The 53,485-nt window shown below is 59.4% G+C and carries 51 protein-coding genes and 1 tRNA gene; 20 read left to right on the plus strand and 32 right to left on the minus strand.

Translation table 11 applies throughout. The annotated features are described in order from the left end of the window. The first annotated feature begins 128 nt into the window (after nt 1-128). Nucleotides 129-479, plus strand: a complete 351-nt coding sequence (locus tag OKC28_RS16930; protein ID WP_270690529.1) for a hypothetical protein — start codon at nt 129-131, stop codon at nt 477-479. Between the two features lie 181 nt (nt 480-660). Beyond that, a complete protein-coding gene (locus tag OKC28_RS16935; RefSeq protein ID WP_270690479.1) occupies nt 661-1,164 on the plus strand; it encodes a hypothetical protein in 504 nt (167 codons plus the stop codon). A 175-nt stretch (nt 1,165-1,339) separates the two neighbouring features. Here the strand turns inward: OKC28_RS16935 and OKC28_RS16940 are convergent, their stop codons facing one another. Next, the gene (locus OKC28_RS16940; RefSeq protein WP_270690481.1) at nt 1,340-1,846 is read right to left on the minus strand and encodes an AAA family ATPase; all 507 of its coding nucleotides are present in this window, start codon (nt 1,844-1,846) and stop codon (nt 1,340-1,342) included. A gap of 342 nt (nt 1,847-2,188) precedes the next feature. On the opposite strand from OKC28_RS16940, the gene OKC28_RS16945 reads away from it, so the two are divergent. The 3 genes from OKC28_RS16945 (at nt 2,189) to OKC28_RS16955 (ending at nt 4,530) form a co-directional block, all read left to right on the plus strand. Continuing rightward, nucleotides 2,189-2,986 carry a hypothetical protein gene (locus OKC28_RS16945; RefSeq protein ID WP_113721456.1) on the plus strand — a complete coding sequence of 266 codons (798 nt, stop codon included), beginning with the start codon at nt 2,189-2,191 and terminating at the stop codon, nt 2,984-2,986. A 137-nt stretch (nt 2,987-3,123) separates the two neighbouring features. Continuing rightward, nucleotides 3,124-3,891, plus strand: coding sequence for an EAL domain-containing protein (locus tag OKC28_RS16950; protein ID WP_219593156.1), 768 nt, complete (start codon nt 3,124-3,126; stop codon nt 3,889-3,891). 159 nt (nt 3,892-4,050) lie between these two features. Continuing rightward, nucleotides 4,051-4,530: a DM13 domain-containing protein gene (locus tag OKC28_RS16955; RefSeq protein WP_270690531.1), complete on the plus strand. Its 480-nt coding sequence runs from the start codon at nt 4,051-4,053 to the stop codon at nt 4,528-4,530. 86 nt (nt 4,531-4,616) lie between these two features. Here the strand turns inward: OKC28_RS16955 and OKC28_RS16960 are convergent, their stop codons facing one another. The 8 genes from OKC28_RS16960 to norV form a co-directional block, all read right to left on the minus strand. Continuing rightward, a complete protein-coding gene (locus OKC28_RS16960; RefSeq protein WP_219593157.1) occupies nt 4,617-4,916 on the minus strand; it encodes a hypothetical protein in 300 nt (99 codons plus the stop codon). A 63-nt stretch (nt 4,917-4,979) separates the two neighbouring features. Beyond that, a complete protein-coding gene (locus tag OKC28_RS16965; RefSeq protein ID WP_219593158.1) occupies nt 4,980-5,657 on the minus strand; it encodes an ArsR/SmtB family transcription factor in 678 nt (225 codons plus the stop codon). A 24-nt stretch (nt 5,658-5,681) separates the two neighbouring features. Then, complete coding sequence (locus tag OKC28_RS16970; protein WP_125601104.1) at nt 5,682-6,062, minus strand: amino acid-binding protein; 381 nt, start codon at nt 6,060-6,062, stop codon at nt 5,682-5,684. Between the two features lie 203 nt (nt 6,063-6,265). Continuing rightward, nucleotides 6,266-7,492, minus strand: coding sequence for an aromatic amino acid transporter (locus OKC28_RS16975; RefSeq protein WP_059113627.1), 1,227 nt, complete (start codon nt 7,490-7,492; stop codon nt 6,266-6,268). A gap of 289 nt (nt 7,493-7,781) precedes the next feature. Further along, nucleotides 7,782-8,999, minus strand: coding sequence for a 4Fe-4S binding protein (locus OKC28_RS16980; protein WP_256686303.1), 1,218 nt, complete (start codon nt 8,997-8,999; stop codon nt 7,782-7,784). Between the two features lie 115 nt (nt 9,000-9,114). Beyond that, the gene (locus tag OKC28_RS16985) at nt 9,115-9,456 is read right to left on the minus strand and encodes a DUF1971 domain-containing protein (RefSeq protein WP_256686305.1); all 342 of its coding nucleotides are present in this window, start codon (nt 9,454-9,456) and stop codon (nt 9,115-9,117) included. Nucleotides 9,457-9,507: 51 nt separating this feature from the next. Next, nucleotides 9,508-10,674: an NADH:flavorubredoxin reductase NorW gene (gene norW / locus OKC28_RS16990; protein WP_256686307.1), complete on the minus strand. Its 1,167-nt coding sequence runs from the start codon at nt 10,672-10,674 to the stop codon at nt 9,508-9,510. Next, nucleotides 10,671-12,203, minus strand: a complete 1,533-nt coding sequence (gene norV, locus OKC28_RS16995; protein WP_256686308.1) for an anaerobic nitric oxide reductase flavorubredoxin — start codon at nt 12,201-12,203, stop codon at nt 10,671-10,673. Before norV ends, norW begins: the two co-directional genes overlap by 4 nt. Nucleotides 12,204-12,374: 171 nt before the next feature. On the opposite strand from norV, the gene norR reads away from it, so the two are divergent. Next, nucleotides 12,375-13,904 (plus strand): nitric oxide reductase transcriptional regulator NorR, encoded by a 1,530-nt coding sequence (norR, locus tag OKC28_RS17000; protein ID WP_256686310.1) that lies wholly within the window; start codon nt 12,375-12,377, stop codon nt 13,902-13,904. A gap of 107 nt (nt 13,905-14,011) precedes the next feature. Here the strand turns inward: norR and OKC28_RS17005 are convergent, their stop codons facing one another. Continuing rightward, nucleotides 14,012-14,719, minus strand: coding sequence for a GntR family transcriptional regulator (locus OKC28_RS17005; RefSeq protein WP_125609271.1), 708 nt, complete (start codon nt 14,717-14,719; stop codon nt 14,012-14,014). A gap of 284 nt (nt 14,720-15,003) precedes the next feature. Between OKC28_RS17005 and OKC28_RS17010 the strand changes: the two genes are divergently transcribed. Both OKC28_RS17010 and OKC28_RS17015 read left to right on the plus strand, forming a co-directional pair. Further along, on the plus strand, nt 15,004-16,593 hold the full coding sequence (locus OKC28_RS17010; RefSeq protein WP_270690493.1) for an alpha-glucoside-specific PTS transporter subunit IIBC: 1,590 nt from the start codon (nt 15,004-15,006) through the stop codon (nt 16,591-16,593). Beyond that, nucleotides 16,590-17,915, plus strand: a complete 1,326-nt coding sequence (locus tag OKC28_RS17015; RefSeq protein ID WP_265467633.1) for a 6-phospho-alpha-glucosidase — start codon at nt 16,590-16,592, stop codon at nt 17,913-17,915. Before OKC28_RS17010 ends, OKC28_RS17015 begins: the two co-directional genes overlap by 4 nt. Before the next feature lie 80 nt (nt 17,916-17,995). Here the strand turns inward: OKC28_RS17015 and OKC28_RS17020 are convergent, their stop codons facing one another. Then, a complete protein-coding gene (locus OKC28_RS17020) occupies nt 17,996-19,000 on the minus strand; it encodes a substrate-binding domain-containing protein (protein WP_005320642.1) in 1,005 nt (334 codons plus the stop codon). Between the two features lie 435 nt (nt 19,001-19,435). Here OKC28_RS17020 and OKC28_RS17025 point away from each other — a divergent pair, with 435 nt between their 5' ends. The 6 genes from OKC28_RS17025 (at nt 19,436) to OKC28_RS17050 (ending at nt 25,155) form a co-directional block, all read left to right on the plus strand. Further along, on the plus strand, nt 19,436-20,557 hold the full coding sequence (locus OKC28_RS17025; protein WP_270690497.1) for a branched-chain amino acid ABC transporter substrate-binding protein: 1,122 nt from the start codon (nt 19,436-19,438) through the stop codon (nt 20,555-20,557). Between the two features lie 63 nt (nt 20,558-20,620). Next, nucleotides 20,621-21,547, plus strand: a complete 927-nt coding sequence (gene livH, locus OKC28_RS17030) for a high-affinity branched-chain amino acid ABC transporter permease LivH (RefSeq protein ID WP_005320646.1) — start codon at nt 20,621-20,623, stop codon at nt 21,545-21,547. After that, nucleotides 21,544-22,812: a high-affinity branched-chain amino acid ABC transporter permease LivM gene (locus OKC28_RS17035; RefSeq protein WP_059113636.1), complete on the plus strand. Its 1,269-nt coding sequence runs from the start codon at nt 21,544-21,546 to the stop codon at nt 22,810-22,812. Before livH ends, OKC28_RS17035 begins: the two co-directional genes overlap by 4 nt. Continuing rightward, nucleotides 22,809-23,585, plus strand: a complete 777-nt coding sequence (gene livG / locus OKC28_RS17040) for a high-affinity branched-chain amino acid ABC transporter ATP-binding protein LivG (RefSeq protein WP_059113637.1) — start codon at nt 22,809-22,811, stop codon at nt 23,583-23,585. The genes OKC28_RS17035 and livG overlap by 4 nt, the downstream gene beginning before the upstream one ends. A 16-nt stretch (nt 23,586-23,601) precedes the next feature. Further along, entirely contained in the window at nt 23,602-24,303 is a 702-nt protein-coding gene (locus OKC28_RS17045) for an ABC transporter ATP-binding protein (protein ID WP_005320651.1), read from the plus strand. Between the two features lie 3 nt (nt 24,304-24,306). After that, entirely contained in the window at nt 24,307-25,155 is an 849-nt protein-coding gene (locus tag OKC28_RS17050) for an AraC family transcriptional regulator (protein WP_270690504.1), read from the plus strand. Here OKC28_RS17050 and OKC28_RS17055 read toward each other — a convergent pair. Then, a complete protein-coding gene (locus tag OKC28_RS17055; protein ID WP_256686322.1) occupies nt 25,134-25,727 on the minus strand; it encodes a LysE family translocator in 594 nt (197 codons plus the stop codon). The two genes, OKC28_RS17050 and OKC28_RS17055, sit on opposite strands and share 22 nt — an antisense overlap. Before the next feature lie 169 nt (nt 25,728-25,896). Here OKC28_RS17055 and glpE point away from each other — a divergent pair, with 169 nt between their 5' ends. Together glpE and glpG are read left to right on the plus strand one after the other, a co-directional pair. Further along, nucleotides 25,897-26,220 carry a thiosulfate sulfurtransferase GlpE gene (glpE, locus tag OKC28_RS17060; RefSeq protein ID WP_021139521.1) on the plus strand — a complete coding sequence of 108 codons (324 nt, stop codon included), beginning with the start codon at nt 25,897-25,899 and terminating at the stop codon, nt 26,218-26,220. Next, on the plus strand, nt 26,217-27,050 hold the full coding sequence (gene glpG, locus OKC28_RS17065) for a rhomboid family intramembrane serine protease GlpG (RefSeq protein ID WP_111589773.1): 834 nt from the start codon (nt 26,217-26,219) through the stop codon (nt 27,048-27,050). The genes glpE and glpG overlap by 4 nt, the downstream gene beginning before the upstream one ends. 68 nt (nt 27,051-27,118) lie before the next feature. Here the strand turns inward: glpG and OKC28_RS17070 are convergent, their stop codons facing one another. Next, entirely contained in the window at nt 27,119-29,533 is a 2,415-nt protein-coding gene (locus OKC28_RS17070) for a VolA/Pla-1 family phospholipase (RefSeq protein ID WP_256686326.1), read from the minus strand. A gap of 300 nt (nt 29,534-29,833) precedes the next feature. Here OKC28_RS17070 and ubiK point away from each other — a divergent pair, with 300 nt between their 5' ends. After that, nucleotides 29,834-30,091, plus strand: a complete 258-nt coding sequence (gene ubiK / locus OKC28_RS17075; RefSeq protein WP_005320662.1) for a ubiquinone biosynthesis accessory factor UbiK — start codon at nt 29,834-29,836, stop codon at nt 30,089-30,091. A gap of 169 nt (nt 30,092-30,260) precedes the next feature. On the opposite strand, the gene fre is transcribed toward ubiK, so the two are convergent. The 5 genes from fre to trxA form a co-directional block, all read right to left on the minus strand. Then, the gene (gene fre, locus OKC28_RS17080) at nt 30,261-30,959 is read right to left on the minus strand and encodes an NAD(P)H-flavin reductase (RefSeq protein WP_256686328.1); all 699 of its coding nucleotides are present in this window, start codon (nt 30,957-30,959) and stop codon (nt 30,261-30,263) included. A gap of 143 nt (nt 30,960-31,102) precedes the next feature. Further along, nucleotides 31,103-32,572 carry a 4-hydroxy-3-polyprenylbenzoate decarboxylase gene (gene ubiD / locus OKC28_RS17085; RefSeq protein ID WP_256686330.1) on the minus strand — a complete coding sequence of 490 codons (1,470 nt, stop codon included), beginning with the start codon at nt 32,570-32,572 and terminating at the stop codon, nt 31,103-31,105. 33 nt (nt 32,573-32,605) lie between these two features. Beyond that, the gene (locus tag OKC28_RS17090) at nt 32,606-33,613 is read right to left on the minus strand and encodes a hypothetical protein (RefSeq protein WP_270690509.1); all 1,008 of its coding nucleotides are present in this window, start codon (nt 33,611-33,613) and stop codon (nt 32,606-32,608) included. A 106-nt stretch (nt 33,614-33,719) separates the two neighbouring features. Beyond that, entirely contained in the window at nt 33,720-34,985 is a 1,266-nt protein-coding gene (gene rho, locus OKC28_RS17095; protein WP_005320670.1) for a transcription termination factor Rho, read from the minus strand. 206 nt (nt 34,986-35,191) lie between these two features. Continuing rightward, nucleotides 35,192-35,518, minus strand: a complete 327-nt coding sequence (gene trxA / locus OKC28_RS17100; protein WP_005320671.1) for a thioredoxin TrxA — start codon at nt 35,516-35,518, stop codon at nt 35,192-35,194. 113 nt (nt 35,519-35,631) lie between these two features. Between trxA and rhlB the strand changes: the two genes are divergently transcribed. Genes rhlB through OKC28_RS17115 form a run of 3 tightly spaced genes read left to right on the plus strand, consistent with a single transcriptional unit; the run spans nt 35,632 to nt 38,710 of the window. Next, a complete protein-coding gene (gene rhlB / locus OKC28_RS17105) occupies nt 35,632-36,921 on the plus strand; it encodes an ATP-dependent RNA helicase RhlB (RefSeq protein WP_011899248.1) in 1,290 nt (429 codons plus the stop codon). Between the two features lie 13 nt (nt 36,922-36,934). After that, complete coding sequence (gene gppA, locus OKC28_RS17110; protein ID WP_058406732.1) at nt 36,935-38,425, plus strand: guanosine-5'-triphosphate,3'-diphosphate diphosphatase; 1,491 nt, start codon at nt 36,935-36,937, stop codon at nt 38,423-38,425. A 30-nt stretch (nt 38,426-38,455) separates the two neighbouring features. Continuing rightward, the gene (locus tag OKC28_RS17115; RefSeq protein WP_219593168.1) at nt 38,456-38,710 is read left to right on the plus strand and encodes a Rho-binding antiterminator; all 255 of its coding nucleotides are present in this window, start codon (nt 38,456-38,458) and stop codon (nt 38,708-38,710) included. 70 nt (nt 38,711-38,780) lie between these two features. Here OKC28_RS17115 and OKC28_RS17120 read toward each other — a convergent pair whose 3' ends face one another. From OKC28_RS17120 to OKC28_RS17185, 14 genes are all read right to left on the minus strand, one after another. Next, the gene (locus OKC28_RS17120; RefSeq protein ID WP_021139514.1) at nt 38,781-39,530 is read right to left on the minus strand and encodes a class I SAM-dependent methyltransferase; all 750 of its coding nucleotides are present in this window, start codon (nt 39,528-39,530) and stop codon (nt 38,781-38,783) included. Nucleotides 39,531-39,669: 139 nt separating this feature from the next. Beyond that, complete coding sequence (locus OKC28_RS17125; protein WP_087756844.1) at nt 39,670-42,216, minus strand: sensor domain-containing phosphodiesterase; 2,547 nt, start codon at nt 42,214-42,216, stop codon at nt 39,670-39,672. 205 nt (nt 42,217-42,421) lie between these two features. After that, the gene (prlC, locus tag OKC28_RS17130) at nt 42,422-44,464 is read right to left on the minus strand and encodes an oligopeptidase A (RefSeq protein WP_270690518.1); all 2,043 of its coding nucleotides are present in this window, start codon (nt 44,462-44,464) and stop codon (nt 42,422-42,424) included. Between the two features lie 223 nt (nt 44,465-44,687). Continuing rightward, complete coding sequence (hemB, locus tag OKC28_RS17135) at nt 44,688-45,707, minus strand: porphobilinogen synthase (RefSeq protein ID WP_256686341.1); 1,020 nt, start codon at nt 45,705-45,707, stop codon at nt 44,688-44,690. 3 nt (nt 45,708-45,710) lie between these two features. Then, nucleotides 45,711-46,496, minus strand: a complete 786-nt coding sequence (locus OKC28_RS17140) for a TatD family hydrolase (protein WP_256686343.1) — start codon at nt 46,494-46,496, stop codon at nt 45,711-45,713. 111 nt (nt 46,497-46,607) lie between these two features. Further along, complete coding sequence (gene tatC / locus OKC28_RS17145) at nt 46,608-47,363, minus strand: twin-arginine translocase subunit TatC (RefSeq protein WP_270690521.1); 756 nt, start codon at nt 47,361-47,363, stop codon at nt 46,608-46,610. After that, on the minus strand, nt 47,360-47,806 hold the full coding sequence (gene tatB / locus OKC28_RS17150; RefSeq protein ID WP_256686345.1) for a Sec-independent protein translocase protein TatB: 447 nt from the start codon (nt 47,804-47,806) through the stop codon (nt 47,360-47,362). The genes tatC and tatB overlap by 4 nt, the downstream gene beginning before the upstream one ends. A gap of 3 nt (nt 47,807-47,809) precedes the next feature. Further along, entirely contained in the window at nt 47,810-48,055 is a 246-nt protein-coding gene (gene tatA, locus OKC28_RS17155; protein WP_256686346.1) for a Sec-independent protein translocase subunit TatA, read from the minus strand. 113 nt (nt 48,056-48,168) lie between these two features. Beyond that, nucleotides 48,169-49,809 (minus strand): ubiquinone biosynthesis regulatory protein kinase UbiB, encoded by a 1,641-nt coding sequence (gene ubiB / locus OKC28_RS17160; RefSeq protein WP_270690524.1) that lies wholly within the window; start codon nt 49,807-49,809, stop codon nt 48,169-48,171. Continuing rightward, on the minus strand, nt 49,809-50,417 hold the full coding sequence (locus OKC28_RS17165) for a ubiquinone biosynthesis accessory factor UbiJ (protein ID WP_234578923.1): 609 nt from the start codon (nt 50,415-50,417) through the stop codon (nt 49,809-49,811). The genes ubiB and OKC28_RS17165 overlap by 1 nt, the downstream gene beginning before the upstream one ends. 8 nt (nt 50,418-50,425) lie before the next feature. Beyond that, nucleotides 50,426-51,178: a bifunctional demethylmenaquinone methyltransferase/2-methoxy-6-polyprenyl-1,4-benzoquinol methylase UbiE gene (gene ubiE, locus OKC28_RS17170; RefSeq protein ID WP_005320731.1), complete on the minus strand. Its 753-nt coding sequence runs from the start codon at nt 51,176-51,178 to the stop codon at nt 50,426-50,428. Between the two features lie 65 nt (nt 51,179-51,243). Beyond that, a complete protein-coding gene (crcB, locus tag OKC28_RS17175) occupies nt 51,244-51,621 on the minus strand; it encodes a fluoride efflux transporter CrcB (protein ID WP_005320732.1) in 378 nt (125 codons plus the stop codon). Nucleotides 51,622-51,710: 89 nt separating this feature from the next. Continuing rightward, nucleotides 51,711-52,976, minus strand: coding sequence for a cytosine deaminase (locus tag OKC28_RS17180; RefSeq protein ID WP_256686348.1), 1,266 nt, complete (start codon nt 52,974-52,976; stop codon nt 51,711-51,713). Nucleotides 52,977-53,226: 250 nt separating this feature from the next. Further along, nucleotides 53,227-53,302, minus strand: a tRNA-Thr gene (locus OKC28_RS17185). Nucleotides 53,303-53,485: the final 183 nt, after the last annotated feature.

The following is a 53,485-nucleotide window of genomic DNA, read 5'->3' on the forward strand; positions in this document are numbered from 1 at the left end:
TCATGATGAACCCTGTTCCATGGCTCCAGATGACAAACATGATCTCATATCAGGGACTTGTTCGCACCTTCCCTAGCCCTATAACATTCTCAATTAATGCTCCTTGGGGAACAGGAAAAACGACCTTCATCAACATGCTAAAAGCTGACTTAGAATTAGCTCAATGCAGCACAGTATTATTCAGTGCCTGGCACACTGATTTTGCAGGTGATCCATTATTAGCATTTTTGGGTGAAATTGATAGTCAGCTACACAAAGGCTCAGTTGAGCATAATCCCGCATGGAGCCTCACCAAAAGCGCTGGTGAAATATTAATAAAAAAAGGCATCCCTGCTGCGTTAAAAATTATGACAATGGGAGTTCTAGGGAGGGTGCGAATAAGCACCCTCCACAACGAAACTGAAAAAATTAGTTTGTTAAATTCAAATACTTACAAAGGCGCATTTTTATGTTTGGTGACTTATTCGCACCTTCCTTAAATCTATTTATGGAGAGGGTTTTGAGTCAATCGGTTACCTTAAGAGATTTATTGACATTGAGTATCAACTTCCGAAACCTAATCTAAATAAATTCATTAATGGTTTATATCATAATCTAGAGCTGGAAGAGTACTTTCAGGCGAGAGGGAAACACTCTGGGGAAAGAACAGACTGGGTTAACTTGTCGGATACGATTTCTTTCCTATCAGAGATAAAAAAACTATCATTAAGAGACATTGAGCAGTTATTTACAAAAATTACTCTAGTATTAAACTTAACCCCACCTAACTATCACCTTTACCCCGCATTAACCGCTTTTCTAGTCGTAGCTCATGAGTATCACCATCGTGAATATAAAAACGCTTTAGAAAGCAAAAAATATCCAAATGGTATGATAGATATCCTCTATGAGATTGTCCCAAAAGATGAAAGGCTCGAAAAATACAAGGGCGAATGTGCATTCATTGAAGCAAATCTAATGAATTCATACTTCAATATGGAGTCTCTTTCTAGTGAGAACTCAAATGAAATTGAGATCCGCCACGCCAGCAATATTAGCAGTGGAAATGCCCAAGAAAAATACTATTCAAATCGTGTAATGCAAATAAGTAATCGTTTCCATGACACAATAGATGTCAGTTACATTACAAAAAAAATTGAATTATTGAGCAGGTTTACTTTCTAAAAAATATGATCTCGTAGGTTCGATTAGCCGATAGGCGTAATCGGACGTTCGCGTAAATGGATTCTCTCGTTATCACGGCCAGCCGAATTTCCCCCTCCGGCTGGCTGCCGCTGGCCCACCGCAACAACCGGGGCAACGGCCTCTCGATCGTCCGATTACGCTGCGCTAATCGAACCTACGATTCCTTTGCCAACGCGGCAATGATCTGCTCCACGCTCTGGTCTACTGACAGGGTGGCGCTATCCAGTATCAGGCGCTCCCTGTCCCAGGGTTCGTAGTCGCGGTCGAGCACCGCCTGCCAATCCGGCAATGCCAGCCCCTCGATATCCACCGTCCGGTTCTCGACCCGTTCGCGGTGCACACTCGGATTGGAGCAGACAACCTCTATATCGAGACAGGGAGCCCCGACCGAGAGGGCGATGTCGTGGTAAGCATCCCGGGTGAGCTGTATGGGGTTAACGGAATCCGTGATGACGATTGACCCAATTTTCAGGTTCTCTCTGGCCAGCTCATAGGCGACGAAATACCCGGCGGGTCCCATCTCTTCACCCGTCCGTTCAGCATCACGAATGGCCTGCTCTATGGTATCAATGCGCAGATAGACGGCGCCCAACTGTTGGGCCAAGGCACGCGCAATGGTGCTCTTTCCGCTGCCCGGCAAACCACTGAAGATAATCAGCATCGTGTTCCCTTGTGATGAAAAGGCTTGCCGGCATTTTCCCCGCGATGGAGGCCCTGAGTCCAGCGCCGGAGTGCCGGTACGCTCGCCCGATCACCACGACATAAAGCTGACCAACACTGGGACACCCACCTAGTTCCAGCCTTTGACAACTCACTCCCCCTCCCTGTCCTGCCAGCCTGATCGCGCCAGTCGCGCCGAGCCGTGACCGGGCGTAACATAGCTGGCCCACTCATCGCTTTTTCAGGCACGGTTCACCCCCGAAAAATCTGAATCGGCGACGGCCGTGGGCTAGGATGATGAAAGCAACCTCCTGTTAATAGCCGCTGACCATCAGGGAAATTCATGCTGCAGAGACCCAGCTTCTGCCTCTTCTTTTCTGCCATGCTGCTCCTGCTGCACGCTTCATTGGTAATGGGCGCACCGACCAAAGGCACCATCACCCTGGTGAGCTCGCTGGATACCAAGGAGTCCATGTACGGCCGCTGGCTGAAGCTGATTTATCAGGATGCCTTTGCGCGCCTTGGCTACGACTTCATCTATGCCGGTTACCCGGGCGGGCGAGCCCCCCATATGGCCGAAAGTGGCGAGGTCGATGGCGAGATACATCGTGCCACCGAATATCAACTGCAAACCCGCCACCTGCTGAAAGTCCCCGAATCCCACTTCACCCTCTCCTATGAGGCGTATGCCGCCATTCCGGGTATTCAGCTCAAGGGGTGGAGCAGCCTGCTCGGCACCTCTTATCGGGTGGAGTACCGCCGCGGGGCCAAGTTGCCAGAGTTGGCACTGTCCAGGGTGGTGGCGCCCGCCCAGCTGTTTGATATCAGCACTGTGGATCAGGGAATGGGCAAACTGCTCAAGGGGCGCAGCGATCTCTATATTGAGCAAACCATGGTAGCCAGACAGGCCATAGCCGCGCTGATCACCAGGTCTGAAGCCGGCACCAGGATCTACTCCGCAGGCATCATGGATACCCTTGACTCATATGTTTATCTGCACGAGAAACATAAAACCCTGGTGGCCCAGCTGGCGCTTGTTATCCGCCAGATGAAACAGGAAGGCGCCATAGCCCGTTATCAACAACAAGCACTGCAAGAGAGCACACCCTGGCAACCGGCCTGGCCTCTTTCCGGCAGATAGCGTTTAGTGTTCAATGGCAGCAAATTCACCTGTTGGCAGACCGTTTTCAGGGCGCCATCCAGGCTTGTTATCATTTGAAGCTGGATATAGGCTTGATATCGCGCTCCTGCTCACCAGTCCCCCTGTATGAGGAAAGCATGGACATACCTTCTGCTCCCCCCCAGCTATCGTGCCAGCAGTGCCAGGAAAGCGGGGATCTCGGCTTCGATTTCACCATGGCCTTTCAACCCATAATCCGCTGTCGCACCCGCACCATATTTGGCTATGAAGCGCTGGTCAGGGGGATCAATAACGAACCCGCCCACTCAGTGATTTCACGGGTCAACGATGACAATCGCTACCGCTTTGATCAGCTTTGCCGGATCAAAGCCATTGCACTGGCGGCCAAACTCAAGATGCAGGGAATGCTGAGTATCAATTTCCTGCCCAATGCGGTTTATCGTCCGGAGCGCTGCATCCGCACCACCTTGCAAGCCGCGCGGGAGCACCAGTTTCCCATCGAGCAGATCATGTTCGAGTTCACCGAAGTGGAGCGCGTGGCGGATAACCAGCATATTCGCCACATAGTGGATCACTACCAGGCACTCGGTTTCAAGACGGCGATGGATGACTTTGGCGCCGGGTATTCCAGTCTCAATCTGCTGGCAGATTTTCTGCCAGACATCATCAAACTGGATATGCATCTGTTGAGGGGGATCGATAAAGACAAGGTCCGCCAGGCCATTGTGCGCCACTGTCTCGCCCTCTTTGAGGAGTTGAACATCACCCCCCTGGCGGAAGGGATCGAAACCCGGGATGAAATGGCATGTCTGCAGGAGATGGGGATAGACCTGATGCAGGGTTATCTGTTTGCCAAACCCGGTTTCGAAATACTGCCCCCCGTGGACTTTGATGCCCTTCTGTAAAGCGGGAGAGGTGAGCCAGGCAAGCGGCCCCGTCATCGATCATCATAATCCCCCCCATCACTCACCTTACCGGGGAGCATGATGGCGAGCAGCGTGACCCGTCTGTGGGGATGCCGCTGCTAGCGGCATTGTCATCCATTTATCAAGGAGAGAGACATGATGCAACGCAAGACCCTGGCCCTGCTGCTGGCGACTCATCTGCTGATAGGGGGATTGGGGTTTGCCGCCGGCATCTATACCCTGCCCATACTGATCGCCCCACCCGCACCGAGCAGTGACGCGGTAGCGGCCAGCCAGCAGCAGGCCAGTTTCAGCGGCACCTTTCGTCGGGATCTCAAAGACAGCGACCGGCTGCACTGGGGGGAAGGCAAGGTGAGCATTGGGCCCGACGCCGTCAGCCTGATGGGGCAACTGGCACCTGGGCCCGATTACCAGCTCTATCTATCACCGGAGTTTGTCGAAACCGAGGCGGATTTTTCCCGCCTGAAAGCGCAGATGGTGCACGTTGGGCCGGTCAAAACCTTCGACAACTTTATCGTGCCACTGCCCGCCAGCATCGATCCAGCCCGCTACAGCAGCGTGATCGTCTGGTGTGAAACCTTCGGCCAATTCATCACCGCAGCCCGCTATCGGCACTAGCCCTGCCGGTCGCCGTAGGGCCAGAGACGGCGCAGCATCATAAAAAACGGCGCCCCAAGGCGCCGTTTTGCTGTCTGTCCGATCACTCAACTCGGGGGAAAGTGGCCGCCAATGCTGATCACCTTGACCTGCTGCAGGGTGCCATTGATGGTAAAGGCGACCCTGTGCTCCTGACTGAGCCGGATCGTGTAGACCCCCTTGTTGTTGCCGCTAAGCTGCTCATAGTGCATATCGCCAACCTTGCCGGCGGCATTCTTGGGATCCGAGCCGCGCTCGATCTCCCGCCGCCATTCGTGATACTTGCTCATGGCCGACGGGGTCACAGCAACATGCTTGTCCTTGTTGTAGAGGATCCGGGGTTGAGAATCATCGATAGTCCATGCCATAGCCATCTCCTAGTCAGGCTCCAAAGAGAACCAAACTATAGTCCAAACCAGCTGAATGGCAGACTACGGTGGCACGACCCCGAACTGCTGTTGCAGCAACCGCTGGCCCCGGGCGGTCAGGATCAGCTCACGACTGCCCAGTCCTCGCACCAGCCACCCCTTGTCCAAAAGATGGGCAAGCAGCCGGGTTCCCAGCTCGCCTCCCAGATGCATGCGCCTCTCGCTCCAGTCGAGACAGTGACAAGCAAAGTGGCGCTTGCCACTCGGCTGGCAATCGACCCCAAGCTGCGCGAAATGGTGCTCCCCCTCAGGAGTCAGGGCATAACTGCTGGCGTCCAGCCAACCTCGGGCAATCAGGCTGTCATGGAGTCGCACTCCCAGCTCGCCCGCCAGATGGTCAAAACAGGTGCGGGCAAAGCGCAGGCGCGCCGGGGTCTTGCTACGAAGTGAACCTTGCTCTACCAGCCCCATCAACTGCTCCACCACCCTCGCCACCTCATGATTCGCGATGCGGTAGTAGCGATACTTGCCCTGCCGGACACAGGCCGTCAGCCCCTGCTGCTGGAGCATGGCAAGATGACTGCTGGCAGTGGATGCCGACACCTCGGCCACAGTGCTCAGCTCGGTGGCCGTCCAGGCACGGCCATCCATCAGGGCGCACAGCATGCGGGCGCGACTACTGTCGGCAATGGCGGCCGCCACCTGTGCCAAACCTTGTTCAAGGGTGTCCTGTTCGCTCATATCGCTACGCTCTGCTCGTCGTTGCTATTGCCACTCGGCCGTGACAGTGCGGGCCTTGTCGATATCATCCGTCACCAGTATCAGCTGGTTGGCATGGTCACTGTACAGGATGATGATGTTGACCGATGCATCCCCCAAGGCGCTGCAAATGGCGCCAAGCTGACCCGGCACTTCCTGTTTCAGACGGCGCACCAGCACTTCACGTACGGCGACCACCTCCAGACCTGCCTGCTCTGCGGCTCGGGCCGCCCTGGCACCATTCTCAACCAGAAAATGGGCATGACCTGCGCCACCCGCAGTAAACATGCCCCCGCCTTCCAGGCTGACGCCTGCACGTCCCATCAAGAGACCAAACTGCCCCAGCGAGCCCGGGTTATCGGGCAACATCACGTGAATATCGTACATCCTTGCCTCTCCTTTGCGATAAGAATCAGCAGATTAAGGGGGATGCAGCGGCAACGCTTCGATGGCGAGCGAAGTGTGCCCTTGTTTGGCGCATGGGCAGGATGCAGGGAAAGACTGGGGCACGGGCCTTATACCAAAACGGCGCCCGAAGGCGCCGCTTTGTTGATCCCCCCACAAGTAAAAGCGGGGCTGGCCAGGCTTGATCAGCCGGTATAGACAGGCAGCAGACCCGCCATATTGAGCAGATGGAAGAGGGCGGTCAGCACACCGAACAGCAAGACCCCCACTATCATCGGCAGGCCGCCCGGCGCGCGGAAGCCATCGCCTTTGCCGCCTTGCTCGCTCTTGCCGGCGCGCACCTTCCAGGCCAGCAGGGCCGGTATGATGCAGGTCCAGAGGGTCGCCACTGCGCCTGCATAGCCGATGGCCATCAGGAAGCCGAACGGGAACAGCAGGGAGAGCAGCAGCGGTGGCAGGAAAGTCACGCCCCATGACTTGGCGCGGCCCTTGGGACTGTTGTCGAACTTGAACAGATCCGCCAGATAGTCGAACACACCCAAACCCACACCAATAAAGGAGGAGAGGATGGCGGCCATGGAGAAGAGGTTGAGGGCGTTGGAGACGGCCTCCGACTCGATCACCGAAGCCAAGGCCTTGAGCAGCACGTCGACGTTGCCGCCCTGCGCCACCACGGGCCCGAACTCGCTGCGCGGCAGGTTGCCGAACACGCTCACCAGCCAGATCAGGTAGAACAGCAGCGCTATGGCGGTACCACCGAGAATGGCGTAACGGGCGCGGCGCTCCTCACCGTAATAGGCGCGCATGGAGGAGACAGAGTGGTGATAACCGAACGAGGTCAGTGCCACTGGCAGCATGGCAAGCGCATAGGGTGCATAGCTGGCGTGCTCGCTCAGGGTATCGAACAACAGGGTCGGCTTGATGTTGAGGGAAAGACCCGAGATGCCGAACACGAAGCTCAGCCCCATGGCGATGACCAGCACGACCGAGATGCGATCCACAGCCCGGGTCGAGTGCCACACCAGGCCGGAGAAGCCCAGGGTGAACAGAACTGAGGCCCAGTGGCTGCCGATCCCCGTCATCCCATCTATGATGAGACCGGCCGAGGTGATGTAGGCATAAAGCAGTATGCCACCGACGAAATAGACGGTGATGTTGTTGAGGGCGTTGACCTTCTCTCCCAGCAACTCCCGGGTCACGGTATCGAACGACACGCGCAGCGGATAGCCTTGATAGGATTCCAGCAGCATCCAGCCGGAGACCGTCATCACTACCATGGTCAGGGTAATGGCCAGGATGGACCAGATGGTCCAGGCGCCCGCCCCGGCACTCGGCAAGCCCAGCATGCCAGCCCCCACACAGACGCCGGCAATGATGCATGCCCCGCCCACCAAAGATGGTTTCTGTCCCATTTACTTCTCCAAAGACGATTGTGGATCTGATCGCGACCGCGGACCGTTGCATTTGCTACGCCGGTTGTCATGGTAGATCGCGCTCATCTTGCTGCCGGCGCCCGGTGCTTGCTGCTTCGAAAGCGGAGCAAGGTGCGACCAGGGCTAGCTGCCGGCACGACATGGCAGCAGGGCCATCATGTCGGGGAAGGGACTTTACCCTGCTACCCCTCAGGTATCAAATGCGGATGCATCCTCAGACAGCCCGGCAACCCCCTCAGAGGAGCACCTGCCACTGACTCATCTGTGCTCAATGAGCCAGTTGGGGCAACAGCTGCAGCAGCTGAGCCCGCACCGCCAGCGGTGTCTGGCTGACCCAGATATCCAGCAGGCCGTAGGATAGCAGCGGCAGTATCAACAACAGCAGGCAGAGCATACCCAGCAGCCAGCGAGGAGTGAGCCTGCTCGTTTTGCTGCCAAGGTGCAACGCATCGGCCCGTTTGGGGCAGGCGGCGACACAGCTCAGGCAGCTGCTGCACTCCAGACTGCGCACCGCGATCAGCTGATGTACCTGAATGCGGGACGGGCAGGCCCGGCTGCACTTGTCGCAGTCATGGCCAGCGCTGCGCAGGCAGCGGGCCGGGTCGCGGCGAATGCGCAGCGGGGTCAACAAGCCCAGCAGGGCGAGCCAGGCGCCGTAGGGGCAGAGATAGCGGCAGAAGCCCTGCCGAAAGAGGGTTGTGAGCAGCAGTACCCAGCCCAGACAGAGGCCGGAGATGAGGTTCAAATTGAAGAAAAAGGCGCCCATCTTCATGTCCGCCGCCTGATGATAGGGACTGGCGAGATAGCCGGGCAGGGCGGCAGCGGGCACCGCCAGCAGTATGATGAAGAGCAAAAAGCCGAGCACCAGGAATTTCTGGGAACGCAGCACGGCATCGAGCCAGCGCGGCGGCGTCCACTCCCCCGCCATCAATCGGCTGCGCAGGCGATGCAGCCACTCACCCACCAGCCCGATCGGGCAGAACCAGGCACAGAACGCCCGCCCCAGCAGCAGGGCCGACAGGCAGAGCACCAGCACAGTGACGGTCGCCGCCGGATGATGGGGATCCACTATGCCCTGACTGAGCCAGGCCCGCAGCCCGAGCCCACCGGCGATGGGAAGGAAGCTGTCGACCACGTCCGGACGCACCAGCCAGGGGCTCATCCCCTGCCCCAGCTGCCAGATATGCAGGCCATACTGCACAGTCACCAACCCCCAGCAGAGCAGCAGCAGATGGCGGATCCACTCCCGCAGCGGCTGGCTGTTGATCTTGCTTGGCATCGGTAGCGGCTTGTAGCGATGAAACAGGCTGAGGGTACCAACCACCAGCCCCAGTGCGAGCCAGAGGGTGAAATCCGCCGCCACCAGCCAGCCAACGAGCAGCAAGCCGATGGAGAGGCGCCATGACCAGCCGGGCCCGGCCTGCCATTGCAACAGGACCAGATAGACCAGGCCACAGGCCAGGGTCACGGCTTCAATCACACTCATTCTTCCCCCACAGCACTCATTCGACTCAGGGGCACAGAGTAACCAACATCTGAATTGATTATTTTGATCTGCATGGGCAGAGGGGCCATTCACCCGGATTGGCCCCCACCCGATCTCACCCTTTTCGGCTGTTGAACAGGGGCTGATCGGATTCTGCCTGCTCGGCCCAGAAGTGGATGTTGAAGCGGGCATCTTCCGACAGCTCGACCCTGTGCCAGTACTGGGGCGGGCTGGTGGCAAACTCCCCGGCCCGGATCACCAGGCTTATCTCAGGCTCCTCGGCCTGCTCGTCGGCAAAACCGTGGTAGGTGACTGTGCCCGCCATCACGCAGAGCTGGCCGAACACCCCGGCCGCCGTATTGTGGTGGCTGAGCAGGGCCTGGGGCACATTCTCGCGGGTAAAGAAGGGAGTGGAACGACGCACCACCCAGTGAGACGGAATAAGTTGCATGGACATAGCAATTCTCCTCAAGTGGCCGGGTCAACCCGGCCTGGTGTTATCAATGAATCAACGGGGCAACTGGCGCAGCAGCGGGAAGGCGGCGCTCATCTGATCGCCCCCCACCACGAAGCCGCACAGCTCGCCATCCTCGCCGTGTGCCTCGGCCACCAGGCCATGGCTGTTCCAGCGGCACTGCCAGGCGAGATCCTCGCCCTTGGTGCGGCCCGCCAGCTGCAAGGGGTAACGCGGGGTCTTCACCTTCACCAGCATGGGCGGCAGGGTCAGTGGGGTCGGCGTGCCAAGCAGGGTGCGCGCCAGCGCATTGGCCCCCAGCACTATGGGTTGCAGGAAGGGGAGCAGCTGTCCCCGCCACTGGGCGCAATCACCCAGTGCGAAGATATGGGGAGCGCTGGTTTGCAAGCTGTCGTCGACCAGGATGCCGCGCTCGACCGCGATCCCGGCGGCTTGTGCCAGTACCAGATTCGGCCGCAGGCCGATGGCGGCGATCACCAGATCCTGCTCGCTGGTGCAGCCATCGGTCAGGGTCACCCGCCAGCCGTCGCCGGGCTGGGCATCTATCCTGGCGATGCCCAGCCCGAACTGCAGGCTGACCCCCTGACTGCGCAGTGCCTGCTGCAGTGGCTGACTCAGCACTGCCGGCAACAGGGCGCTGAGCGGGCTGTCGGCCAGATCCACCAGAGTGACCTCGCGACCATCGCTCGCCATGTCCATCGCCAGCTCGCAACCAATCAGTCCCGCCCCCAGCACCATGATGCGGCGGGCCTGCTGGATTAGCCCCTCGGCGGCGGCGTACTCCTGCAGGCTGTTGAGGGTCACCAGCTGCTCACCGCCCGGTATGGCCGGGCGGGCCGCGCTGGCGCCAGTGGCCAGCACCAGCTGACCATAGGCAAACTCCCCCTGCCCGGTCATCACAATACGACGAGCGGGATCGATGCCAAGCACGGGGCAATAGGGCACCAACGCGATGCGCTGCTGCTCGGCAAAGTCGCTGCCGCTCAGCCGGGTCATGGCCGCTGCGGCGCAGCCCCGGCTCACCACGTGGCTGAGATCCGGCTTGTTGTACTCGTCGCCGCTGTCGGCCGTGATGAGGCGGATGGGTTGCTCGGCATCCAGCTTGCGCAGGCTCTTGACGAGTTGCTGGGCAGCGAAGCCACTGCCTATCACCAATATCTCCCGGCTGACACCGGCCTCACTCAGAGTCGCAGCCTTCATACACAGGCCTCCACCGCGCAGGGCTCGAATACCTCCTTGCCGATGCCGCAGCCGGGGCAGAGGAAGCTGTCTGGGACCCGGGCCCAGGGGGTACCCGGCGCCACCAGCTGATCCGGCTCACCGAGGGCCGGGTCATAGATCCACTGGCAGACGGTGCAGAGCATGGGCTGGTCATCGTCCTGCTCGCAGGTGGTCTGGGCGGCACCGCGAGATGCCGGGATCTCCATCGCGCCAGAAAAAGCGGGGACACTCATCTCAACCACAACTCCTGCCTCAACTACCGGAGCCGCTGCGGCGCTAGTTGTGGTGATCGGACGGGGCGCCTCGAGCGGGTGCAATGCCCACTGGCGGGCGAGCTGGCGACCGTGCTCGCGGCACAGGGCCAGCGCCGATCCGTCGGGGCGCCACTTGGCCTTGAGGGAGATGCTGATATCGAAACCCGCGTCCATCAACCGGGTCTGGATCCGGTCAACGGCACCGCCGGTCCAGCCGTAGCTGCCGAAGGCCGAAGCCCGCTTGTTTCTAAAGCGCAGGCCGGTGATCTCCTCCAGCATGCCCGCCACCTTGGGCATCATGACGTTGTTCATGGTGGAGGAGCCCACCAGCACCCCCTTGGAGCGGAACACCTGGGTCAGGATCTCGTTCTTGTCGTGGCGCGCCACGTTGTAGATTTTCACCGCCACCCCAGGGTCCACCTCGTGGATGCCCTGGGCAATGGCATCGGCCATCATGCGGGTGTTGTTGGACATGGAGTCGTAGAAGAGGGTGATGCGATCCTCCTGGTAGTGGTCGGCCCACTCCAGGTATTTCAGGATGATCTGGGTGGGATCGTCACGCCAGACGATGCCGTGGGAGGTAGCCACCATGCTCACCGGCAGGTTGAAGCCCAGCACCTCCTTGATCTTGGCTGTCACCAGCGGGCTGAAGGGGGTCAGTATGTTGGCGTAGTAGCGCTGGCACTGCTCCATCAGCTCAACCTGATCCACCTCATCGTTGAACAGGTGCTCGTCGCAGTAGTGCTGACCGAAGGCGTCATTGGAGAAGAGCACCGCATCCTCCGTCATGTAGGTCATCATGCTGTCGGGCCAGTGCAGCATGGGGGTCTCGATAAACACCAGCTGCTTGCCGTTGCCGATATCCAGGCTGTCGCCGGTTTTCACCGGGTGGAAATTCCACTCTGGATGATGATGGTGACCCGTGATGGAGTCGATGGCGTTGTGGGTGCAGTAGATGGGGGTGCCCGGGATGCGGGCCATCAGCTCGGTCAGAGCACCGGCATGATCCTCCTCGGCGTGGTTGATCACGATAACGTCGATGGAGGCGAGATCGATCTCCGCCGCCAGATTCTGCACGAACTCGCGGCTGAACTTGTGATCGACAGTATCGATCAGCACATTCTTGCCTTCGCGGATGAGATAGCTGTTGTAGCTGGTGCCCTTGTGGGTCTTGTACTCGGTGCCGTGAAAGTCGCGCACCTCCCAGTCCCGTTGGCCGACCCAGTGAATGTTGTTTTTGACGTGAATGGTCATCAAGTTGTTCCTCAGAATGCAATAGCGAATGTGCAACTGAACGGACCATTGCAGTTGACGTGCCAACTCATAACTCATTGTTTTTATAGAAAACGTATTTCAGTCATTGTCATTTAGACAACTACCACTCATAGTCAAAAACACAAAGACACTGTCATTTGGACAATTCTCGTGATTTCAACCGACAGCCTGGCGCGCATCGCCCTCGACCTGCAACTCGGCATCTCCCATCAGGACAGGTTCCACCGTCTGATCCAGAGCGTGCGCAGCCTGCTGCACTCGGACGCCTCGGCCCTGCTGCGCTACGAGGGGGGCCAGTTCATACCGCTGGCCATCGACGGTCTGATGCAGGACGTGCTGGGCCGCCGCTTCGCGCTGGCGGACCATCCGCGCATGGAGGCCATCGCCCGTGCCGGCGACGTGGTGCGCTTCCCCGCCGACAGCAACCTGCCCGACCCCTATGACGGCCTGATCCCGGATCACGACGACTTCAGGGTGCACGCCTGCGTTGGCCTGCCACTGTTTTCGGATCAGACGCTCATCGGCGCCCTGACCATAGATGGCATGAACCCGACCCAGTTCGACGGCATCAGCGACGAGGAGCTGCGACTGGTGGGCGCCCTGGCCGCCGCCGCCCTCAGCAACGCCCTGTTGCTGGAACGGCTCGCCCGCCAGAGCAGCGAACCCCTCGCCCCCTCCACCCAGAATGGGCCGGGCCAGCCCGAGATGATTGGCCGCTCCCCCGCCATGGACCGGTTGCGCCACGAGATAGCCGTGGTGGCGAGCTCCGAGCTGAACGTACTGATCCTGGGGGAGACGGGAGTCGGCAAGGAGCTGATCGCCAAGGCGGTGCATCAGGGTTCACCCCGTGCCAGCGCGCCACTGGTCTATCTCAACTGCGCCGCCCTGCCGGAATCGGTGGCGGAGAGCGAGCTGTTCGGCCACGTGAAGGGGGCTTTCACCGGCGCCATTCACAACCGGGCGGGTAAGTTCGAGCTGGCCGACAAGGGCACCCTGTTTCTGGACGAGATCGGCGAACTCTCCCTGTCGCTGCAGGCCAAGCTGCTGCGGGTGCTGCAATACGGCGATCTGCAGCGCATCGGTGACGACACCCCCCTCAAAGTGAACGTGCGTATCCTGGCCGCCACCAACCGGGATCTGAAACAGGCTGTGGTCGAGGGGCAATTTCGAAGCGATCTCTACCACCGCCTGAGCGTCTTCCCGATCCACGCCCCCGCCCTGCGGGAGCGGCCGGACGACATCCCCCTGCTGGCTGGTTATTTTTGCGAACGCTGCCGGGTCAGCCTGGGGCTGGAGCGGCTGCGCATCGAGCCCAGGGCGCTGCAACTGCTCGCCAGCTACGACTGGCCGGGCAACGTGCGGGAGCTGGAGCACGCCATCCACAGAGCCGCCGTGCTGGCGCGGGCCGAGCAGGGCAGTCAGGCCCCGGCGCTGGATTGCCACCACTTCAACCTTGCCACCGGCAGCGCCTCCTCATCCAGCCGCATTCCTGTGGAACAGGCAGCGCAGCAGATGACGGCTGGCATTGGACTGCGCACGGCTACCGATGCCTTCCAGCTCCGGCTGATCGAGCAGACCCTGGCAGCCCAGCACGGCAACTGGGCCGCCACCGCCCGAGCGCTGGAGATGGACGGCGGCAACCTGCACCGGCTCGCCAGACGGCTCGGCCTCAAGGCCTGATGCAATGACTTAACCCCCACAAACAAAAACCCCCTCGGTGACGAGGGGGTGGTTTCGTGGTGCCAGTGCTGTGACAGGGGCAACGGCATGGTCCATCGGCGGCGGGGTCAGTCGCGGGCACGGCGCAGGTGGTAGTCGACGTGATAGTCGTTGGCGTTGCGAAACATGATGGAGTAGTTGAGAAATTCCCCGTTCTCGCCATACGAGAGGGAGGTCAGCCGCAGGATGGGCGCCCCCTGCTCGATATGCAGCAGCTCGGCCATCTGCCAGTCGGCCAGCACGGCGCTGAAGCTCTCGTAGTTGCCAGCGATGGGGAGCTGGCACTCGTTCTCGATATAGGCAAACTTGGAGCCCTCCAGATGGGCCACCGACAGGGTGCGAAACAGCCGCACCGGCATGTAGCTCTCCTCCACCAGCAGGGCCCGACCGTCCACAGAACGCACCCGGCTGGAGAAATAGACGGGTTCGTTTACCTTGACCCTGAGCTGGCTGGCAATCGCCGGTGGGGCCGGCATGGTACGAAACTCCAGCACCTTGCTGGTGAGCAGACGACCCTGATCGCGCATCAGCTCGGTAAAGCCGCTCAGCCCCTTGGTCTCATGCTGGACATCCTTCTTGGTCACATAGGTGCCGCTGCCGTGGCGCCGCGCCACCAGCCCCCATTCGATCAGCATGTCCACTGCCTTGCGCACCGTCATGCGTGACACTCCGAACTGGCTCGCCAGCATTTTCTCGCTCGGCAATACGTCTCCTACCCGGCAATCCGCGCCATTGACCCGGATACGCAGCCGGTCTGCCACCGATTTATAGATCACTGATAGACCTCTCCCGGCCTGTACCCGCGGCCCTCTCATTCAGGGGCTCCAGGCTCAACCAATTGAAAATAAACAATTTAAAATTCAAATAAAACGACAAGAACGTCACAAAAACAAGATGTACAACAATATCTCAAAATTTAGATCTCTTTGTCTAAATAAGAGCATGCGCCGGATCACATAACCACCACATATTTCATGAGGGCTTGACTCATTGTTGTTAGGTTCAATTCAGCAACACAGACAACACCCCATCAAAAACTCTTTTAATAAAGGGACTATATATGCTCAGTCAAATTCAACGCTTTGGCGGAGCAATGTTTACTCCTGTACTACTGTTTCCATTTGCAGGTATGGTAGTGGGCATTGCAATCATGCTGAAAAATCCCATGTTCGTGGGAGAGGCGCTGGCAAACCCGCAAGGTTTGTTTTTTCAAATAGTACATATTATTGAAGAAGGTGGCTGGACCGTATTCAGAAACATGCCGCTAATATTTGCCATTGGCTTGCCGATTGGGCTGGCAAATAAGGCGCAGGCACGAGCCTGTCTCTCCGTCCTGGTCAGCTTCATGACCTGGAATTATTTTATCAATGCCATGGGGATGACCTGGGGCGCCTATTTCGGGGTCGATTTCAATCAGGCGGTCGGCGGCGAAAGCGGCCTGGCCATGGTGGCCGGGATCAAGACGCTGGATACCAGCATCATAGGGGCCATCGTCATCTCGGGTATCGTCACCGCCCTGCACAACCGCCTGTTTGATCGACAGCTTCCCGTCTTTCTCGGCATCTTTCAGGGCAGCTCGTTTGTCACCATCATCGCCTTCTTCGTCATGATCCCCTGTGCCTGGCTGACCCTGCTGGGGTGGCCCAAGGTACAGATGGGTATCGCCTCCCTGCAGGAGTTCATGCTGATTTCGGGCCCGCTCGGTGTCTGGGTCTACACCTTCCTCGAGCGCATTCTTATCCCGACCGGTCTGCATCACTTCATCTATGGCCCCTTCATCTTCGGCCCTGCCGCGGTGGAAGGCGGCATCCAGCTCTACTGGGCCCAGCATCTGCAGGAGTTCAGCCAGAGCACGCGTCCGCTCATCGAGCTGTTCCCTCAGGGTGGCTTCGCCCTGCACGGCAACTCCAAGATCTTCGGGGCCATGGGGATTGCCCTGGCCATCTACGCCACTGCCGCCCGTGAGAACAAGGCCAAGGTGGCCGGTCTGCTGATCCCGGCGACCCTGACCGCCATGCTGGTGGGCATCACGGAGCCGCTGGAGTTCACCTTCCTCTTCATCTCGCCTCTGCTGTTTGCCATCCATGCCCTGCTGGCTGCCACCATGGCCACCGTCATGTACCTGTTCGGCGTCGTCGGCAACATGGGCGGCGGCCTGCTTGACCAGTTCCTGCCGCAAAACTGGATCCCCATGTTCCACAACCATGCCGGCATGATGTTTACCCAGATAGCCATAGGCCTGGCGTTCACTGGACTCTGGTTCCTGATATTCAGAAGCCTCATTCTGAGATTCAATTTAAAAACCCCTGGACGGGAAGACAGCGAAATAAAGCTTTATTCAAAAGCAGATTATCAGACAGCCAAACAACAGCGGGGTGGTGATATTGCAACTCAAATCATTGAAGCACTCGGCGGCAGCAAAAATATAAGAAGCCTGAATAATTGTGCCACCCGATTAAGAATGTCGCTGATAAATGCCAGCCAGGCTGCGGCAGATGAAGTTTTCAAACAACTGGGCGCCCATGGAGTGGTTCGCCATGGCGACAGCATTCAAATAATCATAGGTCTGCATGTGCCACAGGTACGTGAAAATATGGAATCGATAATGAACAACCCCACTCAATCCTCTTCTTTCGTAACGGAGTCATGAACATGAAAAAATTCTCTGTAGTCATCGCCGGCGGCGGCAGCACTTTCACACCGGGTATCGTCCTCATGCTGCTCGAGAACCAACATCGTTTCCCGCTCAAGGAGATCAAGTTCTACGACAACGATGGTGCCCGCCAGGAAGTCATCGCCGAGGCATGCAGGATACTGCTGAAAGAGAAGGCACCCGAGATTGCCTTCAGCTACGGTACCGATCCCAAGGCCGCATTCAGCGAAGTGGATTTCGTCATGGCCCACATCCGGGTCGGCAAATACCCGATGCGCGAGCTGGACGAGAAGATCCCCCTGCGTCACGGCGTGGTCGGTCAGGAGACCTGCGGCCCGGGCGGCATCGCCTACGGCATGCGCTCCATCGGTGGCGTGCTGGAGCTGGTCGATTACATGGAGCAGTACTCCCCCAACGCCTGGATGCTGAACTACTCCAACCCGGCCGCTATAGTGGCGGAGGCAACCCGTCGCCTGCGCCCCAACGCCAAGATCCTGAACATTTGTGACATGCCTATCGGGATCGAGGGCCGCATGGCCCAGATCGCCGGCCTTAAATCCCGTAAAGAGATGCGGGTGCGCTACTACGGCCTCAACCACTTCGGCTGGTGGACCCGCATCGAGGATCTGGCAGGCAACGACCTGATGCCCAAGATCAAGGAGCACGTCGCCCGCCACGGCTATGTGCCCGATCACGCCAGCCATGCCGAGGCAAGCTGGAACGATACCTTCGCCAAGGCCAGGGATGTGTGGGCACTCGATCCGGATACCCTGCCCAACACCTACCTCAAGTACTATCTCTTTCCGGACTATGTGGTGGCCCACGCCAACCCGGAACATACCCGCGCCAACGAGGTGATGGAGCACCGCGAGAAACAGGTGTTCAGCGCCTGCCGCGCCATCGTCAAGGCGGGTCACTCAGAAGCGGGCGAGCTGGAGATCGACGAACACGCCTCTTATATAGTGGATCTGGCCACCGCCATCGCCTTCAACACCCAGGAGCGGATGCTGCTGATAGTCCCCAACCGGGGTGCCATCAACAACTTCGACCCCGAGGCCATGGTCGAAATCCCCTGCCTGGTGGGCAGCAGCGGGCCCGAGCCCTTGCAGGTCGGCGATATTCCCCTGTTCCAGCAAGGCTTGATGGGCCAGCAGGTGGCCGTCGAGAAGCTGGTGGTGGAAGCCTGGGTCGAGCGCTCTTACCAGAAGCTGTGGCAGGCGATCACCCTGTCCAAGACGGTGCCGAGCGCCTCGGTGGCGAAGGCCATCCTGGATGACCTGGTGGCCGCCAACAAGGATTTCTGGCCAGCGCTGCAATAAACCCCCCATAAACAACAACCCCCTCGGTAAAGAGGGGGTTTTTCGTTGTGCCGACTATGCCGTGCAATACGGCATGGCGGTCAGCGCAGGGATTTGACCGAGCGACGGACGATAAGCTCGGGCTCTACCGTCATGGACTCGACTTCCAGCGCCTTGTTGCGGATGCGGCTCACCAGATGCTTCACCGCCAGCAGGCCGAGCTCGGCCTTGGGGTGGCGTATGGTGGTGAGCGGCGGGCTGGAGAAGCGCGCCATTTCCACGTCGTCATAGCCGATCATGGAGATATCATCCGGCACCTTGACCCCGGCTTCCCAGGCTGCGCAGATAGCACCAATGGCCATGGGATCATCGAAGGCAAACACAGCCGTCGGGCGAGGCGTGAGGGCCAGGATGCGCTGCATGGCATCGAAACCGCTCTGGCTCTCGTAATCCCCTTCGAAAATCTGCTCCTCTTTCAGAGTCAGACCCTGCTCGCCCAGGGCATCGCGTACCCCGGCCAGTCGCTGCTGGGTGGTCGGCTTGGAGATCTGGCCCGTGATACAGACGATGTCCGTGTGACCCTGCTCCAGCAGATGGCGCACGGCCAGACGCGCACCTATGCGGGCGTTGTCATTGATCACGTTGGCGAAATCGCACTCGGTTCCCCAATCCAGCACCACCTGCGGCACATTCTTGTGGATGCGCAGCATGTCGCGCAGCGGGGTGTCGATGTCAGTCCCCAGCACCAGCAGGCCGTCAACCCGCTTCTCCATCAGCATTCTCAGGTAATGCTGCTGGCGGGGCGGCTGGTTTTCGGTGTTGCACAGGATCAGGCTGTAGCCCTGCTCGAAGCAGTAAGCTTCGACCCCTTGCACCACTTCCGCAAAGAAGGGGTTGGCACTGGTGGTCACCAGCATGCCTATGGTCTTGGTTGAGTTTATCTTGAGGCTGCGCGCTACCGAGTTGGGCGCGTAGTTGAGTTCTGCCACCGCCTCAAGCACTTTTTGGGTTGCATCTTCGCTAACCCGACGGGTGTGATTGAGTACATGTGAGACGGTGGAGATGGATACGCCTGCGCGCGAGGCGACATCCTTGATAGTGGCCATCTCTGTCTCCTGAATATCAAAGGCGGAACATTAGCAGATTTCCCGAATAAAGGCTTGGTTTTAACGGGCACTGCCAATGATTTGTCAATGCTGGCTAATCTAGGAGGTCACCTCCATTTGCGCAAACGGATTTTGGTCAAATTGGGAGCAGCGTCAGAGTAAAATATCGTCAGTTTTTTCCTCTACTATTTGCCACCAGCACACCTTGTTGTGAAGATGTTAACTGGATAAATTAGCATCAACACCCACACGAACTAACAATATCAGTTATTTGTTTCAAAAAAGCCCTATTCCCCCCTCTCTGGTTAGTATCTTTAACAGCTTGTTATTGCCCAGCGAGGAATGATAGAACCATACCTATTGCCGGACTGGCGGGATCCTGGTTCGGAATGACACACGGAAAATGAAACAATCCACTGATTAAGGGACGAATCGATGAATAAGTTGAGCAAAATTGCAGTCAGGACAGCGGTTTCTATGGCTCTGTTCGGATCGGTATCGCTGGCCCATGCGGCGGACACCATCAAGATCGGCATCGCCGGCCCGGTGACCGGCCCGGTCGCCCAATACGGTGACATGCAGTTCACCGGTGGCAAGATGGCGGTCGAACAGATCAACAAGGCTGGCGGTATCGCAGGCAAGCAGATCGAAGCCGTCATCTATGACGATGCCTGCGATCCCAAGCAGGCGGTGGCGATAGCCAACAAGGTGATCAACGACGGGGTCAAGTTCGTGGTCGGCCACCTCTGCTCCGACAATACGCTGCCAGCTTCCGACATCTATGAAGATGAAGGCGTGCTGATGATCACCCCCGCTTCCACCAACCCCAAGATCACCGAACGTGGCTACCAGCTGACCCTGCGCACCATAGGTCTGGACAGCGATCAGGGCCCGACTGCCGCCAAGTACATCATCGAGCAGGTCAAGCCCCGGCGCGTGGCCGTCATCCACGACAAGAAGCAGTACGGTGAAGGCATCGCCTCCAGCGTGAAAGCCTCGCTGGATAAAGCCGGCGTGAAAGTGGTGGCGTTCGAAGGCATCACAGCCGGTGACAAGGACTTCTCCGCCCTGATCGCCAAACTGCAGAAAGAGAACGTCGACTTCATCTACTACGGCGGCTATCACCCCGAGCTGGGTCTGATCCTGCGCCAGGCGGCCGAGAAAGGGCTCAAGGCCAAGTTCATGGGTCCGGAAGGGGTAGGTAACAAGGACATCTCCGCCATCGGTGGCCCGGCTTCAGAAGGCCTGCTGGTCACCCTGCCGAACAAATACGATCTGGTGCCGGCCAACGCCCCGCTGGTCGCCGCGTTCAAGGCCAAGGGCCAGGACTCTTCCGGTCCCTTCGTCTGGACCACCTACGCCGCGGTGCAAACCCTGGCTGCCGGTATCGCCAAGGCGGGTGAAGATGACCCGGCTGCCGTCGCTGCCGCCATCAAGGCCACGCCGATCGAGACCGTCATGGGCACCCTGAGCTGGGCACCGAGTGGCGACCTGAAAGGCTTTGAATTCGGTGTGTTCCAGTGGCACGCCGACGGTACCTCCACTCAAGTCAAATAATCTGCCGGTCGGGGTGACGTGAGTCACCCCTCCCTTCTTGCGGGCAAGCACAGGGAACGTAGTATGTCCGAACACCTCCTTTACCTGGTTCAGCAACTGCTGAACGGGTTAACCATAGGTAGCACCTATGCGTTGATCGCCATCGGCTACACCATGGTCTATGGCATCATCGGCATGATCAACTTCGCCCACGGCGAGGTTTACATGATCGGCTCCTATGTCGCCTTTATGGTGATGGCCGGGCTCATGATGATGGGCATCGACAGCACCTTCCTACTGCTGGGAGGAGCCTTCCTGGTCAGCATCATCATTACCGGAACCTATGGCTGGACCATAGAGCGGGTCGCCTATCGCCCGCTGCGGGGCGGCAACCGCCTCATCCCCCTCATCTCCGCCATCGGCATGTCGATCTTCTTGCAAAACATGATGCGAATGGCGCAGGGCTCGCGGGATATCGCCATGCCCACCCTGATCTCCGGGGGCTGGACCCTGGGTGGAGAAGACGGCTTTCAGGCCAGCCTCTCCTACATGCAACTCATCATCTTCGTGGTGACCTTCATCACCATGCTGGCACTCACCCAGTTCATCGGCCGATCCCGCATGGGACGGGCCTGCCGGGCCTGTTCGGAAGATATCAAGATGGCCAACCTGCTGGGGATTGATACCCATGTGGTCATCTCCATCACCTTCGTGCTGGGGGCCACCCTGGCAGCCGTCGCCGGCGTGCTGCTCGGCATGTACTACGGCGTCATCAATCCCTATCTCGGCTTTATGGCCGGGCTGAAAGCCTTCACCGCGGCTGTATTGGGCGGCATCGGCAGCATACCCGGCGCCGTGCTCGGCGGCCTGCTGCTGGGGGTGGTGGAAGCGCTCACCGCTGGCTATCTCAGCACCGAATACAAGGATGTGATGGCCTTCGTCCTGCTGATCGGTGTCTTGCTGTTCATGCCCACCGGCATTCTGGGTCGTCCGGAGGTCGAAAAAGTATGAAACATCAATTTATTCATGCCTGCATCGCCAGCCTGGTGCTGATGGTGCTCTCCTTCTGGTTGCTTGGCTTTCGGCTAGAGACGCAAGGCAGCCAGTTGCTGGTCGTGAGCCGCCTCGACATATCGCTGGCCTGGCTGGTGGGTGGCGCGGCACTGGTGTTCTGGTTCCAGCTGTTGCGTGGCCAGATCGGCAGATTGTTTCAGGCCTCCATCAGCGGCTTCTCCACCGGTTTCACCAAGCTGGTGCTGCCAAGCCCTGAAGAGGCGCCACGGCTCTACAATGTCACCGCCATTCTGGTGCTGCTGTTTGCGGTGAGCTGGCCCTTCATGGCCTCTCGCGGTGCCATCGATCTGGCGACCCTGGCGCTGATTTACATCATGCTGGGGCTGGGCCTCAACGTGGTGGTCGGTCTGGCTGGCCTGCTGGATCTGGGCTACGTGGGCTTTTACGCCGTCGGCGCCTACAGCTATGCCTTGCTCAACACCTATTTCGGCCTGAGCTTCTGGGAGTGCCTGCCCATCGCCGGGCTGATGGCCGCCACCTTCGGCTTTTTGCTCGGCTTTCCGGTATTGCGGCTACGGGGGGACTATCTGGCCATCGTCACCCTGGGGTTTGGCGAGATCATCCGCATCCTGCTCAACAACATGACCAGCCTCACCGGCGGCCCGAACGGCATCTCCGGCATTCCCAAGCCGACCCTGGCTGGACTGGAATTCAACCGTACCGTCAAAGATGGGGGCTTTGGTACCTTCCACGACTTCTTTGGCATCGCCTACAACGCCAACCACAAGGTCATCTTCCTCTATCTGATGGCACTGGTGCTGGTTGTCGCCACCCTGTTCGTCATCAATCGCCTGCTGCGCATGCCGCTGGGCCGAGCCTGGGAAGCGCTGCGGGAAGACGAAATCGCCTGCAAGTCCCTGGGGCTGAACCCCACCATCATCAAGCTGACCGCCTTCACCATAGGCGCCACCTTCGCGGGGTTCGCCGGCAGTTTCTTCGCCTCCCGTCAGGGGTTTATCAGCCCTGAATCCTTCGTCTTCATCGAGTCGGCCATAGTGCTCGCCATCGTCGTGCTGGGCGGCATGGGCTCCCAGATAGGGGTGGTGCTGGCGGCCATCGTCATGACTGTGCTGCCGGAGCTGGCCCGTGAATTCAACGAGTACCGCATGCTGATGTTCGGCCTCTTGATGGTGTTCATGATGATCTGGCGGCCACAAGGACTGCTGCCGATGACCAGACCTCACCTGGAGCTACAAAAATGAGCGCGAATCAGAACAAGTTGTTGGAAGTCTCTGATCTGTCGATGCGCTTTGGTGGACTGCTCGCAGTCAACGGCGTCAAGCTGGATGTCGACAGGGGGGAGGTCATCTCCATCATAGGGCCGAACGGCGCGGGCAAGACCACAGTCTTCAACTGCCTGACCGGCTTCTACCGCCCGAGCGGCGGCACCATCCGCTACAAGGGTGAGGAGATCCAGGGGCTGCCCGGTCACCTCATAGCGCGCAAGGGAATTGTGCGCACCTTCCAGCATGTGCGGCTGTTCAAGGAGATGACAGCGGTGGAGAACCTGCTGGTCGCCCAGCACAGGCACCTCAACACCGGTTTTATCGCCGGTCTGTTCAAGACAGCGGCCTTTCGCCGTGCCGAGCAGGAGGGGCTGGAACAGGCCGCCTTCTGGCTGGAGAAGGTGGGGCTCAAGGATCTCGCCAATCGGGCCGCCGGCAACCTGGCTTATGGTCAGCAGCGCCGCCTCGAGATAGCCCGCTGCATGGCGACCCGGCCCGACCTGCTGATGCTGGACGAACCGGCCGCCGGCCTCAATCCGAACGAAACCGATGAGCTGAACGATCTCATCATCAGCCTGCGGGACGAATTCGGTGTCTCAGTGCTGCTGATTGAGCACGACATGAAGCTGGTGATGGGCATCTCCAACCGCATCTTCGTGGTCAATCAGGGGGCGCCGCTGGCCCACGGCAAGCCGGATGAGATCCGCAACAATCCGGCTGTGATCAAGGCCTATCTGGGCGAATCGTAGGACCCAAGGAGTCACGATGTTAGAACTTCGCAACGTATCGACCCACTACGGCAAAATTCAGGCGCTGCACGATGTCAGCGTCGAGGTAAAAGAGGGGGAAATCGTCACCCTGATCGGCGCCAACGGCGCCGGCAAGACCACCTTGTTGATGACGCTGTGCGGCGAGCCCAAGCCCAGCAGCGGCAGCATCTGGTTCGAGGGGGAGCAGATAAGCTCCCTCAGTACGGCCCGCATCATGCGCAAGGACATAGCCGTCGTACCGGAGGGGCGCCGCATCTTCGCCCGCCTGACGGTGGAGGAGAACCTGCTGATGGGCGCCTTCTTCGTCGACAAGGAAGAGCAGCACGGCCTGCTGGATCAGGTGTTCACCCTGTTCCCCCGCCTGCACGAGCGACTGCAGCAAAGGGCCGGCACCATGTCCGGCGGCGAGCAGCAGATGCTGGCCATAGGCCGCGCCCTGATGAGCAAGCCGCGCCTGCTGCTGCTGGACGAACCCTCGCTGGGGCTGGCTCCCATCGTCATCCAGCAGATCTTCGACACCATAGAGCAGCTGCGCCAGAAAGGGATGACCATCTTTCTGGTGGAGCAGAACGCCAACCAGGCGCTCAAGCTGGCCGACCGGGGCTATGTGCTGGAAAACGGCCACGTGGTGCTGCAAGACTCGGGGGCTGCCCTGCTGGCCAATCCGGCCGTTCGGCAGGCCTATCTGGGTGGTTAACCCATGAGCAGGGCCAGGGCAGAGGCGGATCACCACAGCTTCTGGCGTGACCCTGCCCTGCCTTTCATAGAGGCGCGAGCGGTGCAGGATGGCCGCCGCGTCTGCTATGAAAAACACAGCCACGCCCATTTCTCCATTGGCGCCATCACGGGTGGTCACAGTCACTATCTCAACCAGCACACAAAACAGGAGGTCAACGTAGGCACCCTGGTACTGATGAACCCGGAAGAGGTGCATGCCTGCAACCCCATCGCCGATCGCCCCTGGTCTTATCTGATGTTCTACCTCGATACCGACTGGCTGCGCGGCCAGCAGGAGGAGGCCGGGCTGGGGGCCCATTTTCGCCCCTTCGACATGACGGCCAGTCGGAATCCCGTGCTGTATGCAGGTTTGCTGCGCCTCTATCGTACTTTGCAAGATGACCAGCAAGATCGCCTCGCCAAGGAGGTCGCCTGTCACCAGTTCAGTCACCAGCTGCTGGCAAGGCTCACGCCCGCCAGATGGAGCGAGCCACCGCCCCTGCATCTGAGGCGCGCCGCCGAGCTGATAAAGGACGAGTATGCGACGCCCCTCACCTTGCAGCACCTGAGCACAGTCGCCGGGCTGACCCCATCCCACTTGGTGCGAGTATTCAGCCGCCATTTCGGCATGACCCCGCACGCTTACCTGCTCAACCAGCGGATACGCCAGGCCCGAGCCCTGCTCGCTCAGGGACGGCCTCTGGTCGAGGTGGCATTGGCGACGGGCTTCTCCGATCAGGCCCACTTCCAGCGCCAGTTCAAGCGGCTGGTCGCCGCGACCCCGGGTCAATACCAGTCGCAGTGCCTTCCTCAAGGTTCCAGAACAAGGTAACCGGCACTGAGCAACAGCAACATGGCCATCGCCCGGTTGAACCAGCGCAAGCGGCGAGGCGAGAGCAAAACTGCCTGCAGACAGCTGCCGACATAGGCCCAACAAGCGATAGAAACCAGACAGATCACCAGATAGAGGCTGGTAAACCACACTATCTGGCCCACATCGCCCACGGCTCCATAGGCCCCCATCCCCATGCTGGCCGCCAGCCAGGCCTTGGGATTGAGCCACTGCATCATGGCGCCGTATAAAAAAGCGGGTGGCGTGCCGCCTTCACGCTCTATCTCTCCGCTGTCCATCATCAGCAGCCAGGCCATGTAGCACAGGAAGAGGATGCCTCCCCAGCGGATGCCACCGAGCGCCACTGGCCAGTGCGACAGGGCAGCGCCGAGACCCAGCCCCATCAGCAGCAACAACAGGATGAAACCCAGGGTGGCCCCCACCACATGGCGCAGGCTGGCGCGAAAACCATATTGCGCCCCCGCACTGAGGGCGACCAGATTGACCGGCCCCGGAGAGATGGACATGGCCAGGGCAAACCCGGCCATGGATAGCAACAGACTCATTTCCATGGATAATGCTCGTTGAAGATATCGAGATCTCACCCTACCCATAAGCCTGGTTCTGATATTGAAGAAAATTGCGATCTTCCCGGCGGGACGACCGGACACATTGCGGGCTTAGCACCAGCGCAGGCTTGCGGTAAACTGGCCTCCAGTTACCTATTCGCAGGACATGCAAATGGACCAGTTTGCCCATATCAGTGCCCATGATGCCCACCAGAAGCTCGCTGCCGGTGAAGCCCGCCTCGTGGATATTCGCGATCCCCAATCCTTCGAGGCAGCACATGCAGTCGGTGCCTTCCACCTCACCAACGGCACCCTGGTGCGCTTCATGGACGAGGTGGATTTCGACACCCCTGTCATCGTGATCTGCTATCACGGCAACAGCAGCCAGAGCGCTGCCCAGTACCTGCTGCAGCAGGGGTATGACGAAGTCTATAGCCTGGATGGCGGCTTCGAGGCGTGGCGCCGGGAGTTTCCCATCGAGGCAGGCGACGCATGATCCAGCTGCTGGTGCTCGACAACGCCCGCATGGCGCAAGCCCTGGTGGACTATCTCGCCACCCTCGGCATCTCGTGCGAGCTGACCCAGTCAGAGCTCGGCGTCTCGGTCTGGCTGGCGGATGAACAGCGCCTCGCCCAGGCCCAGCTGGAGGTGAAGCGATTCCTGGCCGATCCGTCCCATCCGCGCTACATGGAGGCCTCCTGGCAGTCAGGTCAGGCGGATGCCCGCATCGATTACAGCAAGGGGATGACGGATCCCGTCACCGATTTCCTCCATCAGGCGGGGCCCCTGACCCTGGTGGTGATCATCGCCTGTCTGGCCATCTATGCCCTGGATGCCATCGGCCTGCCCATCTTCGACGAGCTGGCGTTCCACCCGACCCTGGCCCAGTTCACCGACTGGCAGGCGTGGCGTTACTTCACCCCGGCCTTTATCCACTTCTCGATACTGCATCTGGTGTTCAACCTGCTCTGGTGGTGGTATCTGGGGGGCCAGATAGAGCAACGCCTCGGCAGCGGCAAGCTGCTGGTCCTGTTGCTGGTGGGGGCGGCCCTGCCCAATATCGCCGAGTTCTTCGTCAGCGGACCGCTGTTTGGCGGCCTCTCCGGTGTTGTCTATGCCCTGCTGGGCTACTGCTGGCTGCGCAGCAAACTGCAGCCGGCCTGCGGTCTCACCCTGCCACCGGCCCTGATGGGTTTCATGCTGTTCTGGCTGGTGCTCGGCTTCTTCGACATGCTCGGCACCAGCACCGCCAACATGGCCCATCTGGTGGGCCTGCTGGTAGGTCTGCTGCAAGGCTGGCTGGACAGACACCACCAGCCTGCCTGACGGCCGGGCCCGGTCGCAGAAACGAGAACGCCGCCCCGAGGGGCGGCGTTTTTTTATGGTCTGCAGCGTTATTGCTTGAGCAGAGAACTGTCGGTGACCTGCACCGCAGTACCGCCACTCATAAAGAAGCTGCCGAACTGGGTCTGCATCTCGGTAGTGACGTCGCCGGTCGGGTCGAAGTTCTCGTCCGGTGCCAGCAAGGAGCTGTGACCGCCAGCCACGAAACGAGCCGCATGGTGGTTGGCTGCGCCGGTGGCGGTCAGCGGTTGCAGGGCCAGCAGCTTGAACAGCGGCTCTGTGCCCCCCAGCGGAGCGGACGCTATGCTGTTCGGGATCACCTGATCCGACAGACTCAGGGCACCGTCACCCACTATCTCGGTGGCAAACAGCGGGAAGTCCGCCTTGATGCCGCTGGCGAGGTTGATCGGATCCGCCGAATCCAGTACCGACTGGGCCGCAAAGCTGTAGCTCTGCAGCGTGCTGGCTGCAGCCGCCTGAGTGGTTGCACCCAAGCTAGGCAGGAACTCGTTGACGAAGCAGGTTGGCACTGCCGTCTGGCAGTTGGGCGCATAGGCGGTGAAGGCCGCCTTCAGCTCCGCACTGCCACCGGTCAGCACGCCCATCTTGATGGTCGGGCCGAAGGTCGGCGAGTTCAGCAACAGCGGTGCTATGCCGCCACCCGGCATGGCCAGACCACCGGTATCGAACTTGAACAGGGCATCCGCCGTCGGGTTGCCGATCGGCTGGTTGGCAACCGCCAGCAGGTTGGCTCCCGCAATGGCGCCCAGGGAGTGACCCAGGAAATGTACCTTGAGATTGCCGGCACTGCCGATGGCGTTCTGGTCATTGGCCAGACCCACCGCCATGCGCAGACCCAGCAGATCCGCCACGCTCTGTTTCAGGTTGTCCCGCGCCACTGTCAGGTAGCTCAGGTTCAGATACGGCGTTGGATTGTCGGAGGTGGTCACCGTAGCCATGCTGCCACTCAGGGCGAAGCCACGTTCACCATGCAACGGATGATCGATCACTACCACTGCGACATTTTTGCTGGCCGTGATGCCAGCGCCAATCTGCCCCAGTGCCAGCGCATAGGCATTCTCTTTCACCGAGGTGACGCCGTGCTGATAGATGATGACGTCCGTGATGGTGTTCAGTGCATCCTTGGCAAAGATGCGCATCGGCACGGATTGCACCTCTTCCAGCGCAGGCAACGGATTGAAGCGACCAATGTTCTGCTCGGCATCCAGCGGCTTGCCGCCGGAGGTGAGGGTTACCCCGACCAGCTTGCTCGCCTCGGCCAGCAACTCGCTCTGACGAGTCGGATCGGCCATCAACTCTGCCAGCAGAGCCGGATCCACACCCGCGCCCACCAGACCGGCGATCACTTCGCTGTCAGATGCCTTCAGCGCGTTGGCGATGGCGTACAGGCTGGGGATGGCACCGTGCCAGGACTGGGTCTTGGCTTTGTCCCATGAACCGGCGGTCGCCGGTGAGGAGAGGAAATAAGGCAGCTTGACCGTACCTGTGTAGACCTTCGTCATGCCGGCGATGCCGGTCAGCGTCGGGCTGGCGGCAACGGCGGCGGCAATGGCATCCTTCTGCTCCTGCGGCAGGAACTGCTCATTGTCCAGCTGGGTCAGGAAGTCATCGTTGCCGGTCACGGCCAGGGTATAGGTACCGGGCAGACTGGTATTGCCCAACGCATCCTGCTTCCATACCTTGGCGGCATCCAGCCCTTGCAACACGACAGATGCGGCGGCGCCTTTCACGGCCACCAGCACATCAGCGCCTGACTGGGTACCGAACCAGTCGGAGAAGATCACGTGATCCGTGGCGATACCCGTTGCCGCCTTGAACAACCCTTCCTGCAGCGCGATCAGACCATTGATGGTCTGCTCCTGCACATTGCTGCCCGCGTTGTTCTTGTAGTTGCTATAGTCGCTACCTGCCCGTACCGGGCTGCCGGTGCTGTCTTTCAGCGAATCGGTGGCCACTATCATGTAGTAGGAAGAGGGATTGAGCGGCTTGAGCGGCACCAGATTCAACTTGCCAGCCGATGCGGCCACCACGAAATCCACCCCGTAGGTCAGCACCTTCTTCACGCCATTCGGGCGCAGCGCAGCGCTGTCGAAGGCAAGCTCCAGCAGGTAGAGCGGTGCCACAGAGGCACTGAACTCGGCCGCAGTCGGTGCCTGAACCTGAATGCCGGACGAGGTGACAGGTACGATCTGGATAGCCTGGGTCGTGGACCAGCCATCCAGCGTTGACATGGCAGAGACCGGATTGGAGAGATCTGCCGTCTCGGTAGAGAACTTCAGGGTACCATCGCTGGCCCGTGCCGCCAGGGCACTGGGGCGCACCGCATTGGAACCGGTCAACAGATAGTCGAGATAGCTTGAGGTATCGCCTTTGTTATCGTCACTGCCACCACAGCCAGCCAACAGGGCACTGACAACTGCGGCGTAAATTAGCTTCTTTTTCATATCCTTATCTCTTTTTAGTTGTTATCCATGATGTGCTGACGGGGGAGGGTGAAAACCCGACCGAACCATCTTAACAGCAACGCAACAATTGTTAAGCGTCTGGTCGGTCATCTGATCTGCTTTTTTTGTGTACAACATCAAGGAATTGGAATAGAAACGGGACTCGATAGGTTAACAGCTTCATTCCGGATACCAGACCCGACCAGCACGCCCTGTGCTCCTGATGGCAAAAAGCCACCCCGATCTCGGCAAAGGGGATGAATTGTCGGTAGAATGGCGCCATTGCTTAAGGAGAATCACATGATCGACCCGAAGAAACTGGAAGAGATCGCCAAACAGGTGCACAACTCCCTGCCGCCAGGCATTCGCAGCATGGGTGAAGAGGTTGAAAAGAAGATCCGTCAGGTGCTGCAGTCTCAGCTCAACAAGCTGGATCTGGTCAGTCGCGAAGAGTTTGACGTGCAGACCAAGGTGTTGCTGCGCACCCGTGAGAAGCTGACGGCCCTCGAGGCCAAGCTGGCACAGCTGGAACAGCAGTTTGGCGCCAAGGGCGAATAACCCGGCCGTCGCAGCTGGCCCGCACAGCACATAAAGCAAACCCCAGCCTGGCTGGGGTTTGTTGTTTCTGGCTCGCCGAGGAGAAGCCGGCAGGGTCGATTAGCGAAGCGTAATCGGCCGACATGTACGACTGCCGCCGGTTTGATACCTACCGATTCGCATGCTGAGCTCAGATGAACTCGTAGGCGTCGCCGAAGATGCGCTCAGGCTCTGCACCGAGGATCTTGAACTCCTCGCGCGCCGCGCCCGCCATCTCGAAACGGCCAGCCACATAGATGTCGTAGTCATGCAGACTGACGAAATCATCCATGATGGCCTTGTGCACCAGCCCGCTCTTGCCGGTCCAGTCGCTTTCAGGCTCCTGCACCACGGGGATGAAGGTCAGCGGTGCATAGTCACGCGCCCACTGCTGCATCTGCTCCAGCTCGTAGAGCCAGTGGGCCTGACGCACACCCCAGTAGAAGAACACAGGACGCTTGCTGCCGGTATCGATCAGATACTCCAGGATGGAGCGGGCATAGGAGAAGCCGGTACCACCCGCCATCAGGATCAGTGGACGGGGCGACTCTTCCCGCAGGAAGGCCTTGCCTGCCGCCAGTTCAACCTCTATTTCCCCCTGCTCGCGCATACGGGCCAGCACCTGGCCTGCGTAGGCATTCTCCGGGGTTGCACCGATCTGCAGCTCCAGCACACCGGGGCGAGTCGGTGAGTTGGCGATGGAGAAAGGACGCTTGTCCGAATCACTCATCACCACCAGCAGATACTGACCGGGTTTGAAGCTGATCTCTTGCAGCGGCGTCAGGGCCACGTGCCAGATGGTGTCGACATATTCGCGCAGTTCCTCTACGCGGCACTTGATACGTTGCATTCTTATCCTTGTGACGGGCTCGCTCGGCCCGCTTTCGCTCATTGATTCACTGTGGACTGACGACCAGTGCATCTGGTCAGGTTCCCCGAGCATACCCAATTCCGCCCGGAGATCCTCAACCTTTTGCACCATGGCAGCCGTGTTTAGCCGAGAATATTCAGCTCGGCCCAGATGGAATCCACCTTCTGCTTCACCGCTTCGTCCTGGACTATGGGCTGACCCCATTCACGGTTGGTCTCCCCCGGCCACTTGTTGGTGGCATCCAGCCCCATTTTGGAACCCAGACCCGACACAGGCGAGGCAAAGTCGAGATAGTCGATCGGCGTGTGTTCGATCAGTGTGGTGTCACGGGCAGGATCCATCCGGGTGGTGATGGCCCAGATCACATCCTTCCAGTCACGGGCGTTGATGTCGTCGTCACAGACGATAACGAACTTGGTGTACATGAACTGGCGCAGGAAGGACCAGACACCCAGCATCACCCGCTTGGCATGGCCGGGATAACGCTTCTTGATGGTCACCACCGCCATCCGGTAGGAACATCCTTCCGGTGGCAGGTAGAAATCCACGATTTCGGGGAACTGCTTTTGCAGCAGCGGCACGAACACCTCGTTCAATGCCACCCCCAGCACGGCAGGCTCGTCGGGGGGACGGCCAGTGTAGGTGCTGTGATAGATGGCATCGCGGCGCATTGTCATGTGGGTGATGGTAAAGACAGGGAACTCGTCCACCTCGTTGTAGTAACCGGTGTGATCCCCATAGGGTCCTTCCGGCGCCAACTCGCCCGGCTCCAGATAACCTTCCAGCACGATTTCAGCGCTGGCGGGTACCTCCAGATCGCAACTGAGGGCCTTTACCACCTCGGTACGACTGCCACGCAGCAGACCGGCAAACGCATACTCCGAGAGGGAGTCGGGCACAGGGGTCACAGCACCGAGTATGGTCGCAGGATCGGCGCCAAGCGCCACCACCACGGGGAAACGCTCCCCCGGGTGGGCTTCCTGCCACTCGCGAAAATCGATGGCGCCACCGCGATGATCGAGCCAGCGCATGATCAGCTTGTTCTTGCCGATCTTCTGCTGGCGGTAGATACCGAGGTTCTGGCGCTTCTTGTAGGGGCCGCGAGTAATGGTGAGACCCCAGGTGACCAGGGGCGCCACATCACCGGGCCAGCAGTGCTGGATCGGGATCTGGTCCAGATCGACCGCATCCCCTTCCAGCACCAGTTGCTGGCAAGGGGCGGAGGAGAGCCGCTTGGTCGGCATGTTGAGCACCTGCTTGAAGATGGGCAGCTTCTCCATCAGCTCCTTGAGCCCACGGGGCGGCTCGGGCTCCTTCAGGTAGGAGAGCCAGGTGCCCACCTGGCGCAGGGCGCCGACGTTGGGCTGGCCCATTCCCATGGCGACCCGATCCGGGGTGCCGAACAGGTTGGTCAGCACCGGCATGGAGTAGCCTTTGGGATTCTCGAACAGCAGGGCCGGGCCACCCGCACGCAGGGTGCGATCGCTGATTTCGGTCATCTCCAGATAGGGATCTATCTCGCGAGTGATGCGCTTTAGTTGTCCGTTTTGTTCCAGCTGCGCGATGAAATCACGCAAATCCTTGTATTTCATGCAGGTACCCTACCGGGTTCAGGAGGTGCCGCATTATAACCCTGGCTGGGCAGCGGGTGTACCCGTATCAGGCAGCATCACTGAACTCGAATGACGCTTTTCCTGTCGGGTGAGCCGATCGGCGAACTGGGCAAGCAACCTGGGTTCATCCATCTGCAGCAAGAGGCTGGCGACCTGACCGCTGTAATGGCGATTGCCAAGCTCGGCCAGCAGGAATTGCTGCGCCGCCTCGGGCAAGGGGGAGAGCTGGCTGAGCTGGTGCAGGGCTGGCTGTTTCAGGCGACTGTTGCGGCTGGCGGCGATCAGCAGGCTGCTTGCATCCTGACCCTGGTGAAAACGAGCCACGCTTTTCAGGGCGGCCACGCTGTCGTGATCCACAGGTTGACGCCACAGCTTTAGATAGAGAGCGCTATCGCCGGTGCGTTCGACCAGTTGTCGCAGCAGCTGGTTATCGGGCAGGAAAATGTTCATGGCGGCGAGTCGATAGGCTTCACGCTGCAAAACAGAGGCAGGCTGCTGATCGAGCACCGCCAGCAGCGCCTCTTGCTGCAAAGCCAGTTCAGGGTTGCGGCTGTTGTATATCTGCTTGAACTGGAAGCTGTCCTGCGCCAGCAACTGGCGATAATTACCCTGCCAGGCCTGCTGTTGCCAGCGGTTCAGTACAAGCCGCGCTGCAGCGGCAAAATCGTAGGCGGGCTGCTGGACCAGAAAGCCATCCACCTCTTTTTCTACCAGCCATCGGGGTGCCTTGACCGCCTGGGCGCGCACCCAGGCAAGCTGCTCCGGGGTACTGGCCCCGGAAGTCTTGTCGAGGGTGGCCAGCAGCTGGCACAGCAGATATTCCCGCTGGCCCACGGCCAGGGAGTCCAGCAGCGCATCGATGGCGGTAAACTGCCCCTGCTGCAATCGGCCAGCCAGAAAATCGAGATGGCCCTGCAATCCTTCATCGGCCACCAGTGCAGCCCTGGGTGGGGAAGGAGGCGAGGCATGTGCCGGCAAGGCCATCAAGCAGCCCAGCCATATCCAGAATACAAGCTTCATGACGTCCCTATCCTTGTGACATCGAGGTTTCATACTACTCAGGCGACCGGAAAATAGATAAACAAAAACCGCGACATGAGCCGCGGTTTTTCATTTTCCGACCAGATTACTTCTGCTGACGCCGCATGGAGTCGAAGAATTCGTCGTTGGTCTTGGTGGCCGCCAACTTGTCGATCAGGAACTCTATGCTGTCGATCTCACCCATGGGATGAATGATCTTGCGCAGGATCCACATCTTCTGCAGCTCGTCACCGGTGGTCAGCAACTCTTCCTTCCGGGTGCCGGAACGGGTGATGTCGATGGCCGGGTAGATGCGCTTCTCGGCAATCTTGCGCGAGAGGTGCAGTTCCATGTTGCCGGTACCCTTGAACTCTTCGTAGATAACCTCGTCCATCTTGGAGCCGGTATCCACCAGCGCGGTGGCTATGATGGTCAGGCTGCCGCCTTCCTCAACATTGCGAGCGGCACCAAAGAAGCGCTTGGGTCTGTGCAGGGCGTTGGCATCCACACCACCTGTCAGTACCTTGCCGGATGACGGGATGACAGTGTTGTAGGCGCGAGCCAGACGGGTGATGGAGTCCAGCAGGATGACCACATCCTTCTTGTGCTCGACCAGACGCTTGGCCTTCTCGATAACCATATCGGCAACCTGAACGTGACGGGAAGCAGGCTCGTCAAAGGTGGAAGCGATCACTTCACCCTTCACCATGCGCTGCATCTCGGTCACTTCTTCCGGACGCTCGTCGATCAGCAGGACGATCAGTTCACAGTCCGGGTGGTTGTAGGCAATGCTCTGGGCGATGTTCTGCAGCAGCATTGTCTTACCGGCCTTGGGCGGCGCCACGATCAGACCACGCTGGCCTTTACCGATGGGGGAAGCCAAGTCCAGCACACGGGCGGTGATATCTTCGGTAGAACCGTTACCCCGTTCCATGCGCAGACGTTCGTTGGCATGCAGGGGGGTAAGGTTTTCAAACAGGATCTTGTTGCGGACGTTTTCCGGACGGTCGTAGTTGACCTCGTTGACCTTGAGCAGTGCGAAATAACGTTCGCCCTCTTTCGGTGGCCGGATTTTGCCGGAAACAGTATCGCCGGTTCGCAGGTTGAAACGGCGGATCTGGCTCGGGGAGACATAAATATCGTCCGGGCCAGCCAGATAGGAGCCATCTGCACTACGCAGGAAGCCAAAACCGTCGGTCAGGATTTCCAGCACACCGTCGCCAAAGATATCCTCGCCACCCTTGGCGTGCGCCTTGAGGATTGCGAAAATAATATCTTTCTTGTGCGCCCGAGCCAGATTTTCTAACCCCATGGATTCGCCAAGCTTTACCAGCTCGGACACAGGAGTGTTCTTTAATTCAGTCAGATTCATAGTGGTGAAAGTCTGTAAGCAAGGATTGAAATGAGGAGACAGTCTGCTGGATTGATGCTGATCGGATTTGACTTGCCAGGCTGCTGCTAAGCAAAGAGTCAGGCAAAAAGGTTAGCAAACGAACGATAAGCTAGCACCAATCGGGATGAGCGTCTAGGTGATAAAACACAAGGAGCGCATTATTGCAATGCGCTCCTTTTTGATTATTACAGGTTAACGTCCAGAAACTCTTTCAGCTGAGTCTTGGACAGGGCGCCGACCTTGGTCGCAGCCACTTCGCCATTCTTGAACAGCAAGAGGGTCGGAATACCGCGAATGCCATACTTGGGCGGCGTGTCGGCGTTATGATCGATGTTCAATTTCGCCACAGTCACACGACCGGCATACTCTTGGGCGACTTCGTTCAGGATAGGGGCAATCATCTTGCACGGACCACACCATTCGGCCCAGAAGTCGACCAGAACGGCGCCATCGGCTTTGATTACATCTGCCTCGAAGCTGGCATCGCTCAGCTGAACAATCTTGTCACTCATCTCCAACTCCAGTCAGTAATTAAGGCTTTATTGACGTATCAACAAAGGCAATAGTTGCCCTATTTGAAATGATCCTGTTTATTATTGCAAGCCTAACCTGATAACCTACCGCCATGAGCAAAACACACTTAACGACCGAAAAATTCGCCCAAATGGGCCTCGAACCCGAAGTTCTGGCTGGTCTGGAATCAAAGGGATTTCACTATTGCACGCCCATCCAGGCGCTGTCTCTGCCACTGCTGGTAGAAGGTCATGACCTCGCCGGTCAGGCTCAGACAGGGACCGGCAAGACCATTGCCTTCCTGGCCGCGACATTCAACTATTTGCTGACCCACCCGCTGAGTAATCCCCGTCTGGTTAACCAACCCAGAGCCATCATAATGGCGCCCACCCGGGAACTGGCAGTGCAGATCTACAACGATGCCGACACCATTTCCGCATCCACCGGCCTGAAACTCGGCCTCGCCTACGGTGGCGAAGGTTACGACAAGCAGCTGGCCGTGCTGGAGCAGGGCGTCGACATCCTGATCGGCACCACGGGTCGCATCATCGACTACTTCAAGTCCAAGGTGATCGATCTGAGCAACATTCAGGTCGTGGTGCTGGATGAAGCGGATCGCATGTTCGATCTGGGCTTCATCAAGGACATCCGCTTCCTGTTCCGCCGCATGCCTGCCCCGACCGAGCGTCTGAGCATGCTGTTCTCCGCCACCCTCTCCCTGCGGGTGCAGGAGCTGGCCTACGAACACATGAACCACCCGGAACATGTGCAGATAGAGCCGGAGCAGATGACCGGCATCCGCATTCAGGAGGAGCTGTTCTACCCCTCCAACGAAGACAAGATGCTGCTGTTGCTCTCCCTGATGGAAGAAGAGTGGCCGGAAAAAGCCATCGTCTTCGCCAACACCAAGCATGTCTGTGAAGACGTGCATGCGTGGCTGGAGAATGACGGTCACCGCGTCGGCCTGCTGACCGGCGACGTGCCGCAGAAGAAGCGGATGAAGATCCTGGAAGACTTCACCAAGGGAACCCTGGACATACTGGTCGCTACCGACGTGGCTGCCCGTGGTCTGCACATTCCCGATGTGACCCACGTCTTCAACTACGACCTGCCCGACGATGCCGAAGACTATGTACACCGTATCGGTCGTACCGGTCGTGCCGGCAAGAGCGGTCACTCCATCAGCCTGGCCTGTGAAGACTATGCCTTCAACCTGCCGGCCATCGAGGAGTACATCCACCACCCGATCCCGGTCAGCAAATACGACCGTGAAGCGCTGCTGGATGACGTGACTGCCCCGAAACGGGTCGTTCGCAACCGTCAGCCGGTGAACCGCAACATGCGGGATCGCCAGGGCGGTGGCAACAGCAACAACCGTCGTCGTCCGCCACGCAAGAGCTGAAGGACAGGCCCAGTTGCACAACTCGCCTCTCTATGCCGCCATTGACCTCGGCTCCAACAGCTTTCACATGCTGGTGGTGCGCGAGGTCGCCGGTGCCCTGCGCACCGTCACCAAGGTCAAGCGCAAGGTTCGCCTCGCCGCCGGGCTCGATCCGGAATTTCGTCTCAGCCGTGCCGCCATGGAGCGGGGCTGGGACTGCCTGCGTCTGTTCTCCGAGCAGCTGCAGGACATTCCGGCCGACAATATACGGGTGGTGGGCACGGCCACTCTGCGCCTTGCCACCAACGTCGACGAGTTCCTGAGCGAAGCGGAACGGGTGCTCAACCACAGCATAGAGATCATCTCTGGCGAGGAAGAGGCCAAGACCATCTACGAGGGTGTCTCCTGGACCTCGGCCGGGGAAGGCAACCGGCTGGTGATCGACATCGGCGGCGCCAGCACAGAGCTGGTGATTGGCGAGCACAGCGAAGCGAAACTGCTCAACAGCCTGCACATGGGCTGCGTTACCTGGCTCAACAACCACTTCGGTGATGGCGAGCTGAGTGAAGCCCGCTTTGCGCAGGCGATTGCCGCCGCCAAGGCGGTGCTGGAGAAGGTGGCGGAAGATTACTGCGTCCTTGGCTGGCGCACCTGTGTCGGCGCCTCCGGCACTGTACAGGCGCTGCAGGAGATCATGCTGGCGCAAGGGAAGAGCGAGCGGGTCACCCTGCCCAAGTTGCAGGAGCTGATGGGTCAGGCCATCGCCTGCGGCAGGCTGGACCGGCTACAGCTGGAAGGACTGGCGGCCGAGCGGCTGACCGTGTTCCCCTCTGGTCTCGCCATCCTGATCGCCATCTTCGAAACCCTGAACATAGAGAGCATGACCCTGGCGGGCGGTGCCTTGCGCGAAGGGCTTATCTACGGTCTGCTTGGCAACAATCACGACTGCGATGCCCGGGATCGTACCGCCGACAGCCTGATCAGCCGCTATCAGCTGGATAAAGAGCACGCCGAGCGGGTGCGTGACACCGCCATAGAGGCGTTCAATCAGCTGCAACCGGCCTGGCGCCTCTCCAAACGTTACGGTCGGCCTATCCTGCGTTATGCGGCCTTGCTGCACGAGATTGGCCTCTGTATCGAGTACAAGAAGGCCCCGCAACATGCGGCCTACATCATAGACAACATCGACATGCCGGGTTTTACTCCTGCACAGAAGAAGTTGTTGTCGGCCCTGCTGTTCAACCAGCGGGATGAATTCAAGCTGGAAACCCTGGAAAAACAGGGTGCCGTCACGGGTCGTCAGGCGATCCGGTTGGCCCGCATCCTGCGCATCTCGCTGATCCTCTGCATGCGCCGTACCCAGGGCACAGTACCCAACTTCACCCTGCAGGCCGAGGAAGAGGCGTTGACCCTGACCCTGCCCAAGGGGTGGATGGACGAACACTATCTGCGCGCCAGCGAATTGCGTCTCGAAGTGGAACGCCAGCAGAAGATGGGCTGGCCTACTCGCTTGCTGGAAGCCTGACCCAGAAACTTGCTCGTTTGGGAGCCGATCATGCCGGATTACCAACCCATCAGCTGCGATCTCTACGACTGGCTTGAAATTGCCGCCAGCTGGCAATTGCCGGTGACTCTCGCCAGCCGCGATGGCCACCAGTGGGATGACAAGATCCGCACCATCGAAGCCAGCGAGGGTGTCGAGTATCTGCTGCTGCACAGTGGCGAGCGACTCAGCCTGGGGGATCTGGCGACCCTGCGCCTGAGCTGGCAAGGGGAAGAGAAGCTGATCCGCTTCGCCCCAACCAACTGAATCCGGTACGAAAAAGGAGGGCCAACATAACGTTGGCCCTCCTTTTTGCATCCGCGACTCAGGCCGGCAGTTAACCCGCCGCCAAGGCCGCCATCACGTAGACATCGAAGCGGTTGCTCTTGGTCTCGATGGCCATGCTGGGCTTGTGCTCGTTGAGCCAGCCTGCGTAGTCGGGGCGCTTCACCACCACCCGCTTGTCCGCCATCTGCAGCGCGGCCGGCAGCAGGGCATCGGCGTCGAGATCCGGCCCCACCAGCGACTGGAACACCCGCATCTCTTTCTTCACCAGCGCCGACTTTTGCTTGTGAGGGAACATGGGATCGAGGTAGATGACATCGGGCCGTTCCGGCAACGCCAGCAGGTTGTCCACCGCCGGCCCTTGCAGCAGACGCATCCGCTCGCTGACCCAGGGACCTATCTCGGGATCCTGTGCCGCCCGCATCAATCCATCCTGCAACAGGGCCGCCACCACTGGGCTGCGCTCAATCAGGGTCACCTTGCAGCCGAGGGAAGCCAGCACGAAGGCGTCGCGGCCGAGCCCGGCGGTGGCATCCACCACGGTAGGCATGGCACCGGCCTTGAGCCCGACCGCCTTGGCAATGGATTGACCGCGCCCGCCGCCAAACTTGCGGCGATGGGCAACCGCCCCTTCCACGAAGTCCACATAGACGGCACCCAGCTTGGGTTCGTCCAGCTTGCGCAGCTCCAGCCGCTCAGGCGTAAACACCAGCGCAAACTGGGGGTAGTCGGTCTGGTTCAGCTGGCTGGCCAGCGCGTGTGCCTGCGCGGCCTTGGTGGGGTCTTCGAGGAGGATTTGCATGGTCTTGGCTGCGTTCTAAATTCAATGAGCGGAGTGTATCACAGCCCCTTTATGCGGCTGTAGGGTGTGTCGTATCGGGGCATAATGGCATGGCGAGTACACGCTACAGACTGACGTTAGCGCTAGAAGCTGGTATCAGCTAGCTGATCTGCAGGAACATGCTCTTGTCGTTGAGTTGCAGATATTCGACCAGATCGTCATAGGCCAACGGGCGGCTGAGCAGGAAACCCTGAGTGAAGGCACATCCCTTCTGGCAGAGGAAGTTGAGCTGCTCGCGGGTCTCCACCCCCTCGATCACCACCTGCATACCGAGGTTGTGCACTATGTTGATGATGCCGTCGAGCAGCAGCCTGTCCTGTTCGTTGAACGGGATATGGCGCACGAAGGCCCTGTCAATCTTGACCAGATCCACAGGGAAGTTGCGAAGATAATTGAGGGCCGAATAGCCGGTGCCGAAGTCGTCGATGGCCAGCTTGCAGCCCGCCTCGCGCAGGGCATCGATCCGCACCCTGTGCTGATCGCTGGTCTCCATCAGCAAAGATTCGGTGATCTCGATGACAATGTCGCAAGGGTCGAGTCCGAAGTGGTGGATCACCTTGAGCCACTCGCTCGCCTCCGGATCTATGGTCTGGAACTCCAAGGTGGAGCGGTTGATCGACATCTGCAGGTTCGGGAAGCCGGACTGCTGCAAGCGCGCCAGATCCCGGCATGACTGCCACAGCACCAGCGCACCCAGTCCCTGAATGAGCCCCGCCTCTTCCGCCAGTGGAATAAAGTCCGCCGGTGAGACCTGACCCCAGTGCGGGTGATACCAGCGCACCAGCGCCTCCAGCTTGGCCACCCGGCCGCTGCGGTTGTCCCAGATGGGCTGATAGGCCATGGTCAGCTGCTCCAGCTTGATGGCCTCCGCCAGATCCTGCTGCATCTGGTGGCGCTGGCGCACTTCTTCCCGCATGGAGGCGCAGTAGCTGCCCAGCATCCGCCCCTGCCGCTTGGCGGCAAACAGCGCCTGCTCCGCGTTGCGCAGCAGTTCGTCGCTCTCGACACCATCCCCAGGGCAGAGGGTGATGCCTATGGTGGCCGTCACATAGAGGTGCTGGTTGGCCAGCATGAAGGGGCGGGCAAAGCCGCCGATCACCTGTTTGGCAAACACCTCGGCCTGACGGCGGTTGACGATGCCGGGCACCAGAAACGCGAACTCGTCGCCGCCGATGCGGGCCACTAGATCTTCGGTGCGCACCCTGCTCACCAGCCGATCCGATACCTCTCGCAGCAGGGCATCACCAGCGTGGTGATCCATGCTGTTGTTGACCGCCTTGAAGTTGTTGAGATCCAGTACCATGAGCGCGAAGCGCTCGCCCCGCTCGCAGAAACGGGTGAGGCAGCGACCAAACAGCCAGCGGTTGGGCAGGCCGGTGAGGTTGTCGTAGTTGGCCTGGGCGGCGATCTTCTGTTCCGCCAGCTTGGTCTGGGAGAGATCGCTGAAGATGCCTATGTACTGGCTGATCTTGCCCCCTTCCCTCAAGGTGCTGATCATCAGCTGCTGGGGGTAGAGCTTGCCATTCTTGCGCTTGTTCCACACCTCCCCCCGCCAGACGCCCACCCGCTCCAGCGCATGGTACATGTCGGCATAGAAGGCCTGATCGTGCAGCCCGGATTTGAGCATGCTGGGACGCTGGCCGCACACCTCCTCCCCGCTGTAACCGGTGATCTGCTCGAACGCAGGATTGACCGAAATGATGCGACTGTCGGCATCACACACCAGAATGGCTTCGGAGAGGTTGTCATAGACCCGGTGAGAGAGCTTGAGCTGCTCGGCATGGCGCTTGAGGGGATCGATATTTTCCAGCACCACCATCAGGTAGTCGGGCTGCAAATGTTCATCCCGCACCAGAGTGACGGTCACCCGCCCCCACAGCACCTGGCCATCTCTATGCAGGTAACGCTTCTCCTGGGTGAAGGCGGTGCGCTCGCCACGCTTGAGCTCCGCATAGCAGGAGACGCTGCGCAGCCAGTCTTCCGGGTGGTTGAGCTCGGCGGCGGTACGGTGCAGCAGCTCGCTCTGGCTGTAGCCCAGCATCTTTTCGATGGCCGGGTTGGTCCAGAGGATCTTGCCATCCAGATCCAGCTTGCCGATCCCCACTGGGGCGTGGGACATCATGGTGTGCAGGAAATGGTGATACTCGGGCTGGCTCTGCACCGGCTGCTGCTGAAACATCAGCGCCAGCTCACGGCCGGCCAGTGGGGCCAGCAGTCGCAACAGCCCCATCACCTTGTCCATGTTGGCGAGCGGCCGCTTGAACAGCACGCTGCAGATGCCGATGGTCTCGCCCTGGGCATTCTTGAGGGCGATCCCCGCATAGGCCTGGATGTGCCAGGCCTGCAACACAGAAGCATGGGGGAACAACTGCTGGACGCGGTCGCTGAACCAGGCCTCCCCCTCTTGCAGGGTGATTTCCCCCGGGGTGGCGCTGACCGGAAAAGTGAAGCTTGTGGTGTCGAGAGATGCGGGATGGGCGGCATGGACCTTGAAAAACAGCCCCGCTTGATCCCTACCTGAAATCAGGACGAAGTCGGCCCCGATCGCTGCTGCGATTTCACTCACAAAGGTATCGAAATATCCCTGACCACTCGAATGAGACAGACTTGAGATGATTTGATAGACAGACTCGAGTGCTCGCCTCATGGCAAGGTTCTTTCTCTCCCTGGAAGGTAGAACCCGACTCTACTCAAGAGGCGGGGACAGTGCAAACATGCACTCCGCAAGATATTAAAAAGCCTTGAGAAAAGGGACCAAAAGGTCCCTTTTTATCTCAAAAATCACGCGGAGATCCCACTATGCCGCAAAAGTATACCTGCTTGAAGCTCAAGGCCGCCTGGGGCACTGAGTCTCACGCGGCAATCCCGCTGTGGCGCAGCAGAGCATCCACTTGGGGCTCGCGGCCACGGAAGGCCCGGAACAGCTCCATCGGCTCCTTGGAACCGCCCTTCTCCAGGATGTTCTTCAGGAAGGATTGGCCTGTGGCCGGATTGAAGATCCCCTCCTCCTCGAAGCGGGAGAAGGCATCTGCCGACAACACTTCGGCCCATTTATAGCTGTAGTAACCCGCCGCATAGCCGCCCGCAAAAATGTGGGAGAAGCTGTGCTGGAAACGGTTGAACGCAGGCGGCGTCATCACGGCCACCTGGCTGCGCACCTCGGCCAGCAGGGTCGGGATCTGATCCGGGTTGGCCGGGTCAAACTCCTGGTGCAGACGGAAGTCGAACAGGGCGAATTCCAGCTGACGCAACATCTGCATGGCGGCCTGGAAGTTGCGGGCGGTCAGCATCTTCTCCAGCAGATCGGCAGGCAATGGCTCGCCGGTCTCATGGTGGCCGGAGATAAAGGCCAGCGCTTCGGATTCCCAGCACCAGTTCTCCAGGAATTGACTCGGCAGCTCCACCGCATCCCAGGCCACGCCGTTGATACCGGCGACACCGGCTACGTCGATCTGGGTCAGCATATGGTGAATGCCGTGGCCAAACTCGTGGAACAGGGTCACCACCTCGTCGTGGGTAAACAGGGCCGGTTTGCCATCCACAGGGCCGTTGAAGTTGCAGGTCAGGTAGGCCACCGGCTTTTGCAAGGATCCATCCTGACGGTAGCGACGACCCAGGCAGACATCCATCCAGGCGCCGCCCTGCTTGTGCTCACGGGCATAGAGGTCGAGGTAGAAGCTGCCGCGCAGCTCATCCTCGGCATCGAAGATGTCGTAGAAACGCACGTCCGGATGCCAGGTGTCGATGCCGAGACGCTCGCGCACCTTGATGCCGAATACCCGCTTCACCACCTCGAACAGCCCTTTCACTACCTTGTTGGCAGGGAAGTAGGGGCGCAGTTGCTCGTCGGAGATGGAGAACTTGTGCTGCTTGAGCTTCTCGGCGTAATAGGGAAGATCCCAGGCTGCCAGCTCGCGCTGACCGTGATGCTCGGCGGCAAAGGTGCGGATCTCTTCCAGCTCGGCCTTGCCTTGCGGCAGGGATTTGGCTGCGAGATCCGTGAGGAAACCCACTACCTGTTCGGTCTTTTCCGCCATCTTGGTCGCCAGGGAAAGCTCGGCATAGCTGCCAAAGCCCAGCAGCTGGGCCAGCTCGCGACGCAAGGTGAGCAGCTCTGTCATGATGGCGGAGTTATCCCATTTGCCGGCGTTCGGGCCCTGATCCGAGGCGCGCGTCGTGAACGCCTCGTACAGCTCGGCACGCAGTTCGCGGTTGTCGGCATACATCATGACCGGCAGATAGGAGGGGATATCCAGGGTGAACAACCAGCCCTGCTGACCCTTCTGCTCCGCCAGCTGACGGGCGGCGGCCAGTACGCTTTGTGGCAGACCGGCCAGTTCGGCCTCGTCGCTCACCAGCTTGGTCCAGCCCTGGGTCGCATCCAGCACGTTGTTGCTGAAGCGGGAGGCGAGCTCGGAGAGGCGGGCCTGGATTTCACCGTAGCGCTGCTGCGCCTCGGCGGGCAGACCGATACCGGACAGACGAAAATCGCGCAGGGTATTCTGGATCTCCTTGCGCTGGGCACCATCGAGGCGAGGGAAATCATCGCTCTCAAAGAGGGCCAGATAAGCCTGATAGAGGCCTTCATGTTGACCGACATAGGTCTGGAATTCGGACAGCAGCGGCAGGCAGGCGTCGTGGGCCGCGCGCAGCGCTTCGCTGTTGAGGACTGAGTTGAGATGGCTGACCGGCGACCAGACTCGTGCCAGGCGGTCATTCACCTCTTCCAGCGGGGCAATCAGGCTGTCCCAGGTATAGGAATCGCGCTGGGCCAGCACATCGCTGATCTTCTGTTTGCAATCGGCGATGGCCTGCGTCACGGCAGCTTGCACCTGTTCGGGCTGGATCTGGCTGAAGGGGGGCAGCGAGTCCATTGTCAGCAAAGGGTTGTTCATCCTGCGGTACCTCTAAATTCTCTTACAGCCCCTGCCGTCCAGAAGCCTGCTTGGACTACCTAAGATGTAGGCAGGAACCTCATTAATCAAGCCTTTGCCGCCGTGAACCGGGTCAGTTGCCCACTTTTCGCGAAAACATGCTCATTAAATCAGCGATCCGGCTGTCAGAGACGACAATGCCGGCCCAGGGGCCGGCATTGTGAGCGAAATGAGACGGCGGACATCAGCGTTTGGCGTCTTCCTGCAGCCACTGGGCAACCCGTTTGGCGAAGTAGGTGAGAATGCCATCGGCACCGGCTCGCTTGAAGCAGAGCAGGGACTCCATGATGCTCTCCTTCTCCTTCAGCCAGCCGTTCTGGATCGCAGCCATGTGCATGGCGTACTCGCCGCTCACCTGATAAGCAAAAGTCGGCACACCGAACTGATCCTTCACCTGACGGATCACGTCCAGATAGGGCATGCCCGGCTTGACCATGACGCTGTCAGCCCCTTCCTGAATATCCAGCGCCACTTCGTGCAGGGCTTCGTTGCTGTTGGCCGGATCCATCTGATAGGTGGCCTTGTTGCTCTTGCCGAGGTTGCCGGCAGAGCCCACCGCATCACGGAACGGGCCGTAGTAGCAGGAGGCATACTTGGCGGAGTAGGCCATGATCTGGACATTGATGAAGCCGTTCGCTTCCAGTGCGGCGCGAATCGCGCCGATGCGGCCATCCATCATGTCGGACGGCGCAACGATATCGGCCCCGGCGGCAGCGTGGGAGAGCGCCTGCTTCACCAGGATGTCCGTGGTGATGTCGTTCAGCACATAACCTTCATCATCTATGATGCCGTCCTGACCGTGGGTGGTGAAGGGGTCAAGCGCCACGTCCGTAATGACACCCAGCTCGGGGAAACGAGCCTTGAGGGCGCGGGTCGCCCGCTGGGCAAGACCGTCCGGGCTGTAAGCCTCTTCCGCCAGCAGGCTTTTGCTCTGAAGCGGGGTAACCGGGAAGAGCGCAATGGCGGGCACGCCGAGGGCGACCAGCTCTTCGGCTTCCGCCAGCAGCAGGTCGATGGAGAGACGATCCACCCCCGGCATGGAGGTGACGGCCTCACGACGGTTCTCCCCCTCCAGCACGAACACGGGATAGATGAGATCGTTGGCGGTCAGTACGTTCTCGCGCACCAGACGACGGCTGAAATCATGTTTGCGCACCCGGCGCAGGCGGCGACCCGGAAAGGCGCCCGGAAGAGTTGTAGCCATGAATCACTCCTGAAGAGGAAGTTGGAAGAACGCGGCGGAGGTGGCCCGGGTATGGGCCAGCAAGGCCTCGGGCGCTTCACCACGGCAGGCCGCCACCACCTTGGCGATATGCGGCAAAAAAGCGGGTTCGTTGCGTTTGGGTCTGGGTTTCAAATCCCGCGGTACCAGATAGGGGGCATCTGTCTCTATCATCAGCCGACCGGCCGGAATGCGCGCCACCTGTTCCCGCAGTAGCTGACCACGGCGCTCGTCGCAGAGCCAGCCAGTCACCCCGATATGCAGTCCCAGCGCCAGACATTCGTCCAGCTCCTCGTCGGAACCGGTGAAGCAGTGCAGCACGGCCCCCGGCAGTTTGGGTAGCCAGGGACGCAGGATCTCGACGAAACGGGCGTGCGCATCGCGGCAATGGAGAAACACCGGCATCGCCAGTTCGGCCGCCAGCGCCAGCTGGGCGTCGAACACCGCATCCTGCACCGGACGGGGGGAGAAATCGCGGTTGTAGTCGAGACCGCACTCGCCGATGGCGACTACCTGTGGCAGGGCTGCCAACTCACGCAGGGCGGGCAAGGTTGCCTCATCGACGCTTTTGGCATCGTGAGGATGAACCCCGGCGGTGGAGAAACAGTAACCCGGCCACAGCGCAGCCAGGTCAGCGCTTTCGCGGCTACCGGCCAGATTGGTACCGGTCAGGATCAGTGCCTCGACCCCGGCGGCACGGGCGCGTGCCACCAGTTCAGGCTGTTCACCGGCAAACTGGCTGCTGGTGAGGTTGAGACCAATGTCGATCATGGGATGAGACGTTCCAAACAAAAGGAAGACATATCAGGTATTTGAAAACCATCTACTCGATGGGGCATCACCATACGCCTCGAACGGGGGCATGAAAAGAGGAAGGGAGCCTCAGCTCCCCTCTTCCGTTTGTTCCTGTTGCTCCTCATCCTCTTTCTTCACATAGAAACGGGCGAAGAACAGACCTATCTCCCACAAGGCCCACATGGGAATGGCGAGCAGGGTCTGGGAGAAGACATCGGGTGGCGTCAGCAACATGCCGACCACGAATACCCCGACGATGACGTAAGGACGCTTCTCCCGCAGGCTCTTGGGAGTGGTCACTCCTGTCCAGCAGAGCAGTATGGTGGCCACCGGGATCTCGAACGCCACCCCGAACGCGAAGAACAGGGTCAGCACGAAGTCCAGATAGCTGGCGATGTCGGTGGCGATGGTCACGCCGGCGGGCGCCGTACTGGTGAAGAAACCGAACACCAGCGGGAACACCACGTAGTAGGCAAACGCCATGCCGGCGTAGAACAGCGCCGCACTGGAGAAGACCAGCGGCATGATGAGACGCCGTTCATGCTTGTACAAACCGGGGGCGATGAAGGCCCAGGCCTGATACAGCAGATAAGGTATGGCCAGGAAGAAGGAGACCACTATCGTCAGCTTGATGGGGGTCAGGAAGGGGGTCGCCACATCCGTCGCTATCATGCTGGTGCCTGCCGGCAGCTGGTTGAGCAGCGGCTGGGCTACGAAGTCGTAGATATTGTTGGAAAAGTAAACCAGACAGACAAACACCAGCAGGATGGCCGAAATGGCATGCAGCAACCGGGTTCTCAGTTCGATCAGATGACTGATCAGAGGTTGTTCGGCCTGACTCATGGCTTCACCCCCTCTTTTTTGTCGGCAAGGACATTCGTATTCTGAACGGTTGTCGCCATGGGCGCCTCGTCATGAGTCATGGCCGCGGCAGGTTGCGCAGGTTCAGCCTTCACCTCGGCAGCAGCCGGGGCAGGATGGATGGTATTTTGCTGTTCATAGGGACGGGTCACCGATTGTGCCGCCGCCTTCAACTGCTCGATAGACTCCTGCAACTCGGGGCTCAGGTTGCTCATCTGCAACTGTTCGGCCTTCTTCAGGTCGTTGTGCAGCTCTTGCAACCTCAGCTCCTGCTCCAGCTCGGACTTGACCGAATTGGCAGTGCTGCGGATCAGTCTGATCCAGTGGCTGGCGGTACGGATCGCCACGGGCAGCCGCTCGGGACCAAGCACCACCAGGGCGACGATGCCGATGACAACCAGCTCCCAGAAACCGATATCGAACATGGCTTAAGCCTGATCTTTGTCTTTCTGCTTGGCGGCCTCGGCTCTGGTGGCCGCATCGTTCAGCTGTTTCGGATCGAAATCTGCATCCTTCTCGGCCGACTTGGCCTCGGGTTCGTCAGACATGGCTTTCTTGAAGCCTTTGACGGCCGCGCCCAGATCACCACCGATCCCGCGCAATTTCTTGGTGCCGAACAGCAAGACTACGATGGCCGCGATGATCAACAACTGCCAAATACTGATACCACCCATGATATTTCTCCAAAATTGGCGCCAAGGAGCGCGAGTGTGTTATTGACGAGCACGATACTGATACCAGCACGCAATCTTTTCCAAACTGGCACTTGAGGTGTGCAAGCAGGCAATTAGTGTGAACGGGCCTTGAACCACCCGAGCAGCCAGCATAATCCGGCACCAGCCAGGCTGATTTGTCCCCATTCAATGTGTTGTTTTTGAGTCAGCAAGAATACACCCACCAACAGCAGGCTGGCTCCAACCCCTAAGAGGTAGCGTGCCTGCCCCTGCCGCCGGCTGTGACGGCGAAAATCGGCAAACATCTGGTCGAAGTGGCGCTGCTGATGACGGGTCTGGCGCAGTGTCTCGTAGACCAGCTCGGGCAACTCCGGCAGCTTCTCCGCCCAGAACGGCGCCTTCTCCTTGATGGCATTCCACACCGCTTTCGGCCCGACCTGCTCCTGCATCCAGTTTTCCAGATAAGGCTTGGCGGTCTGCCACAGATCCAGCTGGGGATAGAGTTGACGACCCAGCCCCTCCACATAAAGCAGGGTCTTTTGCAGCAGCACCAGTTGCGGCTGTACAGCCATGTTGAAGCGACGGGCTGTATTGAACAGGTTGAGCAGCACGTGGCCGAACGAGATCTCGGACAGCGGCTTCTCGAAGATGGGTTCCAGCACGGTGCGAATGGCAAATTCGAATTCATCCACCTTGGTATCGGGTGGTACCCAGCCAGACTCCACATGCAGCTCCGCCACCCTTTGATAGTCGCGGTTGAAGAAGGCGAGGAAGTTCTCGGCCAGGTAGCGCTTGTCTTCCCGATTCAGGGTGCCGACTATGCCGCAGTCTATGCCGATCCAGAGCGGATTGTCGGGATGCTCATAGGAGACGAAGATGTTGCCCGGGTGCATGTCGGCGTGGAAGAAACTGTCACGGAACACCTGGGTGAAGAAGACTTCCACACCCCGCTCGGCCAACAGCTTCATGTTGGTGCCGTTGGCTTCCAATGCCGGAATGTCGGAAACCGGTATACCGTAGATGCGCTCCATCACCAGCACATGCTCACGGCAGTGTTCCGTGAACACCTCGGGCACGTAGAGCGCATCGGAACCGGTGAAGTTGCGGCGCAGCTGGATGGCATTGGCCGCTTCTCGCATCAGGTTCAATTCGTCGATTATGGTCTTGCGATACTCTTCCACCACCTCGATGGGGCGCAGGCGCGTGCTCTGGGGTATGAAACGGGCCACCAGACGGGCCAGGGTCTGCATCAGACGCAGGTCGGCCTCGATGACCGGCTCTATATCCGGGCGGATCACCTTGATGACGATCTCGCGGCCATTCTCCTTCAATCGACCGGTATGGACCTGGGCGATGGAGGCCGATGCCAGCGGTGTCTCGTCGAAATCGTCGAACAGCGTTTCGACGGTGCAACCCAGGCTCTCCTCGATCTTGAGACGGGCCGCCTGACCGCAGAAGGGGGGAACTCTGTCCTGCAACATGGCCAGCTCTTCGGCGATATCCGGCGGCAGAAGATCGCGCCGGGTCGACAGCATCTGACCGAACTTGATGAAGATGGGGCCGAGAGCCTCGAAGGCGAGGCGAATGCGGGCGCCCCGGCTAAGGTCGGGCTGCTTTTTCTTCAGCCAGAACAGGCTGCGACGAGCCAGACGACCCGGCCAGGGTTGATAGCGGGCAGGCACCAGTTCATCTATGCCCTGCTCCAGCAGTATGGTGATGATGCGATAGAGGCGCTTGAACTCCTTCGGGGTCATCAGGCTACCTGCTGTTCGAAGCGTGCCAGCCGTAGCTCGACTGCTTTCATCTGTTGCGCCAGCACCTCGACGTCATCGTTGAAGCTCGCCACCTCCAGCGGACCGGGCGCGAGCCGGATCTCTTCGGTCAGGTATTCGGCCAACTGACGCTGGGAGCGGCACAGCTCGCGCCCCAGCACGCGACGCGCCTGACGGGCACCACTGAACAGGGTGTGGGCCAGCACGTCGCCGGTATAGCGCGACAGCTCCTCTTCCCAGTCGATATCCAGCTCGCCAAGCAAGACGCTGAACGCCTGCACCAGCTGGGGATCGCCGCTCAGGTCGAGCTTCTCCTCGCGGATATAACGGGTAAGAGCGGACGGGTCCTTGAGCAGGCCAAGCGCCGTCAGCGACAGGCTGAGCACCGCATCGGCCTCACCCTCATGCTGAGCCAGCACATCGAGCCGGCGATCGGAGAAGACGAACCAGAGCGGTTTGAGCTCACGCAATTCCAGCTTGAGCACCTTGCCCGTCAGCTTGCGCAACCGCTCCGGGCTCTGCTTGTCGAACGTCAGCAGCTGATTGAGGCTGGTTTCGATCACGGCAGTGACCATGGCATCCATCGGCATAGGCAACCTTAAAACTTGTAACCGCGGTGCAGGGCAACCACACCCTGGGTCAGGTTGTAGAACTCAACCTGCTCGAAACCGACATTTTCCATCATCCCCTTCAGGGTCTGCTGGTCCGGGTGCATGCGGATGGATTCTGCCAGATACTTGTAGCTTTCACCGTCGTTCGCGACAAGTTCGCCCATTTTCGGTAACAACTTGAAGGAGTAGAGATCGTACAGCTTGGCGATCACTTCGCTGGCCGGCTTGGAAAACTCCAGCACCAGCAGGCGGCCGCCCGGCTTGAGTACCCGGAACATGGAGGCCAGCGCCTTGTCCTTGTCAGTCACATTGCGAAGGCCGAAGCCGATGGTGATGACATCGAAGTGATTGTCCGGGAAGGGCAATGCCTCGGCGTTGGCCTGCACGTAGGAGACGTTGTTCGCCACCCCCAGGTTGCGCAGCTTGTCGCGGCCCACCTTGAGCATGGAGTCATTGATATCTGCCAGCACCACCTGACCTGTCTCGCCGACGATGCGGGAGAACTTGGCGGTCAGATCACCGGTACCACCGGCCAGATCCAGCACCTTCTGGCCCTTGCGCACACCGGAACAATCTATGGTGAAGCGCTTCCACAGGCGGTGGATGCCGAACGACATCAGATCGTTCATCAGATCATACTTGGCTGCCACCGAATGGAAGACGCCAGCAACCAGAGTTTCCTTCTCGGTCGCGGCCACGGTTTTAAAGCCAAAATGCGTTGTCGTAGTCTGTTCTGACATCCCTTAAACACCCATAGAGCAAAGAATGGTCGCCAGTTTACCAGAGCCAATGGCGTGCGGACACCTTAAACCCGGCTGGCGACCAACTGCATCCCCAGCAACACCATGGCCAGGCAGAGGGACAGGTTGAGACCCATATTCAGCACCGCCTTCAGGTAGGCCCCCTGCTGCGCCAGCACGACTGTATCCAGCGCGAAGGAAGAGAAGGTAGTCAGGGCCCCGAGGATCCCCACCATCAGCAACGGCTTCATGGGGTGTTCCACCACATGACCGTGACTGATGAGGGCAAAGGCGATACCCATGATGAAAGAGCCCACCACATTGACCACCAGGGTGCCGTAGGGGAAATGGCGACCCAGCAATAACGCCATCAGCTCGGATATACCAAAGCGCAGGCAGGCACCGATGGCACCACCGGCTGCAACAAATAACCAGGTTTGCATGGGGCAGACTCCGTAATATCAGGCCGACATTATGCAAAATATCCACAGTAGAGGACAGACAGGCAATTAATCGACACGGCAGTGCCGTCTTAGCGGCGAAAATCGACCGGCTCGACCCGATCCAGATGGAGTGAGGTCTGGGCTGGCCTGGTCTCGGCAATCACCCGACCATGGCGAATGGAGTAGCGCACCGGCACCTGACGCCGCACCGCATCAAAGCCATTCTCGGCGGGCAGGATCAGCAGATTGGCCGGCTTGCCCACCTCGATGCCGTAGCGATCCTGCACATTCAGGGTACGGGCGCTATGGCTGCTGATCAGTTTCAAACTGTCGTTGATCTGCTCATAACCCATTATCTGGCACACATGCAGCCCCATGTGCAGCACCTGCAGCATGTTGGCGGTGCCCATGGGATACCAGGGATCGAACACATCATCGTGGCCGAAGCAGACATTGATGTTGGCCTCCAGCATCTCCTTCACCCGGGTAATGCCACGACGCTTGGGATAGGTATCGAACCGTCCCTGCAGGTGGATGTTCACCAACGGATTGGCGACGAAGTTGATGTCCGCCATCCTGAGCAGCCGAAACAGGCGGGAAGCATAGGCCCCGTTGTAGGAGTGCATGGCTGTGGTATGGCTGGCGGTCACCCTATGGCCCATGTCGCGCTCGTAAGCCAGGGTCGCCAGTGTCTCGATAAAGCGGGACTGCTCGTCATCGATCTCGTCACAATGAACATCCACTAGAACCTGATACTTCTCGGCAAGATCGAAGATGTAATGCAGACTTTCGACCCCGTATTCCCGGGTAAACTCGAAATGGGGTATGGCGCCAATCACATCGGCTCCCAGCCTGAGCGCCTCTTCCAGCAAGGCCTTGCCGTTGGGATAAGAGAGGATCCCCTCCTGGGGAAACGCCACTATCTGCAGCTCGACCCACTCCTTCATCTCCTCCCGCACCTCCAGCATGGCTTTCAGGGCCACCAGATTGGGGTCGGAGACATCCACATGAGTACGGACAAACTGGATGCCGTTGGCCATCTGCCATTTCAGGGTCTGGATGGCCCGCCGCTTCACATCGTCATGGGTCAGCAGCGCCTTGCGCTCGGCCCAGCGCTCTATCCCCTCAAACAGGGTACCGGACAGATTCCAGCTCGGCTCCCCGGCAGTCTGGGTAGTGTCGAGGTGAACATGAGGCTCGATAAAAGGTGCAATAGCCAGGCCTGCTTCCCCATCCAGCTCCCGGGCAGACAAGAGAAGCTGGCTCATGGGCGCTATGGTCCGGATCAACCCATCCTGACAGAGGATTTGCCACAACCCCTCCCTGTCAGTCAGACACACATTCTTTATCAGCATGTTTTTCATCCTTTTTCTGACACCTATTACCTTTCCAATCGACAACTTAGCTCGGATCAATTTAATAGAACAGCATTCACGTTGAATACATATGAAGCTGACACTATTGGCAAACGGCAACAATAAAGGGAATTGACCGAAATAGGGGCCGAAGATCAGACCCGTCTCTATCTGGATGCCAGAAAAATCTCAGTAAACTGAGAAACGCAGATGCAAAAAAGCCTCCCGATTGGGAGGCTTTAATATTTACTGGTGCTGATACCCAGAGTCGAACTGGGGACCTCATCCTTACCAAGGATGCGCTCTACCAACTGAGCCATATCAGCACACTAACCGGTAAAGACCGCACTGCGTGCGTTATCTAAATCTCTTGTCCGCAACAACCTTACGTTGTCACACGACCAACCACATCGCTGTGATTGCTTAATTGAAGCCTGGCAGTGTCCTACTCTCGCATGGCGAATGCCACACTACCATCGGCGCTACCGCGTTTCACTTCTGAGTTCGGC

It is taken from the genome of Aeromonas sp. D3 (assembly GCF_027705025.1).
Classification (GTDB): domain Bacteria; phylum Pseudomonadota; class Gammaproteobacteria; order Enterobacterales; family Aeromonadaceae; genus Aeromonas; species Aeromonas salmonicida.

What these genes read in the sequence shown, in the direction of transcription:
- OKC28_RS16940 (WP_270690481.1), bottom strand. Translation starts at nt 1,846, where the DNA reads ATGCTGATTATCTTCAGTGGTTTGCCGGGCAGCGGAAAGAGCACCATT.
- OKC28_RS16945 (WP_113721456.1), top strand. Translation starts at nt 2,189, where the DNA reads ATGCTGCAGAGACCCAGCTTCTGCCTCTTCTTTTCTGCCATGCTGCTC.
- OKC28_RS16950 (WP_219593156.1), top strand. Translation starts at nt 3,124, where the DNA reads ATGGACATACCTTCTGCTCCCCCCCAGCTATCGTGCCAGCAGTGCCAG.
- OKC28_RS16955 (WP_270690531.1), top strand. Translation starts at nt 4,051, where the DNA reads ATGCAACGCAAGACCCTGGCCCTGCTGCTGGCGACTCATCTGCTGATA.
- OKC28_RS16960 (WP_219593157.1), bottom strand. Translation starts at nt 4,916, where the DNA reads ATGGCATGGACTATCGATGATTCTCAACCCCGGATCCTCTACAACAAG.
- OKC28_RS16965 (WP_219593158.1), bottom strand. Translation starts at nt 5,657, where the DNA reads ATGAGCGAACAGGACACCCTTGAACAAGGTTTGGCACAGGTGGCGGCC.
- OKC28_RS16970 (WP_125601104.1), bottom strand. Translation starts at nt 6,062, where the DNA reads ATGTACGATATTCACGTGATGTTGCCCGATAACCCGGGCTCGCTGGGG.
- OKC28_RS16975 (WP_059113627.1), bottom strand. Translation starts at nt 7,492, where the DNA reads ATGGGACAGAAACCATCTTTGGTGGGCGGGGCATGCATCATTGCCGGC.
- OKC28_RS16980 (WP_256686303.1), bottom strand. Translation starts at nt 8,999, where the DNA reads ATGAGTGTGATTGAAGCCGTGACCCTGGCCTGTGGCCTGGTCTATCTG.
- OKC28_RS16985 (WP_256686305.1), bottom strand. Translation starts at nt 9,456, where the DNA reads ATGTCCATGCAACTTATTCCGTCTCACTGGGTGGTGCGTCGTTCCACT.
- norW (WP_256686307.1), bottom strand. Translation starts at nt 10,674, where the DNA reads ATGAAGGCTGCGACTCTGAGTGAGGCCGGTGTCAGCCGGGAGATATTG.
- norV (WP_256686308.1), bottom strand. Translation starts at nt 12,203, where the DNA reads ATGACCATTCACGTCAAAAACAACATTCACTGGGTCGGCCAACGGGAC.
- OKC28_RS17010 (WP_270690493.1), top strand. Translation starts at nt 15,004, where the DNA reads ATGCTCAGTCAAATTCAACGCTTTGGCGGAGCAATGTTTACTCCTGTA.
- OKC28_RS17015 (WP_265467633.1), top strand. Translation starts at nt 16,590, where the DNA reads ATGAACATGAAAAAATTCTCTGTAGTCATCGCCGGCGGCGGCAGCACT.
- OKC28_RS17020 (WP_005320642.1), bottom strand. Translation starts at nt 19,000, where the DNA reads ATGGCCACTATCAAGGATGTCGCCTCGCGCGCAGGCGTATCCATCTCC.
- OKC28_RS17025 (WP_270690497.1), top strand. Translation starts at nt 19,436, where the DNA reads ATGAATAAGTTGAGCAAAATTGCAGTCAGGACAGCGGTTTCTATGGCT.
- livH (WP_005320646.1), top strand. Translation starts at nt 20,621, where the DNA reads ATGTCCGAACACCTCCTTTACCTGGTTCAGCAACTGCTGAACGGGTTA.
- OKC28_RS17035 (WP_059113636.1), top strand. Translation starts at nt 21,544, where the DNA reads ATGAAACATCAATTTATTCATGCCTGCATCGCCAGCCTGGTGCTGATG.
- livG (WP_059113637.1), top strand. Translation starts at nt 22,809, where the DNA reads ATGAGCGCGAATCAGAACAAGTTGTTGGAAGTCTCTGATCTGTCGATG.
- OKC28_RS17045 (WP_005320651.1), top strand. Translation starts at nt 23,602, where the DNA reads ATGTTAGAACTTCGCAACGTATCGACCCACTACGGCAAAATTCAGGCG.
- OKC28_RS17050 (WP_270690504.1), top strand. Translation starts at nt 24,307, where the DNA reads ATGAGCAGGGCCAGGGCAGAGGCGGATCACCACAGCTTCTGGCGTGAC.
- OKC28_RS17055 (WP_256686322.1), bottom strand. Translation starts at nt 25,727, where the DNA reads ATGGAAATGAGTCTGTTGCTATCCATGGCCGGGTTTGCCCTGGCCATG.
- glpE (WP_021139521.1), top strand. Translation starts at nt 25,897, where the DNA reads ATGGACCAGTTTGCCCATATCAGTGCCCATGATGCCCACCAGAAGCTC.
- glpG (WP_111589773.1), top strand. Translation starts at nt 26,217, where the DNA reads ATGATCCAGCTGCTGGTGCTCGACAACGCCCGCATGGCGCAAGCCCTG.
- OKC28_RS17070 (WP_256686326.1), bottom strand. Translation starts at nt 29,533, where the DNA reads ATGAAAAAGAAGCTAATTTACGCCGCAGTTGTCAGTGCCCTGTTGGCT.
- ubiK (WP_005320662.1), top strand. Translation starts at nt 29,834, where the DNA reads ATGATCGACCCGAAGAAACTGGAAGAGATCGCCAAACAGGTGCACAAC.
- fre (WP_256686328.1), bottom strand. Translation starts at nt 30,959, where the DNA reads ATGCAACGTATCAAGTGCCGCGTAGAGGAACTGCGCGAATATGTCGAC.
- ubiD (WP_256686330.1), bottom strand. Translation starts at nt 32,572, where the DNA reads ATGAAATACAAGGATTTGCGTGATTTCATCGCGCAGCTGGAACAAAAC.
- OKC28_RS17090 (WP_270690509.1), bottom strand. Translation starts at nt 33,613, where the DNA reads ATGAAGCTTGTATTCTGGATATGGCTGGGCTGCTTGATGGCCTTGCCG.
- rho (WP_005320670.1), bottom strand. Translation starts at nt 34,985, where the DNA reads ATGAATCTGACTGAATTAAAGAACACTCCTGTGTCCGAGCTGGTAAAG.
- trxA (WP_005320671.1), bottom strand. Translation starts at nt 35,518, where the DNA reads ATGAGTGACAAGATTGTTCAGCTGAGCGATGCCAGCTTCGAGGCAGAT.
- rhlB (WP_011899248.1), top strand. Translation starts at nt 35,632, where the DNA reads ATGAGCAAAACACACTTAACGACCGAAAAATTCGCCCAAATGGGCCTC.
- OKC28_RS17115 (WP_219593168.1), top strand. Translation starts at nt 38,456, where the DNA reads ATGCCGGATTACCAACCCATCAGCTGCGATCTCTACGACTGGCTTGAA.
- OKC28_RS17120 (WP_021139514.1), bottom strand. Translation starts at nt 39,530, where the DNA reads ATGCAAATCCTCCTCGAAGACCCCACCAAGGCCGCGCAGGCACACGCG.
- OKC28_RS17125 (WP_087756844.1), bottom strand. Translation starts at nt 42,216, where the DNA reads ATGAGGCGAGCACTCGAGTCTGTCTATCAAATCATCTCAAGTCTGTCT.
- prlC (WP_270690518.1), bottom strand. Translation starts at nt 44,464, where the DNA reads ATGAACAACCCTTTGCTGACAATGGACTCGCTGCCCCCCTTCAGCCAG.
- hemB (WP_256686341.1), bottom strand. Translation starts at nt 45,707, where the DNA reads ATGGCTACAACTCTTCCGGGCGCCTTTCCGGGTCGCCGCCTGCGCCGG.
- OKC28_RS17140 (WP_256686343.1), bottom strand. Translation starts at nt 46,496, where the DNA reads ATGATCGACATTGGTCTCAACCTCACCAGCAGCCAGTTTGCCGGTGAA.
- tatC (WP_270690521.1), bottom strand. Translation starts at nt 47,363, where the DNA reads ATGAGTCAGGCCGAACAACCTCTGATCAGTCATCTGATCGAACTGAGA.
- tatB (WP_256686345.1), bottom strand. Translation starts at nt 47,806, where the DNA reads ATGTTCGATATCGGTTTCTGGGAGCTGGTTGTCATCGGCATCGTCGCC.
- tatA (WP_256686346.1), bottom strand. Translation starts at nt 48,055, where the DNA reads ATGGGTGGTATCAGTATTTGGCAGTTGTTGATCATCGCGGCCATCGTA.
- ubiB (WP_270690524.1), bottom strand. Translation starts at nt 49,809, where the DNA reads ATGACCCCGAAGGAGTTCAAGCGCCTCTATCGCATCATCACCATACTG.
- OKC28_RS17165 (WP_234578923.1), bottom strand. Translation starts at nt 50,417, where the DNA reads ATGCCGATGGATGCCATGGTCACTGCCGTGATCGAAACCAGCCTCAAT.
- ubiE (WP_005320731.1), bottom strand. Translation starts at nt 51,178, where the DNA reads ATGTCAGAACAGACTACGACAACGCATTTTGGCTTTAAAACCGTGGCC.
- crcB (WP_005320732.1), bottom strand. Translation starts at nt 51,621, where the DNA reads ATGCAAACCTGGTTATTTGTTGCAGCCGGTGGTGCCATCGGTGCCTGC.
- OKC28_RS17180 (WP_256686348.1), bottom strand. Translation starts at nt 52,976, where the DNA reads ATGCTGATAAAGAATGTGTGTCTGACTGACAGGGAGGGGTTGTGGCAA.